At 71.8% G+C, this 54,981-nt stretch carries 56 protein-coding genes, 1 pseudogene and 1 riboswitch (1 of these 58 only partly in view); of the genes and pseudogenes, 32 read left to right on the top strand and 25 right to left on the bottom strand.

Features of this window, described 5'->3' with window-relative positions:
• The 5 genes from ABZ642_RS40945 to ABZ642_RS40925 all read right to left on the bottom strand — a co-directional run.
• Positions 1–1,350: the 5' portion of an FMN-binding glutamate synthase family protein gene (locus ABZ642_RS40945; protein WP_360494958.1), read on the bottom strand. Its footprint begins 195 nt before the window's first position; only the first 1,350 of its 1,545 coding nucleotides appear in the window; it begins with the start codon at positions 1,348–1,350; its stop codon lies beyond the left edge, outside the window.
• Between the two features lie 239 nt (positions 1,351–1,589).
• Positions 1,590–2,447 (bottom strand): SGNH/GDSL hydrolase family protein, encoded by an 858-nt coding sequence (locus ABZ642_RS40940; protein WP_360494955.1) that lies wholly within the window; start codon positions 2,445–2,447, stop codon positions 1,590–1,592.
• Positions 2,448–2,507: 60 nt separating this feature from the next.
• Complete coding sequence (locus ABZ642_RS40935) at positions 2,508–3,521, bottom strand: hemolysin family protein (RefSeq protein ID WP_360494952.1); 1,014 nt, start codon at positions 3,519–3,521, stop codon at positions 2,508–2,510.
• Positions 3,518–4,864, bottom strand: coding sequence for a hemolysin family protein (locus ABZ642_RS40930; protein WP_360494949.1), 1,347 nt, complete (start codon positions 4,862–4,864; stop codon positions 3,518–3,520). The genes ABZ642_RS40935 and ABZ642_RS40930 overlap by 4 nt, the downstream gene beginning before the upstream one ends.
• Before the next feature lie 265 nt (positions 4,865–5,129).
• Positions 5,130–5,549, bottom strand: a complete 420-nt coding sequence (locus ABZ642_RS40925; protein ID WP_360494946.1) for a GNAT family N-acetyltransferase — start codon at positions 5,547–5,549, stop codon at positions 5,130–5,132.
• A gap of 277 nt (positions 5,550–5,826) precedes the next feature.
• On the opposite strand from ABZ642_RS40925, the gene ABZ642_RS40920 reads away from it, so the two are divergent.
• Complete coding sequence (locus ABZ642_RS40920; RefSeq protein WP_360494943.1) at positions 5,827–6,372, top strand: GNAT family N-acetyltransferase; 546 nt, start codon at positions 5,827–5,829, stop codon at positions 6,370–6,372.
• Between the two features lie 91 nt (positions 6,373–6,463).
• On the opposite strand, the gene ABZ642_RS40915 is transcribed toward ABZ642_RS40920, so the two are convergent.
• A complete protein-coding gene (locus tag ABZ642_RS40915; RefSeq protein ID WP_360494940.1) occupies positions 6,464–7,387 on the bottom strand; it encodes an SDR family NAD(P)-dependent oxidoreductase in 924 nt (307 codons plus the stop codon).
• 216 nt (positions 7,388–7,603) lie between these two features.
• Here ABZ642_RS40915 and ABZ642_RS40910 point away from each other — a divergent pair, with 216 nt between their 5' ends.
• Positions 7,604–8,497, top strand: coding sequence for a helix-turn-helix transcriptional regulator (locus ABZ642_RS40910; protein ID WP_360494937.1), 894 nt, complete (start codon positions 7,604–7,606; stop codon positions 8,495–8,497).
• Between the two features lie 259 nt (positions 8,498–8,756).
• Here the strand turns inward: ABZ642_RS40910 and ABZ642_RS40905 are convergent, their stop codons facing one another.
• Genes ABZ642_RS40905 through ABZ642_RS40895 form a run of 3 tightly spaced genes read right to left on the bottom strand, consistent with a single transcriptional unit; the run spans position 8,757 to position 13,014 of the window.
• On the bottom strand, positions 8,757–9,611 hold the full coding sequence (locus ABZ642_RS40905) for a TIGR03621 family F420-dependent LLM class oxidoreductase (RefSeq protein WP_360494934.1): 855 nt from the start codon (positions 9,609–9,611) through the stop codon (positions 8,757–8,759).
• A 42-nt stretch (positions 9,612–9,653) separates the two neighbouring features.
• Positions 9,654–12,221, bottom strand: coding sequence for an ABC transporter permease (locus ABZ642_RS40900; RefSeq protein WP_360494931.1), 2,568 nt, complete (start codon positions 12,219–12,221; stop codon positions 9,654–9,656).
• Positions 12,222–12,225: 4 nt separating this feature from the next.
• Complete coding sequence (locus tag ABZ642_RS40895; RefSeq protein WP_360494928.1) at positions 12,226–13,014, bottom strand: ABC transporter ATP-binding protein; 789 nt, start codon at positions 13,012–13,014, stop codon at positions 12,226–12,228.
• Between the two features lie 129 nt (positions 13,015–13,143).
• On the opposite strand from ABZ642_RS40895, the gene ABZ642_RS40890 reads away from it, so the two are divergent.
• Together ABZ642_RS40890 and ABZ642_RS40885 are read left to right on the top strand one after the other, a co-directional pair.
• On the top strand, positions 13,144–13,395 hold the full coding sequence (locus tag ABZ642_RS40890; protein WP_351698264.1) for a toxin-antitoxin system HicB family antitoxin: 252 nt from the start codon (positions 13,144–13,146) through the stop codon (positions 13,393–13,395).
• Positions 13,396–13,399: 4 nt separating this feature from the next.
• Entirely contained in the window at positions 13,400–13,774 is a 375-nt protein-coding gene (locus ABZ642_RS40885) for a fic family toxin-antitoxin system, toxin component (RefSeq protein ID WP_360494925.1), read from the top strand.
• 12 nt (positions 13,775–13,786) lie between these two features.
• Here the strand turns inward: ABZ642_RS40885 and ABZ642_RS40880 are convergent, their stop codons facing one another.
• A complete protein-coding gene (locus ABZ642_RS40880) occupies positions 13,787–14,470 on the bottom strand; it encodes a class I SAM-dependent methyltransferase (RefSeq protein WP_360494922.1) in 684 nt (227 codons plus the stop codon).
• Between the two features lie 75 nt (positions 14,471–14,545).
• The gene (locus tag ABZ642_RS40875) at positions 14,546–15,232 is read right to left on the bottom strand and encodes a triacylglycerol lipase (RefSeq protein ID WP_360494919.1); all 687 of its coding nucleotides are present in this window, start codon (positions 15,230–15,232) and stop codon (positions 14,546–14,548) included.
• A gap of 116 nt (positions 15,233–15,348) precedes the next feature.
• Between ABZ642_RS40875 and ABZ642_RS40870 the strand changes: the two genes are divergently transcribed.
• Positions 15,349–17,529 (top strand): LuxR C-terminal-related transcriptional regulator, encoded by a 2,181-nt coding sequence (locus tag ABZ642_RS40870; protein WP_360494916.1) that lies wholly within the window; start codon positions 15,349–15,351, stop codon positions 17,527–17,529.
• A 152-nt stretch (positions 17,530–17,681) separates the two neighbouring features.
• On the opposite strand, the gene bioD is transcribed toward ABZ642_RS40870, so the two are convergent.
• The 3 genes from bioD to bioB are packed head-to-tail and all read right to left on the bottom strand — an operon-like array spanning position 17,682 to position 20,888.
• Positions 17,682–18,398 (bottom strand): dethiobiotin synthase, encoded by a 717-nt coding sequence (gene bioD, locus ABZ642_RS40865; protein ID WP_360494913.1) that lies wholly within the window; start codon positions 18,396–18,398, stop codon positions 17,682–17,684.
• Positions 18,399–18,400: 2 nt separating this feature from the next.
• Complete coding sequence (locus ABZ642_RS40860; RefSeq protein ID WP_360494910.1) at positions 18,401–19,681, bottom strand: adenosylmethionine--8-amino-7-oxononanoate transaminase; 1,281 nt, start codon at positions 19,679–19,681, stop codon at positions 18,401–18,403.
• A complete protein-coding gene (gene bioB / locus ABZ642_RS40855; RefSeq protein ID WP_360494907.1) occupies positions 19,674–20,888 on the bottom strand; it encodes a biotin synthase BioB in 1,215 nt (404 codons plus the stop codon). Before bioB ends, ABZ642_RS40860 begins: the two co-directional genes overlap by 8 nt.
• 147 nt (positions 20,889–21,035) lie before the next feature.
• On the opposite strand from bioB, the gene ABZ642_RS40850 reads away from it, so the two are divergent.
• Positions 21,036–22,163, top strand: a complete 1,128-nt coding sequence (locus ABZ642_RS40850; protein WP_360494904.1) for an 8-amino-7-oxononanoate synthase — start codon at positions 21,036–21,038, stop codon at positions 22,161–22,163.
• Positions 22,164–22,222: 59 nt separating this feature from the next.
• Here the strand turns inward: ABZ642_RS40850 and ABZ642_RS40845 are convergent, their stop codons facing one another.
• Together ABZ642_RS40845 and ABZ642_RS40840 are read right to left on the bottom strand one after the other, a co-directional pair.
• Complete coding sequence (locus ABZ642_RS40845) at positions 22,223–22,450, bottom strand: DUF397 domain-containing protein (RefSeq protein ID WP_351733794.1); 228 nt, start codon at positions 22,448–22,450, stop codon at positions 22,223–22,225.
• 9 nt (positions 22,451–22,459) lie between these two features.
• Complete coding sequence (locus ABZ642_RS40840; protein WP_360494900.1) at positions 22,460–23,320, bottom strand: helix-turn-helix transcriptional regulator; 861 nt, start codon at positions 23,318–23,320, stop codon at positions 22,460–22,462.
• Positions 23,321–23,532: 212 nt separating this feature from the next.
• Between ABZ642_RS40840 and ABZ642_RS40835 the strand changes: the two genes are divergently transcribed.
• Positions 23,533–23,991 carry an ATP-binding protein gene (locus tag ABZ642_RS40835; RefSeq protein WP_360494897.1) on the top strand — a complete coding sequence of 153 codons (459 nt, stop codon included), beginning with the start codon at positions 23,533–23,535 and terminating at the stop codon, positions 23,989–23,991.
• Between the two features lie 33 nt (positions 23,992–24,024).
• Here ABZ642_RS40835 and ABZ642_RS40830 read toward each other — a convergent pair whose 3' ends face one another.
• The 3 genes from ABZ642_RS40830 to ABZ642_RS40820 all read right to left on the bottom strand — a co-directional run bounded on the left by ABZ642_RS40830 (position 24,025) and on the right by ABZ642_RS40820 (position 25,998).
• A complete protein-coding gene (locus ABZ642_RS40830; protein ID WP_360494894.1) occupies positions 24,025–24,498 on the bottom strand; it encodes a C40 family peptidase in 474 nt (157 codons plus the stop codon).
• Between the two features lie 3 nt (positions 24,499–24,501).
• Positions 24,502–24,715, bottom strand: a riboswitch (cyclic di-AMP (ydaO/yuaA leader).
• Between the two features lie 331 nt (positions 24,716–25,046).
• Entirely contained in the window at positions 25,047–25,355 is a 309-nt protein-coding gene (locus ABZ642_RS40825; RefSeq protein ID WP_360494891.1) for a hypothetical protein, read from the bottom strand.
• A 7-nt stretch (positions 25,356–25,362) separates the two neighbouring features.
• Positions 25,363–25,998 (bottom strand): ATP-dependent Clp protease proteolytic subunit, encoded by a 636-nt coding sequence (locus tag ABZ642_RS40820; protein WP_360494888.1) that lies wholly within the window; start codon positions 25,996–25,998, stop codon positions 25,363–25,365.
• Between the two features lie 151 nt (positions 25,999–26,149).
• Here ABZ642_RS40820 and ABZ642_RS40815 point away from each other — a divergent pair, with 151 nt between their 5' ends.
• From ABZ642_RS40815 to ABZ642_RS40780, 8 genes are all read left to right on the top strand, one after another.
• Positions 26,150–26,428, top strand: a complete 279-nt coding sequence (locus tag ABZ642_RS40815; RefSeq protein WP_360494885.1) for a type II toxin-antitoxin system Phd/YefM family antitoxin — start codon at positions 26,150–26,152, stop codon at positions 26,426–26,428.
• Positions 26,429–26,778: 350 nt separating this feature from the next.
• On the top strand, positions 26,779–27,081 hold the full coding sequence (locus ABZ642_RS40810; RefSeq protein WP_037672587.1) for an urease subunit gamma: 303 nt from the start codon (positions 26,779–26,781) through the stop codon (positions 27,079–27,081).
• A gap of 9 nt (positions 27,082–27,090) precedes the next feature.
• A complete protein-coding gene (locus ABZ642_RS40805) occupies positions 27,091–27,402 on the top strand; it encodes an urease subunit beta (protein ID WP_360494882.1) in 312 nt (103 codons plus the stop codon).
• Positions 27,395–29,116, top strand: coding sequence for an urease subunit alpha (locus tag ABZ642_RS40800; protein WP_360494879.1), 1,722 nt, complete (start codon positions 27,395–27,397; stop codon positions 29,114–29,116). The genes ABZ642_RS40805 and ABZ642_RS40800 overlap by 8 nt, the downstream gene beginning before the upstream one ends.
• Positions 29,117–29,131: 15 nt before the next feature.
• On the top strand, positions 29,132–29,809 hold the full coding sequence (locus tag ABZ642_RS40795; RefSeq protein WP_360494876.1) for an urease accessory UreF family protein: 678 nt from the start codon (positions 29,132–29,134) through the stop codon (positions 29,807–29,809).
• Between the two features lie 57 nt (positions 29,810–29,866).
• Positions 29,867–30,547, top strand: a complete 681-nt coding sequence (ureG, locus tag ABZ642_RS40790) for an urease accessory protein UreG (RefSeq protein ID WP_360494873.1) — start codon at positions 29,867–29,869, stop codon at positions 30,545–30,547.
• Positions 30,544–31,305: an urease accessory protein UreD gene (locus tag ABZ642_RS40785; RefSeq protein ID WP_360495043.1), complete on the top strand. Its 762-nt coding sequence runs from the start codon at positions 30,544–30,546 to the stop codon at positions 31,303–31,305. Before ureG ends, ABZ642_RS40785 begins: the two co-directional genes overlap by 4 nt.
• Positions 31,306–31,435: 130 nt before the next feature.
• Positions 31,436–33,037, top strand: coding sequence for an alpha/beta hydrolase (locus ABZ642_RS40780; RefSeq protein ID WP_360494870.1), 1,602 nt, complete (start codon positions 31,436–31,438; stop codon positions 33,035–33,037).
• Between the two features lie 62 nt (positions 33,038–33,099).
• On the opposite strand, the gene ABZ642_RS40775 is transcribed toward ABZ642_RS40780, so the two are convergent.
• On the bottom strand, positions 33,100–33,825 hold the full coding sequence (locus ABZ642_RS40775) for a lysophospholipid acyltransferase family protein (protein ID WP_360494867.1): 726 nt from the start codon (positions 33,823–33,825) through the stop codon (positions 33,100–33,102).
• Between the two features lie 815 nt (positions 33,826–34,640).
• On the opposite strand from ABZ642_RS40775, the gene ABZ642_RS40770 reads away from it, so the two are divergent.
• The 4 genes from ABZ642_RS40770 (at position 34,641) to ABZ642_RS40755 (ending at position 39,227) form a co-directional block, all read left to right on the top strand.
• A complete protein-coding gene (locus ABZ642_RS40770; protein ID WP_360494864.1) occupies positions 34,641–35,492 on the top strand; it encodes a hypothetical protein in 852 nt (283 codons plus the stop codon).
• Between the two features lie 205 nt (positions 35,493–35,697).
• Entirely contained in the window at positions 35,698–37,446 is a 1,749-nt protein-coding gene (locus ABZ642_RS40765; protein WP_360494861.1) for a hypothetical protein, read from the top strand.
• A gap of 310 nt (positions 37,447–37,756) precedes the next feature.
• Entirely contained in the window at positions 37,757–38,185 is a 429-nt protein-coding gene (locus tag ABZ642_RS40760; protein ID WP_360494859.1) for a BlaI/MecI/CopY family transcriptional regulator, read from the top strand.
• Between the two features lie 4 nt (positions 38,186–38,189).
• Entirely contained in the window at positions 38,190–39,227 is a 1,038-nt protein-coding gene (locus tag ABZ642_RS40755) for a M56 family metallopeptidase (protein WP_360494857.1), read from the top strand.
• 27 nt (positions 39,228–39,254) lie between these two features.
• On the opposite strand, the gene ABZ642_RS40750 is transcribed toward ABZ642_RS40755, so the two are convergent.
• The gene (locus ABZ642_RS40750) at positions 39,255–40,580 is read right to left on the bottom strand and encodes a HAMP domain-containing sensor histidine kinase (protein ID WP_360494854.1); all 1,326 of its coding nucleotides are present in this window, start codon (positions 40,578–40,580) and stop codon (positions 39,255–39,257) included.
• 151 nt (positions 40,581–40,731) lie between these two features.
• Between ABZ642_RS40750 and ABZ642_RS40745 the strand changes: the two genes are divergently transcribed.
• The 5 genes from ABZ642_RS40745 (at position 40,732) to ABZ642_RS40725 (ending at position 46,256) form a co-directional block, all read left to right on the top strand.
• The gene (locus ABZ642_RS40745; RefSeq protein WP_360494851.1) at positions 40,732–41,358 is read left to right on the top strand and encodes a hypothetical protein; all 627 of its coding nucleotides are present in this window, start codon (positions 40,732–40,734) and stop codon (positions 41,356–41,358) included.
• A gap of 7 nt (positions 41,359–41,365) precedes the next feature.
• On the top strand, positions 41,366–42,100 hold the full coding sequence (locus ABZ642_RS40740; protein ID WP_360494848.1) for an ABC transporter ATP-binding protein: 735 nt from the start codon (positions 41,366–41,368) through the stop codon (positions 42,098–42,100).
• Positions 42,087–42,749: an ABC transporter ATP-binding protein gene (locus ABZ642_RS40735; RefSeq protein ID WP_360494845.1), complete on the top strand. Its 663-nt coding sequence runs from the start codon at positions 42,087–42,089 to the stop codon at positions 42,747–42,749. Before ABZ642_RS40740 ends, ABZ642_RS40735 begins: the two co-directional genes overlap by 14 nt.
• Before the next feature lie 67 nt (positions 42,750–42,816).
• Positions 42,817–45,468, top strand: coding sequence for an FtsX-like permease family protein (locus tag ABZ642_RS40730; protein WP_360494843.1), 2,652 nt, complete (start codon positions 42,817–42,819; stop codon positions 45,466–45,468).
• Positions 45,469–45,524: 56 nt separating this feature from the next.
• Positions 45,525–46,256, top strand: a complete 732-nt coding sequence (locus ABZ642_RS40725) for a response regulator transcription factor (RefSeq protein WP_360494840.1) — start codon at positions 45,525–45,527, stop codon at positions 46,254–46,256.
• A gap of 282 nt (positions 46,257–46,538) precedes the next feature.
• On the opposite strand, the gene ABZ642_RS40720 is transcribed toward ABZ642_RS40725, so the two are convergent.
• Both ABZ642_RS40720 and ABZ642_RS40715 read right to left on the bottom strand, forming a co-directional pair.
• On the bottom strand, positions 46,539–47,186 hold the full coding sequence (locus ABZ642_RS40720) for a phosphatase PAP2 family protein (protein WP_360494837.1): 648 nt from the start codon (positions 47,184–47,186) through the stop codon (positions 46,539–46,541).
• 204 nt (positions 47,187–47,390) lie between these two features.
• Entirely contained in the window at positions 47,391–47,609 is a 219-nt protein-coding gene (locus ABZ642_RS40715) for a hypothetical protein (RefSeq protein ID WP_360494834.1), read from the bottom strand.
• A 319-nt stretch (positions 47,610–47,928) separates the two neighbouring features.
• Here ABZ642_RS40715 and ABZ642_RS40710 point away from each other — a divergent pair, with 319 nt between their 5' ends.
• Together ABZ642_RS40710 and ABZ642_RS40705 are read left to right on the top strand one after the other, a co-directional pair.
• Complete coding sequence (locus ABZ642_RS40710) at positions 47,929–49,266, top strand: glycosyltransferase (protein ID WP_360494831.1); 1,338 nt, start codon at positions 47,929–47,931, stop codon at positions 49,264–49,266.
• Positions 49,263–50,030, top strand: a complete 768-nt coding sequence (locus tag ABZ642_RS40705; RefSeq protein ID WP_360494828.1) for a polysaccharide deacetylase family protein — start codon at positions 49,263–49,265, stop codon at positions 50,028–50,030. The genes ABZ642_RS40710 and ABZ642_RS40705 overlap by 4 nt, the downstream gene beginning before the upstream one ends.
• Before the next feature lie 70 nt (positions 50,031–50,100).
• On the opposite strand, the gene ABZ642_RS40700 is transcribed toward ABZ642_RS40705, so the two are convergent.
• Positions 50,101–50,379 carry a GlsB/YeaQ/YmgE family stress response membrane protein gene (locus ABZ642_RS40700; RefSeq protein WP_360494825.1) on the bottom strand — a complete coding sequence of 93 codons (279 nt, stop codon included), beginning with the start codon at positions 50,377–50,379 and terminating at the stop codon, positions 50,101–50,103.
• Positions 50,380–50,612: 233 nt separating this feature from the next.
• Positions 50,613–51,053, bottom strand: coding sequence for an ATP-binding protein (locus tag ABZ642_RS40695; protein ID WP_360494822.1), 441 nt, complete (start codon positions 51,051–51,053; stop codon positions 50,613–50,615).
• 213 nt (positions 51,054–51,266) lie between these two features.
• On the opposite strand from ABZ642_RS40695, the gene ABZ642_RS40690 reads away from it, so the two are divergent.
• The 6 genes and pseudogenes from ABZ642_RS40690 (at position 51,267) to ABZ642_RS40665 (ending at position 54,936) form a co-directional block, all read left to right on the top strand.
• On the top strand, positions 51,267–51,629 hold the full coding sequence (locus ABZ642_RS40690) for an STAS domain-containing protein (RefSeq protein WP_360494819.1): 363 nt from the start codon (positions 51,267–51,269) through the stop codon (positions 51,627–51,629).
• A 103-nt stretch (positions 51,630–51,732) separates the two neighbouring features.
• Positions 51,733–52,188 (top strand): RsbRD N-terminal domain-containing protein, encoded by a 456-nt coding sequence (locus ABZ642_RS40685; RefSeq protein ID WP_360494816.1) that lies wholly within the window; start codon positions 51,733–51,735, stop codon positions 52,186–52,188.
• 22 nt (positions 52,189–52,210) lie between these two features.
• Positions 52,211–52,390, top strand: a pseudogene (locus ABZ642_RS40680) (anti-anti-sigma factor); the annotation flags it as partial.
• Positions 52,377–53,756 (top strand): SpoIIE family protein phosphatase, encoded by a 1,380-nt coding sequence (locus tag ABZ642_RS40675; RefSeq protein WP_360494813.1) that lies wholly within the window; start codon positions 52,377–52,379, stop codon positions 53,754–53,756. The pseudogene ABZ642_RS40680 and the gene ABZ642_RS40675, both read left to right, overlap by 14 nt.
• A gap of 60 nt (positions 53,757–53,816) precedes the next feature.
• Positions 53,817–54,236, top strand: coding sequence for a DUF6153 family protein (locus ABZ642_RS40670; protein WP_360494810.1), 420 nt, complete (start codon positions 53,817–53,819; stop codon positions 54,234–54,236).
• Between the two features lie 82 nt (positions 54,237–54,318).
• On the top strand, positions 54,319–54,936 hold the full coding sequence (locus ABZ642_RS40665) for a DUF305 domain-containing protein (RefSeq protein ID WP_360494807.1): 618 nt from the start codon (positions 54,319–54,321) through the stop codon (positions 54,934–54,936).
• Positions 54,937–54,981 lie beyond the last annotated feature (45 nt).

The following is a 54,981-nucleotide window of genomic DNA, read 5'->3' as shown; positions in this document are numbered from 1 at the left end:
CGACGAGACCTTCATCAGCTCCCTGCGCAGGGTGCGCAGGTAGACGGCGGTCCGGGTGGCCTTCGAGGTCGGGTCCAGGCCACGGGCCAGCCACTGGTTCTGGGTGGCGATGCCGGTGGGGCACTTGTCGGTGTGGCACTTCTGCGACTGGATGCAGCCGATCGACAGCATCGCCTCACGGGCCACGTTGATCATGTCGGTGCCCAGGGCGAAGGCCACCGCGGCGTTCTCGGGCAGGCCGAGCTTGCCGGAGCCGATGAAGGTCAGCTCGTCGGTGAGCCCGAGCTCGGCGAAAGTGCCGTAGACCCGGGAGAACCCCATCCGGAACGGCAACGACACCGAGTCGGCGAAGATCCGCGGCGCCGCTCCGGTGCCGCCCTCGCTGCCGTCGACGGTCACGAAGTCGACGCCACGGTCACCACGCGCCATCAGCGCGGCCAGCTCCTGCCAGAAGTCCAGCTCGCCCACCGCGCTCTTGACCCCGACCGGCAGACCGGTCTCGGTGGCGAGCAGTTCGACGAAGTCGAGCATCGAGTCGACGTCGGTGAACGCGCTGTGCCGCGACGGGGAGGCGCAGTCCTTGCCGACGGGGATGCCGCGGATTTCGGCGATCTCCGGGGTCACCTTGGCGCCCGGCAGCAACCCGCCCAGCCCCGGCTTGGCGCCCTGGGAGAGCTTGATCTCGATCGCCTTGACGGGGGCGCTCGCGACCACGTCCTTGAGCTTGTCGAGGCTGAAGCTGCCGTCCTCGTTGCGGCAGCCGAAGTACGAGGTGCCGATCTGCAGCACCAAGTCGCCGCCGTTGCGGTGGTACGGCGACAGGCCGCCCTCGCCGGTGTTGTGCATCGTGCCCGCCAGCGCCGCTCCCTTGTTGAGCGCCGTGATGGCCGCGCCGGAGAGCGAGCCGAAGCTCATCGCCGAGATGTTCACGACGCTCGCCGGCCGGAAGGCCTTGGCACGCCCGCGCGGACCACCCAGCACCTTGGCCGAGGGCAGCGGGGCCTGCGGGTCGTGTGTGTCGGGCAGAGCGTCGGCGAAGGTGCGCTGCTTCAGGTAGGCGTGCCCCTGGACGTGCTCGACGTCGACCTCGGTGCCGAACCCGAAGTAGTTGTTCTCCTCCTTCGCCGACGCGTAGATCCAGGTGCGCTGGTCACGGCTGAAGGGGCGCTCCTCCTCGTTGGACGTCACGATGTACTGCCGCAGCTCCGGCCCGATCGTCTCCAACAGGTACCGAGCGTGCCCGATCACCGGGAAGTTCCGCAGCAGCGCGTGCCGCTTCTGGACAAGGTCGCGGGCTGCCACCAGCGCCACTGCTGTTGCGGCGACCGCGCCGATCCTCCTGGCCAGCATGAACGTTCCTCCTCGAGGCACGGCTCTATCGCCACACGATGGAGGCCGCTTGTGTCACATCGGGCGCCAGACGGCGCACACGGTCAAGGGCACGCCGGCGCCATCGAAGAAAGCGAGACGACTCTAGAAGGCCCCACGAATATGCACAGCGACGGCAGTCACACCACCCGAACCACCGGGCCCAGGCCTCGCCCGCGCCCCGCGTGTGATCGGTGCATGGCAGTCGGCGGGGCTCCGGGCTAGGGCCCCACCCGTCGCCAGTCCGTCACGGGGCCGGGGTTTGTGTGGTCCGCGGGGGTGACCCAGAAGGCTTTGCCCAGCTCAGCGCTGAAGTGGGCGCCTGTCCGGCCGTCGCCCGAGGAGCGGCCGGTCAGGCGACGGCCTATCCACGGCAGCAGGTGCTGCCTGGTGAAGCGGGCGTCCGCGACCCGGCGCGCGGCCCAGCCGGGCGGCGGTGTGGCCGGCATCGGCGTGTGCCACTCGCTGTCCTCGGCCTCGTACCCGAGGGTCTGCCAGACCGCCTCGGCGACCCGGCGGTGCCCCTCGGCCGTCAGGTGCAGCCGGTCCACGTCCCACATCCGGGGGTCGGAGAGCGAGGGGGCGCCGTACAGGTCGACCACGACGGCACCGTGCTGCCCGGCGAGCTTCTCGACACAGTCGAACAGCTCCTCCATGCGTGGCCGGAACCGCTCCAGGACCGGGCCCTGGCGGCCGGGGCTGCGCATCAGCACCAGCTGCTCGCAGGCCGGTGCCAGTCGCTCCACCGCCTCGGTCAGCAGGTCCTGGACCCGGACCATGTCGCACTTGGGGCGCAGGGTGTCGTTGAGGCCGCCGACCAGGGTGATCACGTCGGGCCGCATCGCGACCGCCACGTCCACCTGCTCCTCGACGATCTGCCCGATCAGCTTGCCGCGCACCGCGAGGTTGGCGTAGCGGAAGCCGGGGGTGCGGGCGGCCATCCGGGCGGCGAGGACATCGGCCCAGCCCCGGTACGAGCCGTCGGGTTGCAGGTCCGACATGCCCTCGGTGAAGGAGTCGCCGACCGCGACCAGGCTGGAGTACGTGGGAAGCGCGGGGTGCACAGGGTTCTTCTGCATGGCGACAGAGATGGTATCCCGAGGCGCATACCCGTCGGTCGGTCCCTCCTCGGAGGTGGGCTACGCGTGCTGCCCGAACAGCTCCCGCAGCACGTCCTCCATCGTCACCAGCCCCGCCAGCCGTCCGTCGTCGCCGAGCACGCCCGCCAGATGGGTGCGGCTGCCGCGCATCGCGGTGAGCACGTCGTCCAGCGGGGTGCTCTCCCGCACCCGCGCGATGGGCCGCATGTCCCGCAGCCGGAACGCCTCGTCCCGTGGCGAGGCGTCCAGCGCGTCCTTGACGTGCAGGTAGCCGACGATCCGCCGCCCCTCGTCGACCACCGGGAACCGCGAGAAACCCGACTCCGCCGACAGCCGTTCCAACTCCTCCGGGGTGACGCCCACGCGCGCGTAGACGACCCGTTCCAGCGGGACCACCACGTCCCGCACCGGCCGCCGGCCCAGCTCCAGGGCGTCGTGCAGGCGTTCCTGCGCCCGGTCGTCGATCAGGCCCGCCTCGCTGGCGTCCTTGACGATCTCGGCCAGCTCGGTGTCCGTGAAGGTCGCCGCGACCTCGTTCTTGGTCTCCACCCGCAACAGCTTGAGCAGGCCGTTCGCGAAGGCGTTCACCGTGAAGATCACCGGACGCAGCGCCCGGGACAGCGCCACCAGGGGCGGCCCGAGCAGCAGCGCGCTGCGCACGGGCTCGGCGAGCGCCACGTTCTTCGGCACCATCTCGCCGAGCAGCATGTGCAGGTAGGTCGCCAGAGCCAGCGCGATCACGAAGGACACGGCATGGCCGGCGCTCTTGGGCACTCCGACCGCGTGGAACACCGGCTCCAGCAGATGCGCGATGGCCGGCTCGGCGACCACACCCAGCACCAGCGTGCACAGGGTGATGCCGAGCTGGGCGGCGGCCAGGAGCGCCGATACATGCTCCAACCCCCACAGCACGCTCTTGGCCCGCCGGTCGCCCGCCTCGGCGTGCGGCTCGATCTGGGAGCGGCGCACGGAGATCAGCGCGAACTCGGCGCCCACGAAGAAGGCGTTGACGACCAGCGTCGCGAAACCGATCAGCAGCTGTACGGCGGTCACCGGCGCCCCTCCTTCTTCCGCTCCTGCTCGTCGTCGTCGGCGAGCGGCGCGTGCAGCAGCACCCGGGCCGCCCGCCGTCCCGACGCGTCCACCACGTCGAGGCGCCACCCGGCGACCTCGACGCCGTCCCCGGTCTCGGGTATCCGTCCCAGCTCGGTCGCGACCAGCCCGGCCAGCGTCTCGTACGGCCCCTCGGGGGCCCTCAGGCCGACGCGCGAGAGCTGGTCCATACGGGCCGCGCCGTCCGCCGAGTAGAGCGCGCGGCCCTGCTCGTCGGCGCCGGCGGGGGCGAGGTCGGGTGTCTCGTGCGGGTCGTGCTCGTCGCGGACCTCGCCGACGACCTCCTCGACGATGTCCTCCAGGGTGGCGACCCCGGCCGTACCGCCGTACTCGTCGATGACGACGGCCATGGTGCGCCGGCCGCCGAGGCGGTCCAGGAGGCGGTCGACGGTGAGGGACTCGGGGACCAGCAGCGGCTCGCGCATCACCTGGGCCACCCGGACCCGGGCCCGCTCCGCCACGGGCAGGGCCAGGATGTCCTTGATGTGGGCGGTGCCGACGACCGAGTCGAGGCTGTCCCGGTAGACCGGGAAGCGGGACAGCCCGGTCGCCCGGGTCGCGTTCGCCACGTCCTCGCAGGTCGCCCGGACCTCCAGGGCGACGACCTGGACGCGCGGGGTCATCACGTTCTCCGCAGTGAGATCGGCGAGGTTCAGCGTGCGCACGAACAGCTCGGCGGTGTCCGCCTCCAGCGCGCCCGCCTTGGCGGAGTGCCGGGCCAGCGCGGCCAGCTCCTGGGGCCCGCGGGCGGAGGCCAGCTCCTCGGCGGGCTCCAGGCCGAACCGTCGTACCACCCGGTTCGCGGTGTTGTTCAGGTGCGTGATGAACGGCCGGAAGGCCGCGCTGAACCAGCGCTGGGCGTTGCCCACCCGCTTGGCCACGGCCAGCGGCGAGGAGATCGCCCAGTTCTTGGGCACCAGCTCGCCGACGACCATCAGGAACACCGTGGACAGCGCGGTGCCGATCACCAGCGCGAGCGAGCTCGCCGCCGATCGTGCGATGCCCATCGCCTCCAGCGGGCCGGCCAGCAGCTTGGCGATCGACGGCTCGGCGAGCATGCCGACCACCAGATTGGTGACCGTGATCCCGAGCTGCGCCCCCGAGAGCTGGAAGGTCAGGTGCCGTACGGCCTTGAGGGCGCCCGCCGCCCCGCGCTCGCCGCGTTCCACGGCGCGTTCCAGTTCGCCTCGACCCACCGTGGTCAGCGAGAACTCGGCCGCGACGAAGGCACCGCAGGCGAGCGAGAGCAGGATCGCCACCAGCAGGAGGAGCACTTCGGTCATCGGGTCACCTCCGTCCCATGATCGGACAGGGCGGACGGGACCGCGCGGTATTGCCGGAACCGAGGACCGGGAGGCTCGCCCATGGGCGGACGCTCACACACCTTTCATCGAGGAACGGGACGACCCCTCAATGGTAAAGGATCGGCAAAGGAGACTCCCGATGGCGCCTCCGCAACCGATCCGCGGCTGGCGGCTGGCGGCTGGCGGCTGGCCGGGTCGTCCGTCGAGGCCTGCTTGCTCGCCGGCGTCGCCTCGCTGACGTCGGCTACAGCGGTTTGACCCAGCGTCGCCAGTGGTCCTCGCGGTGGTAGCCGGCGGCGGCCCATGTGCGGTGGGCCTGTTCGTTGGCTTCCAGCACCATCGCGTCGACGCGTCGTCCGCCCAGGGCGGCGAAGCGTTGTTCCGCGGCTTGCAACAGTGCGGTGGCGATGCCTTGCCGGCGGTGGTCGGGGTGTACGGCGAGCCGGTAGGCGGAGCATCGCCAGCCGTCGAAGCCGGCTATGACGGTCCCGGTGAGGAGGCCGTCCCGCGTCGCGAGGAGCAGCGCTTCGGGGTCTCGTGCGATGAGTCGGGCCACGCCGTCGTGGTCGTCGCTGATACTCGTTCCTTCCGCGGCGACGCGCCAGAACCGCAGCACGGTGTCGATGTCCGAGAAGGTGGCGCAGCGGATGCGAAGATCGCTCATGAGCCGAGCCAAGCAGGGCGCGCGCCTGTCTGGCGAGCGAGTTTTCCGTACCGTCGAGGGCGCCGTCGGTGGCGGCCGGGTCGGCGGTGGAGTTCAGCAGGGGGCCTCGGCGCAGGGGTGTGAGTGGGGGAGGTGCGGGAGATCCAGGGATCTCGAAAGGAGAAAGCAACAGCCGCAACCGGGGTTGCCCAGGGCTCCTTCGGCGTCCCACCACGTGCTGCGCCCCGTGGTCGGCGCGTCTTGATCGCTTCCGGGCCCGCTGGCTAGGTTGGCAGGCATGACCGACTCCAGAGACCTCGCCTGGCCGCCTGCCCCGATCAAGACCGAGCGCCTCGTACTCCGCGAGTCCGAGGCAGGGGACCGTGCGGTGGTCATCGAGCTGAACGCCTCGCCAGAGGTGAGCACCTACCTCGGTGGCCCTCGACCGCGTGCCGAGCTCGAACGCACAGTGCCCGAGGTGCCCGGGCAGCGCCCCGGCTTCTTCGTGGTCGAGCTCGACGGAGCGGCCATCGGCACGGTCCTGCTCGACCCGCACGAACCCGAGCTTCCGGGTAACCGCCGGGAGGCCGGGGGGACCGGGCTCGGCTACCTGTTCCTGCCGGAAGCGTGGGGGCAGGGGTACGCCACCGAGGCGTGCGCGGCGGCACTCGACTGGTTCGCCGGCGCGCTGCCCGGCGAGCCGGTGGTGCTCTACACCCAGACCGCCAACGTCCGTTCGATGCGCCTCGCGGCGAAGCTGGGGTTCACCGAGGTGGAGCGCTTCGAGGCGTACGGCGCCGAGCAGTGGTTCGGCGTATGGCCCTCGGTCGCCCCGCTCGCCTGAACTCGGGCCCGACGACTCCGAGCCACGGGACCGTCGAGCGGTGGTCGGCTTCGGCGTGCACAACCCGCGGTGGCACGCGTTCGACGGCGGATCAGTCCAGGAGGCCGGCCGTTGCGGTCCACAGGCGTTCGGCGTTCGCCGGGTCCAGGGCATAAGGGGCCACACCGGGTACGCCGAACTCGGCGGGCCGCTGGGAGACGCGCGGGGATTCGTTCACGTCCTCGAAGTAGCGTCCGCCCAAGCCCTCCGCCAACGGGGACGCGGCCAGGAACACCGACGTCGCGGCGCCCTGCTCCACCGTCTTGCGGTGAGGCTCAGGGGTCTTCAGACCGCCGGTGTGCCGCTGCAGGTTGGTCGCGATCGCTCCGGGGTGCAGGGCGTTGGCCCTGATGCCGGCACCGGCCCAGCGGCGGTCGGCTTCCACGGCCATGAGGATCTCGGCGGTCTTGGACTGGCCATAGGCGGCCAGCGGGTCGTAGGGGCGGAAGCGGAAGTCGAGGTCGTCGAAGACGACCGGCGAGAAGAGGTGCCCGCTGGAGGACACGTTGACGACGCGGGCGCCGTCGGCGGCGGCCAGCGCGTGACGCAGTCCCAGGGTGAGCGCGAAGTGGCCCAGGTAGTTCGTGGCGAACTGCTGCTCGTGCCCGGCGGTACCGCGCTCGAGTTCCGGGAGCATCATGATCCCGGCGTTGTTGACCAGGATGTGGAGAGGCCCCTGCCACCTGTTGGTGAAGGCGGCGACGGACGCCGGATCGGCGATGTCGAGGTGCCTGGCGTGGATCGCCTGACTGCCGGTTGCCTCGCGCAGGTCGGCGGCGACCTGCTCACCTGCCTGAAGGCGGCGGACGGCGAGGGTCACCTCGGCGCCGGCCACCGCCAGGGCCCGGGCGGTCTCGACGCCGATGCCGGATCCGGCGCCGGTCACGACGGCGCGCTTGCCGACCAGGTCGACTCCGTCGATCACCTCGCCGGCGGTCGAATGGCGATCGAAGCGACTGTGAAACAGGTCGGACACGGAGGTCTCCTCCAGTGGGGCCGCGTCGTAGCGGGCGCGGGCCAGAGATGAGCGGTGTGATGCCCGGCCGCGGGCCCTTCGGTGGGGCGGTGACCGGATCGCTTCACGGGAACTTGATCTCCACTGTGCGGCTGCCGGGAGAGGGCGGCCAGGCCCCCTGGAGACCGGGACCGGCAGGGCCACCCGGACGGCGTGCATGCGACCTAACCTGGCGGTATGGCAAATTCCGGCGATTCGGGTGCTCTGGCCGCCTACCTGCGCGCCCGCAGAGAGCTCGTCACCCCCCAGGACGCGGGCATTCCCGACGCGGGAAACCGTCGGGTGGCTGGGCTGCGCCGAGAAGAGGTCGCCTTCCTCGCCGGCGTCAGCTCCGACTACTACGTCCGCCTGGAGCAGGGACGCGACCGACGCCCCTCCGAGCAGGTGCTGCGCAGCATCGCCCGCGCCCTCCAGCTGGACGAGGAGTCCACCGCCTACATGCTCCAGCTGGCCGCCGCACCTCAGCGCCCCCGCCGTGCCCGCGCATCCCGCCCCGAGAAGGTCAGCGACTCCCTCCGCACGCTCATCGGCACCTGGCCGCTCACCCCCGCCTACGTGCACGGCCGGTACATGGACGTACTCGCCGCCAACCGTCTGGCGACCGCGCTGTCGCCGGCCAACACACCGGGCCACAACGGCATCCTCGACGCCTTCCTCAATCCGGAGATCCGCGAACTGCACGAGGACTGGGAGGCCATGACCGCCAGGGTCGTCCCCTATCTGCGCTCGGTGGCCGGTGCGGACATCCAGGAACCGCGCTTGATAGAGATCATCGGCGAGCTGTCCCTGCGCAGCGAGCGATTCCGTCGGCTCTGGGCCCGCCAGGACGTCAGGCACAAGTCGACCGGCACCAGCCTGCTGCGCCATCCCCAGGTCGGCCCTCTCGAACTGCACTACGAGAAACTCCTGGTCCCGAGTGCTCCGGGCCAGACCATCGTCACCTACCATGCCCGCCCTGGCAGCGACACCGAAGACCGGCTTCGTCTGCTTGCCGCCCTGGACGTCGGCGAAGGTCGTCACGGCACCGCACAGCCCTCCGTCAGTGAGACGAGGACCTTCCCGGCGGAGTGACCTCGCCGAACGGCTGCAGGACCCGGTTGCGACGGGCGTCGGGGGCGCATCGCATGCCGTACCCCGAGAGCGCGTCGCTGCTCAAGACCGGTGGGACCGGGCCGGGCCGGCAGGTGATCCGGATCGGCGCCGACCTGATGGCGCTGGGCCCGTAGGGCGCGCTCGCGGTATTCCGGCACCTGCGGGCCGACGCGGCATCGGCACGGGGGAGCGGGAGGGCCGGCCCGGCACGGTCGCCTGTCCGCAGCCGCGGGTCCCGCTATGCGGACAGCTCCGCCAGCACCGGCGCGAAGACCTCCAGGTACGGCTCCAGGACGGTCAGATACGAGAACCCGTACCGCTCGCGCAGCCCCCGCACCCGTCCGACGACCTCCGCCAGGGTGCCGACCAGGACCGTGGGCAGGGCGAGCGCCTGGGCCAGGGTCAGTTCGGGCCGTCGCTCCAGCAGCGGGCCGAGTGCGGACTGCGGGTCGTCGGTGATCGCGACGATCTGGATGAGCAGGTTCCGTTCAGCCGGTTCCGCGCGGCCCGCCGCCAACTCCGCGTAACGGGCGACCCGTTCGTCGAGCTCCTCCGCCGGGACCGGCTCCAGGCGGCCTTCCGTGCTGCCCGGCGTCAGACGGGCTCCGCTGAAGGCCGCGATGTCGGCGTGCTCGGCGGTCAGCCGCAGCATCCGGTCGCCGTTGCCGCCGATCAGCAACGGCACCCGGCAGCCGTCCGACTTCAGCAACTCCTCGACCGTGCGCCGCAGATGGTCCACCCGCTCGCGCGGCGAGCCGAACGGCAGTCCGGCCCGCTCGTGCTCCGCCTGCACATAGCCGGTGCCGAGACCGAGTTCGAGACGGCCGCCGGTCAGCGCGGCGGTCGTCGCCACCTCGCGGGCCAGCAACACCGGGTTCCAGAAACCCGCGTTGAGGACGAAGGTGCCCAGGCGCGGCCGTTCGGTCGCCCCGGCGGCCGCGACCAGTGCCGGGAAGGGCGCCGGCATCCCCAGGTGATCGGGGACGAGGAGTACGTCGTACCCGAACTCCTCGGCGCGCCGGCACTTCGCGCGCCACTCGTCGGCCGATGCGGGCGTGAGCAGGTTGACCCCGAAGCGGAACGGGCGCGGCATGAACTCTCCTCGGTGGTGGGGGACTCGGGTGTCACGACGCCATCATTCGTGCGCGATGGCCGCCAGCACGTTCATGCGCGACGCACGCAGCGCCGGCAGCAGCGCCGCCACGATGCCCACGACCGCCGAACCGATCACCACCGCGACGATCGTGCCCCAGGGGATCGCCAGCGCCTTCATGCCCTGGAGCGCCAGCACCTGCTGGGTGCACACGCCCCACACCAGGCCGAGCGCGAGCCCCAGCACCGCGCCGAACACCGCGATCACCACCGACTCCAGCCGGATCATCCGGCGCAGCTGCCGCCGGCCCAGCCCGATCGCGCGCAGCAGCCCGATCTCGCGGGTGCGCTCCACGACGGACAGGGCAAGGGTGTTGACCACGCCGAGCACGGCGATCACGATCGCCAGGCCGAGCAGCGCGTACACCAGGTAGAGCAGCACGGCGATCTGGTCGTGGACCAGTTTCTTGTAGTCGGCCTGGTCGCGGACCTGCACCTGCGGATACGGGGCCAGGGTCCGCTCCAGGTTCGCGCGGAGCCGGTCCACGCTCGTGCCGGAGGCGTGGTTGACGTACAACGACGAGTCCTGGCCGCCGGGGACGTACTTCTCCACGGTGGCGATGCCGAAGAACAGCCCGCCCTGGGTGCCGAAGCCACTGCCGCTGTCCTGGTCGGTGAGGGCGCCCACCTTCATCTCGGCGCTCTTCCCGCCCTGGAACTCGACCGGGAGCACGCTGCCGAGGCGCACCCTGTGGTCCGCGGCGAAGGTGGCGTCCATGCCGATGCCGCCGTCGGCCAGCGCGGCCGCGGTGTTCCCGCCCTGGTAGGCGACATGGGCGACCGCGTCGACCTGCGGGTCGTACCCGGCGGCGGTCGTGGTGACCCGCTTGCCGTCCGGCAGTCGTACCGCCACCGGCGCGAACCGCTGCCGTACGACGAGACCGACGCCCGCGGTGCCGCGCACCTTGTCGGTGACCTCCTGGGTGAACGGCAGGAAGTTGCCGTTCTGGATGACGAAGTCGGCGCCCAGGGTCTTGTCGATCTGCTGGTCGAAGGACTTGGACATGGAGGCGCTCGCCACCGACATCCCGCCGACCAGGGCGAGTCCGACCATGAGCGCGGCGGCGGTGGCGCCGGTGCGGCGCGGGTTGCGCAGGGCGTTGCGCTGGCTCATCCGGCCGACCGAGCCGAACAGGGCGGGGAAGGCCGCGCCGAGGACCCGGATCACCGGGCGTACCAGCAGCGGGCCCGCGATGACGGTCGCGAGCAGTGTCAGCACCACTCCGAGGCCCAGCAGCGAGGAGGCCGAGGCGGTCTTCGTGGCCGTCGCACAGCCCGCGAGGGCCGCCGCCCCGAGCGCCCCGACGACGGCGCCGACGATCGCCCGCGTCTTCAGCGGCTTGCCCACCCCGGCGATCTCGGCGTCCGCGAGCGCCGCCATCGGCGACACCGTGGCGGCGCGCCGGGCGGGCAGGTAGGCGGCGACGAAGGTGACGCCGACGCCCACGACGTAGGCGGCGACGGGGGTGCCCCAGCCGATGACCATCTCGGTGGTCTTGAGGTTCATCCCGAACGCGGTCATCAGCTTGATCAGCCCGAGCGCCAGCCCGATGCCGGCGCCCAGTCCCAGCGTCGAACCGACCAGCCCGAGCAGCACCGCCTCGGTGAGCACGGACCGCCGTACCTGACGCCGGTCGGCGCCCAGCGCGCGCAACAGGCCCAGCTCACGGGTGCGTTGGGCGATCAGCATGGAGAAGGTGTTGACGATCAGGAAGACGCCCACGAGCGTGGCGATGCCGGCGAACCCGAGCATCACGTACTTGATGACGTCGAGGAATCCGCCCAGGTCCGCGGCGGAGGACTTGGCCTGCTCGTCGGCGGTCTTCAGGTCGTACGTCCCGGTCCCGATCGCCTCGCCGATCCGGTGCTTCAGCTCGGCGTCCGGGACGCCCTGCGCCGCGTCCACCGAGATGCTGGTCGCCCGGTCGGCGGAGCCCAGCAGTTCCTTCGCGGCCACCGAGGGGTCGAGGAAGACCAGGGCCGCGCCGGGGTTGGTGGTGGTGAAGGTGGCGATGCCGACGATCCGCACCTCGAAGGTGCCGGGCTGGGCCTGCACGGTCAGGGCGTCGCCGATGCGCACGTGCTTCTTGTCGGCGGTGTCGGCGTCGAGCAGCGCCTGGCCGGCGCCCTGCGGGGCGTGCCCCGAGGTGAGCTTCACCGGGCTGCGGTGGGTGAGGTACCAGTCGGTGGCGATGGTCGGGGCACCGGTGGTCGGGCCGACCGACTTGTGGTGGCTGTCGACCACCACGATGTTCTGCACGGACACGTCCGCGTGGCTGCCCGCGACCCCGTCGACCTTGGCGACCTGGTCCTTCAGAGCGGCCGGCACGGTCTGTACGGCGCCGGTCGGCACCGACGACTTGAGGTCCTCCTTCGGTTCCACCGTCACATCGGCGGAGGTGGAGGCGAACAGCCGGTCGAAGGTACGGGTGACGGTGTCGGAGAAGATCAGGCTGCCCGCGACGAACGCCACGGACAGGACGATGGCCAGCGCGGACAGCAGCAGCCGTCCCTTGTGGGCCAGGAAGCTCCGCAGGGTTGCCTTGAGCACCGGGTCAGTCCTCCCCGGGCCCCGCGGACCCGCGTCCCACGTCGAAACGCTTCATCCGCTCCAGTACGGCGTCCGCCGTCGGCTCTTCCGTCCGGTCCACCATCCGGCCGTCCGCGAGGAAGAGGACCAGGTCGGAGTGGGCGGCGGCGCTCGGGTCATGGGTCACCATGACGACCGTCTGGCCGAGCTGGTCGACCGCGTCCCGCAGGAAGCCCAGCACCTCCAGACCGGCCCGCGAGTCCAGGTTGCCGGTCGGCTCGTCGGCGAAGATCAGCTCCGGCCGGGAGGCCAGCGCCCGCGCGCAGGCCACCCGCTGCTGCTGCCCGCCGGACAGCTGCGCGGGCCGGTGCTTGAGCCGGTCCCGCAGCCCCAGCGTGTCGATGACCTGGTCCAGCCATTTCCCGTCGGGCTTCTTGCCCGCGATGTCCATGGGCAGGGTGATGTTCTCGGCCGCGTTCAGCGTCGGGATCAGGTTGAACGACTGGAACATGAACCCGATCCGGTCCCGGCGCAGCCGCGTCAGCTCGCGCTCCCGCAGCCCGGTTATCTCGGTGCCGCCGAGCCAGACCTGGCCGGCCGACACCGTGTCCAGTCCCGCCAGACAGTGCATCAGGGTGGACTTGCCGGAGCCCGACGGGCCCATGACCGCGGTGAAGCGGCCGCGTGCGATGTCCACGTCCACCGAGTCGAGTGCGAGCACGGCCGTCTCACCCGCGCCGTACGCCTTGGTCAGCCCCCGTGCCCGGGCTGCTGTCCCCTCGGCGGCGGGCGCCTCCGCAGCAGGTGTGGCCAAGACTGCCTCCTAGCTCGCGCGGCCTCTTTGTCCGGGTCGAGCGTAGTGTGACGCGTCCCACAGGCGGTATCACTTTTCGGTTCCGATGCGCGCTTGCCGCTGCTAGCGCTATCGCGCTAGCGTCTAGGTATGGCGAAGACCCAGCTGAACGTGCGCGTGGACGAGGGCACCGCCAAGGCGGCCCGTGAGCGCGCCCTCGCGCGCGGCATGAGCGTCAACCGCTACATAGAGGAACTGGTCATGCAGGACACAGGTGAAGCGGGCCGTACGTTCGTCGAGGCCGCCGCCGACTTCATGAAGCAGTACGAGTCCGTCTTCGCGGAGGAATTCGGCGAAGCGCAGGGTCCCGACACGTCTGACAAGACCGAAGGCCGTCACTGATCCCTTGAGCGACCTGACCATCGACCTCGCCTGGCTCCTCATGCTCGCCGAACAGAAGACCCCGGGTGACCCCCAGGTCACCGACTGGGGTGCGCTGATCGCCGCCGTCGCCCGGCACCAGGCCGAGATATTCGACATCCCCGTCTACGACAGCCCGCAGGCCCGCGCCGCCGCCCTGCTCCAACTCCTCATCCATGTACCGGCACTTGAGCGCTCGAACGCCCTCTTCGCGTCCTCGGTCGCCTACGCCTACCTGGTCGCCAGCGGCCTCAAGGTCGCCACCTCGCCCGAACAGGTCCGTGATCTGGCCCGGCTGGTGAAGACCGGAGACGCGAGCGTGTCCGACATCGCGGAGGAACTGCGCCGCTGGAGCCTGTGAACCGGGTGCCGCTCAGGACTCCCGGGGCTTGCGCGCGATGCCCAGCACACAGTACGAGGTCGGCAGCCGCGGGCCGTTCTCCGGCAGGAACACCCGCCGGTACGGACCGAGTTCGAAGCCGGCCGCGCGCAACTCGGCGATCGGGTCCCGGGACAGCCGGCATCCGCCGTTCAGCAGCGGCCACACCGTCCGGTCCAGCGCCCGCTGGGTGAACCGCATCGCCGGGCCGCCGCCCCGCCCGTGCTCGAAGAACCGCAGCTCACCGCCCGGCCGCAGCACCCGCCGTGCCTCCGCGAGCGCCCGTGGCACATCCCGCACACTGCACAGCACCAGGGAGAGCACCGCCGCGTCGTACGCCTCGCTCTTCACCGGCAGCGCCTCCGCCGCGCCCGGCACCACGTCCACCGGGACCTCGGCGCGGACCGCGGCTTCGGCCGCCAACTGCCGCAGGGTGCGCTCCGGTTCGATCGCGACGACCTCCGCCACCGCCCCGGGGTACCGAGCGAAGTTGAGACCGTTGCCCGCGCCGATCTCGATCACGCGCCCGGACAGTCCGGAGAGCAGCCGCTCCCGGACGGCGGCCATCCCGAGCCTGGTCTCGGCGGTCACACTGATGCGGGCGTACCAGCGGGCGAACAGCGGGTGGTGGACGGGATCGCGCACCGGGTTCCCGGCGCCGGTGGACATCAGCCGCATGACGATACCTCCCGACGGGAGCAGGTCTACGTTGATTGTCCCCCGCGAAGGCCCGTCGCACCCCCCGCCGCCGGATCAGGCGATGAAGTCCCGCACCTGCTGGTAGACGCCGTAGTCGTCGTTCATGTCGGTGTGCGAGATGCAGCCGACGCCGACGTTGGTCGCCCCGCTCAGCAGCGCCGAGGAGTCCGGGTCGATCGCCGCGTCGCAGTTCGACCAGTACGCCGCGTACGAGACGCTGCCGGGCGTCTCGTCACCGGAGTTCAGGGCGGTCAGGAAGGAGCTGCCGGTCGTCATCTCCTTGCAGGACGTGTACAGCCACCCGCACAGCGAGGCGACGCTCGTCCCGTGGTTCACCCCGGCGACCGACACGAAGTCGTCCACGTACGAGGTCCCGCCGAGGTTCTTGAGGTAGTAGCGGCTGTTCAGCGCGCCCATGGAGTGGACCACGAGGTCCACCTTCGAGGCGCCGGTCTGCGAGAGCACGGACTGGATGTAGCTCGACAGCTGCGACGCGGTGGTCACGTTCGACTTCGTCCAGTCGTACGACCACGCGTACAGCTGGGAGGACGAGTAGCCGTCCGCCTCGAAGTCCGCGATCCAGGCGTCCCAGCTGCTGGAGTCGCTGCTGAGGCCGTGCACGAAGACGACCGGGTCGTGGCTCGCCGCCTGCGCGGGAGTGGTGGTCAGGGGGAGTGCCAGAAGGAGCGAACCGGCTATCGCCGTCAGAGCGGTTGCGATGCGACGCTTGGCGCGTTGCATGATGCCTCCTGAAACGGGTGGGGTTGTTCAGGAGTGTCGGGACGGGTCTACGCGCGCCGCATCGGTGAAGTCGCCAGTCTTTACGAGTCAACTAACTCGCCAGTAACGTCTTTCGTGTGGTGATACCGGTGAATCCCCCACCTCTTGACCGCACTTCGCCACCGCAGACGTCCGACGCGGGGCCATGCCCGGCTTCGGCGCTCCCCGAGGGCGTACGCGCCCGGGTGCGACGCGTCGTATACGAAGATCAGCGCGCCCTGGCCGAACTCGTGCCGCGCCTCACCGCACGGCAGACGGCGGGACTCGACCCGCTGCCGGCCGAACCGGCCGAACTCGCCCCACGGCTGCTCCACGCCCTGCGCCGGGAGATCCGTGCCCTGCCCGACGACACCCGTCGGCTGCTGCTCCTGGCCGCGGCCGACCAGTACCCGGTCGCCACCCACGCCTTCCTGCGCGCGGTCACGGCCGGCCGGCTCGACACCCGTCCACTGGACGCCGCCGAGACCGCCGGGGTCGCGCACGCCGGTGCCGGCGGGGTGTTCTTCCGGGACGCCTGGACCCGGATCGCCGCCTACGGCACCGCCTCACCGGCCGACCGGCGCGAAGCCCACCAACTGCTCGCCCGGGTGCTGGGCGGCAAGGACGACACGACCCGCCGCTCCTGGCACCGGGGCGCCGCCGCGCTCGGCCCCAGCGCCCGGCTCGCGGCGGAACTCCGGGTCGCCGCCGACCGCGCCCGTGCCGAGGGCAGACCCGCGCTCGCCCGCGCCCTCGCCGAACGCGCCGCCGACCTCTGCCCGGACCCGGTCGCGGAGGCCCGGCTGCTCGCCCTGGCCGCCGCCGACGCCTGGCGCTCCGGAGAGCCCGACCGGGCGAGACGGCTCGCCGCCCGTGCGGACGACTCCGCCCTCGACGGCGTCCTCGCCCTCAGAGCCGGCAACGCCTCGGAGGCCTTCGACGCCCTGCTCACCGCCGCCGTCCGGCAGGAACGTTCCGTCGACTCCGCCGACTTCCTCGCCCTCGCCACCGAGGCCGCCGTCTACACCGGCGATCTCGGACGCTGCCGCGAGGCCCATGACATCGCCCGGTGGCTGGGCGTCTCCCCGCCCGGCATCCTCGCCGGACTCGCCGCCGCCGTAGAGGGCCGCTACGACGACGCCCGGATCCTCCTCAAGGGCACCGCCGGCCGCTGCGGGCCCGGCGGCGACCCCGGTCTGCTGGTCCACTCCGGCATGGCGGCGCTGATGCTCGGCGACCACACCCGCGCCGCCACCGCCACCCTCCGGGCCGCCGCCTCGGCCCGCGCCCACGGCATCCCGGCGACGGCCGCTCAGGCCATGGAGTTCCGCGCCTACGCCGACTTCTGGACCGGCCGCACCCGGGCCGCCGAGGCCGCCGTCCAGGAGGCCCTGGACCAGGCCCACGCCACCGGACAGGACAACGGGGCCTGCCACCTCCAGGCCGCGCTCGCCATGTTCGCCGCGGTCCGGGGCGACGAGGAGGCCTGTCGCGAGCGCACCGCCGCCGTCCACGCGCACGCCCTGGCGCACGGGCTCGGCCTGCCCGCCGCCCTCGCCCAGTGGGCGCTCGCCTTTCTCGACCTGGCGGGCGGCCGCTTCCCCGCTGCCGCCGCCCGGCTGCGCGCCCTCGCCGGGTTCGGTCCCGGACACGGCCACCGGGCCATCCGGCACCTGGCCACCCCGCACTACGTCGAGGCCGCCGTCCGCACCGGAGACACCCGGGTCGCCCGCGCCGCGCACGCCGACTACCACCGCTGGGCCACCGCCGTCCGCAGCACCGACGACCTCGCGCTCAGCGCCCGCTGCCGGGCCCTGCTCGCCCCCGGTGCCGAGGCCGTCCAGCACTACCGTGCCGCCCTCGACCTGCACGCCCGGGGCACCCGGGACTTCGAACGCGCCCGTACCGAGCTGCTGTTCGCCGGGGCCCTGCGCCGGCTGCGACAGCGCCCCGAGGCACGCGACCGTCTGCACAGCGCCCTGGCCGCCTTCGAGTCCTTCGGCGCCCCGCACTGCGCCGCCCAGGCCCGTGCCGAACTCCGCGCACTGGGCACGGCGTTGACACCTGCCACCACCGGTGCGCCGGACCCGGCCGCCGTCCTCACCGCCCAGCAGCTCATGGTCGCCCGGATGGCCGCCGAGGGCGCCACCAACCGCGAGATAGCCGACCGCCTCAACCTCAGCCCGCGCACCATCGACCACCATCTCCGGGGGGTCTTCAGCCGGTTGGGGATCCGATCCCGGATCGAACTGGTACGGCTGCTTGGCGAGTCGCCCTAGGTCCGTCGGTCGGGTGCGGCGCCATCGTGGCTGCTCGCGCAGTTCCCCGCGCCCCTGAAAGGGCGTTGCACAGGCGACCCCGAAGGGGCGCCGGGAACTGCGCGACCAGCCCTCACGCAGCCGCACCCGACCGATGTGGCCTTGCCCCGGCACTAAGGCGCTTCCCGCACCCGGAACGCCTCCGCGTCCCAGTCACCGTCCAGCCGCCCCGACAGCCAACTCGGCGCCGCCGCACGGAAGTCGGCGGGCGCCAGCGCCCCGGCCCCGGCGGGCAGCGCACCCAGCAGCGGCGCCCCGGCCACCTCCGGAAGATCGGCCACATTGCAACGCGACGCCAGATCCGGGGAACCGGGCCAGCTGCCGATCACCACGCCCAGCAACTCCAGCTCACGGGCCCGCAGTTCACGGGCCGTCAGCTCGGTGGTGTTGAGCGTGCCGAGTCCGGCCGACGCCACCACCAGCACCGGGGCATTCAGCAGCCGGGCCGCGTCCGCCAGGGTGCCGCCCGCCGCGTCGAACCGTACGAGCAGCCCGCCCGCCCCCTCGACCAGCACCAGTTCGTGCTCGGTGGCCAGCTTGGCGGCGGCCTCCGCCACCTCGTGCGGACGCACGGGGGCCGCCCCGGCCCGCCGGGCCGCCGTGCCGGGCGCCAACGGCTCGGGGAAACGGGCGAGTTCGGCCGTCGTCACCGGGCCCGCGAGCCGCGCGACCTCGTCGGCGTCCCCGCAGTCGTCCGGTCCTACCCCGGTCTGCGCGGCCTTGAGGACCGCCACCGAGCGGCCCGCCGCGAGTGCCGCGGCGGCGACCGCGGCCGTGGTGACCGTCTTGCCGACCTCGGTGCCCGTCCCCGTGATGATCAGGATCGGCATGTTCATCCCTCCCGCGCGGCGGCACACACCGCGCGCGCGATCCGTGCCACGTCCGCGTCGCCCGTGACGTACGGGGGCATCGTGTAGACCAGGTCGCGGAACGGCCGCAGCCACACACCCTCGCGTACGGCGGCCGCGGTGGCGGCCTTCATGTCCACCTCGTGGTCGAGCTGCACGACCCCGATGGCGCCGAGCACCCGGACGTCCCGTACGCCGGGGATCTCCCGGGCCGGCGCCAGGCCGTCCCGCAGTCCCGTCTCGATCCGCTTGACCTCCGCCTGCCAGTCCTGGCCCAGCAGCAGCCCGAGGGAGGCACAGGCCACGGAGGCGGCCAGCGGATTGGCCATGAACGTCGGTCCGTGGGCCAGCACCGGCACCTCGCCCCGCGAGATGCCCTCGGCCACCCGGGGCGTGCACAGGGTCGCCGCCATCGTCAGATAGCCGCCGGTCAGCGCCTTGCCCACGCACATCACATCGGGGGTGACGGCCGCGTGGTCCGCGGCGAACAGCGCACCCGTACGGCCGAAGCCGGTCGCGATCTCGTCGAACACCAGCAGCACGTCGTGCGCGTCGCAGGCCTCGCGCAGCACCCGCAGATAGCCGGGGGAGTGGAACCGCATCCCGCCCGCGCCCTGCACCACCGGCTCCACGATCACCGCGGCCAGTTCGTGCGCGTGCTGCTCGATCAGCGACCGCAGCTGGTCGGCGTACGACTCCTCGTACTCGGCCGGCGGCGCGTCCGCGAAGACCTGGCGGGGCAGCACCCCGGACCACAGCTCGTGCATCCCGCCCTCGGGGTCGCACACCGACATCGGCTGCCAGGTGTCGCCGTGGTAGCCGCCCCGCCAGGTCAGCAGCCGCTGTTTCGCGGGGCGGCCGAGGGAACGCCAGTACTGCAGGCACATCTTGACCGCGACCTCGACCGAGACCGAGCCGGAGTCGGCGAGGAAGACATGCTCGAGACCGGCCGGCGACATGTCGACAAGGAGCTTCGCCAGTCGTACCGCGGGCTCGTGGGTGAGCCCGCCGAACATCACATGGCTCATGCGGCCGAGCTGGTCGCGCGCGGCCTCGTTGAGCACCGGGTGGTTGTAGCCGTGGATCGCCGACCACCAGGACGACATCCCGTCGACAAGGTCGCCCGAGCCGTCCGCGAGCCGCAGCCGGACCCCGCTCGCCGACTCCACGACGAGCGGTTCGGCCCGGCCCGGCATCGGTCCGTACGGATGCCAGACGTGCCGCCGGTCCAGCTCCAGCAGCTCGGGGACGCTCAGGTCAGGCATTGGGCGCGAGATCCGTTCCGGCGCCCCGGCGGCGGACGGCGACCAGGTCGGTCCGCGGCTCGTTGGCCTGAGCGGTGGCGTCCTCGTGGGAGCCGCAGACGCCCGACCCGCACCCGGCCTCGGCATGCGACCCGCACCCGGCCTCGGCGTGCGATCCGCACCCGGCCTCGGCGTGCGACCCGCAGCTGCCGGCCGCGACCTCCGACCGGTGCTGCGGCAGCGTCACCTCGTCGGCTCCCTCGACCACGAACCCGGCGTCCGCGATCATCTCCAGGTCGGCCTGGCCGGCCTGGCCCTCGGTGGTGAGGTAGTCGCCGAGGAAGATCGAGTTGGCGAGGTGCAGCGCGAGCGGCTGCATGGTGCGCAGGTGGACCTCGCGGCCGCCCGCGATGCGGACCTCGACGTCCGGGCAGACGAACCGCACCATGGCCAGGATCCGCAGACAGCGCTGCGGGGTGAGGTTCCACTCCTTGGCCAGCGGGGTGCCCTCGACCGGGATCAGGAAGTTGACCGGCACCGAGTCCGGGTCCAGCTCGCGCAGCGAGAAGACCACGTCGACCAGGTCCTCGTCGGTCTCGCCCATACCCGCGATCAGGCCGGAGCAGGCGGAGAGGCCGGCCGCGTGCGCCTTGTTGACGGTATCCACCCGATCGGCGTACGTGTGCGTGGTCGTGATGTCCCCGTACGTCCCCTCGGACGTGTTGAGGTTGTGGTTGTAGGCGTCCGCGCCCGCCTCGCGCAGCCGCTCGGCCTGACCGTCGGAGAGCAGACCGAGGCAGGCGCACACCTCGACGCCCTCGTTCTGCTCCTTGATCGCCTTGATGGTGCCGGCCACCCGGTCGACATCCCGGTCGGTCGGGCCGCGTCCGCTCGCCACCAGGCAGACCCGCTTGGCACCCCCGGCGAGGCCCGCGGCGGCCGCCTTCGAGGCCTCGTCGGGTTTCAGCCAGCTGTACTTGAGGATCCCGGTCGAGGAGCCGAGGCGCTGCGAGCAGTAGGAGCAGTCCTCAGGACACAGGCCCGACTTGAGGTTGACCAGGTAGTTGAGTTTCACGCGCCGGCCGAACCAGTGCCGGCGCACCTTGCCGGCCGCGGTCACCACATCGAGCACGTCGTCGTCGGAGGTCGCCAGTACGGCGAGCGCTTCCTCGCGGGTCGGCAGCTCGCGCCGAAGCCCCTTGTCCACCAGCGTGTTCAGCAGGTCCATGAGAGCCGATCCTGTACTACGAGGCTGCTCCGGGCCAAGGAGAGTTTGCACAACCCTGTCAGTTCAACGTGTGGGTATTGCCACACAGTGGGTGGCTGGTCGTCCCGCTAGGGTCTGTTCACTGCCTACAAATTCACCGGAGGAGCCATGGCGTTCGGCTGGATCGACGAACAGGCGGAACTCCGCCGCCGCGCCGGACTGGTACGGACCCTGCGCCCCCGCGCCGCCGACTCCCCGCTGCTGGACCTGGCGAGCAACGACTACCTGGGCCTCGCCCACCACCCGGAGGTGGCCGAGGGCGCGGCCGCGGCGGCCCGGACCTGGGGCGGCGGCTCCACCGGCTCCCGGCTGGTCACCGGCACCACCGAACTCCACACCGAGCTGGAGCGCGAGCTGGCCGAATTCTGCGGGTTCGAGGCGGCCCTGGTCTTCTCCTCCGGCTACGCCGCCAACCTCGCCGCCGTCACCACCCTCGGCCCGCACGGCTCCCTGATCGTCTCCGACGCCCTCAACCACGCCTCGCTGATCGACGGCTGCCGGCTGGCCCGGGGCACCACCCAGGTCGTCGGACACGCCGACCCGGACGCCGTACGCAAGGCGCTCGGTACCCATGAGGGGCCCGCGGTCGTCGTCTCCGACACGGTGTTCTCGGTGGACGGCGACGCGGCACCGCTGGCCGCCCTGGCCGAGGCCTGCCGGGAGCACGGCGCCGGGCTGCTCGTGGACGACGCCCACGGGCTCGGGGTGCTCGGGGACGGCGGCCGGGGCGCGCCCCGCGCGGCCGGGCTCTCCGGCGCCGACGACGTGGTGGTCACGGCGACCCTGTCGAAGTCGCTGGGCAGCCAGGGCGGGGCCGTCCTCGGCCCGGCCCGGGTGATCGACCATCTGGTGAACGCGGCCCGGACCTTCATCTTCGACACCGGCCTGGCCCCCGCCGCGGCGGGGGCGGCCCTGGCGGCGCTACGGCTGCTGCGCCGGGAGCCGGAACGCGCGGAGCGGGCCCGTCAGGTCGCCGCGGAGCTGCACGCACGGCTGACCGCCGCGGGTCTGGAAGCGGTGCGTCCGGACGCCGCGGTGGTCTCCGTGCGGGCCCCGTCCCCGGAGGGGGCCGTGCGGTGGGCGGCCGACTGCCGTACGGCAGGCCTGGCCGTGGGCTGTTTCCGTCCGCCGTCCGTGCCGGACGGCATCTCACGGCTCAGGCTCACCGCCCGTGCGGACCTCTCCGGGGCCGAGATCGAACGCGCTGTACAGGTGATCGGTGAGACACGACCATGAGTCGGCGTGACAGGGCCGGGTCCTGACCGATTGCGGATACGGAGTCGGTTACGGGCTGATCAGCCGGTGAGCGCCGACAGGAAACCCGCCCAGCTCCCGGGGGAGAAGAGCAGCGCGGGTCCGGCCGGATCCTTGGAGTCGCGTACGGCGAGCAGTCCGGTCAGCCGACCGGAGCGCGGCCGTGCCGTCTCCACACAGTTGTTCGCTCCGGTGCTGTAGCTGCTGCGCAGCCACCGCAGTCCGTGCAGATCAGCACTTGAAGGTACGTTCCGAGGCAGTGCAGTCATGGTGCCTCCTTACGCGCCGTCACCTATCCCGGCGATGTAATCCAACGAGTCCTCGGGCGAAAGGGCGTGGATCTTAAGGGTGTTGAAGGCCTCCGTGTAGGCCTGGAGGTCTTCTTTCCGTTCGAGGTAGAGGCTACTCGTCAACTGGTCGAGAACAACCACGTCCAGATCGGAAGTGCTCGGAAATGAGAAGATTACGAAAGGCCCGGTGACGCCGATATGCGCTCCGGCCGAGAACGGCAGCACCTGGAGCCGTACCTGGGGCAGCCGGGCCGACTCCACCAGCCGTTCCAGCTGTCTGGCCATCACGCCCGGGCCGCCGACCTCCCGGCGCAGCACCGCCTCGTCCAGCACCGCGTTCAGCTCCAGCGGCGGACGGTTGCGCAGTACGTCCTGCCTGGCCAGACGTACCTGCACGAGGGCGTCCAGGGCCTCGTCGTCGAGTCCGTCGGCGGCCGCCCGGGTCACGGCACGCGCGTACTCGGGGGTCTGCAGCAGGCCCGGTACGACCGAGGTCTCCAGCGTGCGCATCGCACTGGCCTGCGACTCCAGACTGATGAAATCCCGGTAGGTGGGCGGCAGCACCCCACGATAGGCATGCCACCAGTGGTGTCGCCCGGCGGTGTCCTCCGACCCCGCCAACACCAGCAGCAACTCGCGCAGTTGCCCCTCGACCACGCCGTAGGCGTCGAGGAGTAACCGCACATCGGCCGGTTTCACACCGCTGGCGCCGGTCTCGATCCGGCTCACTTTCGACTGATGCCAGCCCACCAGACGGGCGGCTTCACCGCTCGTGAGGCCGGCGCCGGTGCGCAGTGTGCGCAGTTCGGCGCCCAGTTTCCGGCGGCGTACCGCGGGACCGTTCTGCATGGGCTACTCCTTACTCCTTCCGAGCCGCCCAAATACGCTCTGGGGTCGCAGAGTTCACCGCATCGAGCGACAGATATATGCATATCTTGGTGGATCGCTCCCCTGACCGTCCTGGTAATGGCAGTCTGACGAAGAAGCACCAGTCCGGGACCGTACTCGAACCATCCGCACCGTGTCGGGCTCCGGTCCCGTGGGAAAGGGACGACGTCGCCATGGCAGACCACCTGGAAGCATCCGTCACTCTGCCGAGCGATCCCGCCTCGGTCTACGCGGCCCGCTGCTACGTGCTGAGCACCCTCGCGGAATGGGGGCTGCCACCGGAGACGGAGACCGCGGACACCATCCGCCTCATCGTCTCCGAACTCGCCACCAACGCGGTGCAACACACCTTCGGGCAGTCACCCACCTTCACGGTGGGCCTCGTCCTCGACCGTGACGAACAGCTGCGCATCGGCGTCACGGACAGCCATCCGCGGTTCCCCAAGAGACTCCCAGCCGCGGTCCAGCAGGACAACGGGCGCGGCATGGTCATCATCCGCTGGCTCACCGCGGAGTGCGGCGGCAAGCTCCGGGTGCGCCCCACCCGGGAGGGCGGCAAGACCGTCTTCATCGAACTGCCCTGGGCAGTCCCGGCCGGTACGGTCACCGCCGCCGGCCAGCAGGAACCGTAGCCCCGAGTTCCCGCCGGCCGGCCGCTGGATGGGTCAGCTGACCCGGCCGTACCAGACGCTTCGCGTCCAGATCTTCTGGAGCTTCACCACGTCCCCGGTCTTCGGGGCGTGCCAGATCTTTCCCTTCCCGGCGTAGATGCCGACGTGGTACACGCTGGAACCCGAGTGGAAGAAGACCAGGTCCCCGGCCTTGCGGTTGCCGGCCGAGATGTGACGGGTCTTGTTGTACTGCTGGGCCGCCGTACGCGGGAGCTTCTTGCCCGCCTTCTTGAACGAGTACAGCGTGAGTCCGGAGCAGTCGAACCGGTTCGGTCCGGTGGCACCCCAACTGTAGGGCGAGCCCTTCTTCGAGGCCGCGATCCGAAGTGCTTTCGTCCCCATCGTGGCGGCCGAGGCGTCGGAGGCGACACCCGGGATCACGATGGAGCCGCCCACGGCGGCGATGGTGAGCGCCGAGGCCGTGCCGGCCCGCGCCATCAGCGACGGGACACGATTGAGCGCAGTCATGCGCAACCCTTCGTCAGCCGCCTGTGAAGGATGACCTGTCGGATTCGGGCTGGCGAAGTTGCCCGGCCGTGTTGCCACGGCTTCACCCCAAGGGCTGCACGGCCCGGTCATGCTGCGACCGTTCCGGCGACCCGTCGTGCTTGGGTCCTCCACTCCTGCCGATCCACTTCCGTCGACCGGGCATCCGGACGGCGGCAGGACTCGGCGTCCGCCCGGATCGCCCCGCCGTTGTGGCGGGGGCTTGTCGTCAGACAGGGATCTTCACTCACCCGTGTCCGAAAATCCCAACGGAACCGTGGATTTGTGGGGTTAGTCACCACCCACCCGTTCGGGTGGACAGCACTGTGTTCGATTATTCGTCAACTGCCCGACGTAGCCCCGGACCTGCACCGAAGCCGTCCGCGGGCACCTTCGAGCACGCACCTTGAGCGGCCCCGGCGGTCAGGTAAAACCACGCCATCCTCCGCCGAACGGCGGTAACCCCTTTGGGTCGTTTCAACTCCGGCCCGGCCGGCCGGTGGACGCGTGGCTCCGGACTTCGCCCGGCGTCACCGTACGCAGTCGGGCGGGAGTGCGACGCGCGCGGTCCGGCGTTCGCCGTCGAGCACCCGCAACGCCCGTGCCAACGTGTCCCCGTGAAGCTCCGTCTCGCCCCGTCCATGCATCAGGGCGAGCGCGTCGCGCAGCTCGGCCGCCGCGCGCACCAGCGCCTGCGCGGCGCGCAGCCCACGATAGGTGTCCTCGTTCTGCGCCGGGTTGATTCGGCCCAGCAGGTCGACCACGTCCAGATAACGGTCGATCAACTCGCCCTCGGCGCGGGTCAGCGCGGGCAGCGGCGGCAGTTCAGGTGGCAGCATCGAGCGCTCACCCCTCGTCCGGCAGGCCGGGCGAGGGCCGGCGGCCGGGCACGATCCGGTCCACCAGCCCGTACGCCAGCGCCGCCTGCGCGTCCAGCACCAGATCCCGCTCCAGATCCTGGTGGACCTGGGCCGGTGTGCGCCCGGTGTGCCGGACGAGCATCTCTTCCAGCAGCGTGCGGGTCCGGTCCAACTCCGTCGCCCGGATGACCAGATCACTCGGCTGGCCCTGTACCGGTTCCGGCAGCGACGGCTGCTGGAGCACGACGCGCGCACCCGGCAGCACGGAGCGCTTGCCCGGGGTGCCCGCCGCGAGCAGCACCGCGGCCGACGCCCCGGCCTGCCCCAGGCAGATCGTCTCCACGTCACAGGTGACGTACTGGACGGTGTCGTAGATCGCGGCCATCGCGCTGAACGAGCCGCCCGGAGAGTTGATGTACAGCGAGATGTCCCGCTCCGGTGCCGCGTGCTCCAGGTACATGAACTGCGCCATCACATCGTTGGCCGAGATCTCGTCGACGGGCGCGCCGAGGAAGACGATCCGCTCCTCCAGCAGCTTCGAGTACGGATCCAGGGTGCGCTGCCCGGCGCTGGTGCGTTCGGTGAACTCGGGCAGGACATAGCGGGCGGACGGTCGGGTCATGGCGTACCCCTCCTCGCGGCTGAGGTGTCTCAGCGGCCGGACTCTCCGTCAGAAATGTACAGGACGTACAGAACCTTGGGTGGGTGCGGTGCGGGGATTCCGCTGTAGCCGAACAAGATGTGTTGTCCGAGGTGCCCCGTAAGCTGGAGGCATGGCCTACGAGATTCCGGTGACGCAAGCCAGGGCTGAGCTCGCCGAACTGATCAACCGGGTGGTGTACGGCGGTGAGCGCGTTGTCGTGACGCGGCACGGCAAGCCTCTCGTCGCCCTCGTCTCCGCCGCCGACCTCGAGCGCCTCGAGGAGCTCTCGGAAGCCGCCGAGGGGCAGGTGGTCAGCGCGGTCTCCGCGGTCCGCGAGAGCACCGCCGTACGCCCGGAGCGCGGCCGCTTCGGCATCACGGCCGAACACCGGGGTGCCGCGGGTTCCTGACCCGACCCCTGTCGTGACATCGGCCCTCCCCCGGCACGTCCGGGGGAGGGCCGATGCGCGTGCCGACGGCCCCCGGCGACCCGGTGTTCACCCGTACGGGCGTGAGGGCGGCGGTGGAGTGGCGGCCGCCGGCGCGGATGGTGCGCGCCGCGCGCCGGGACGCGCCTCCATGCACCGGTCATCAGATGATCAAGGTCCGGTTAACGTCGTCGAAACTCCGGCGAACTAGCCTGCCGATCCACGCCACCAGGGGTTTCCGTATCCGGATCGGGTTCCTGAGCCCGCTCTGTCGCGGTGGCTGCGGCAACCGGACCCCGCACGGTCCGGAGCGAGGACTGTGAGGTGGGACCGTGCAACTGACCCCGCACGAGCAAGAGAGGCTGCTGATCCACGTGGCGGCCGACGTGGCCGAGAAGCGCCGGGCCCGCGGACTGCGGCTGAACCACCCCGAGGCGATCGCCCTCATCACGTCGCACATCCTCGAAGGCGCTCGGGACGGCCGTACCGTCGCCGAACTCATGGCCTCCGGGCGCAAGCTCCTCACCAGGGACGACGTCATGGAGGGCATCCCCGAGATGATCCACGACGTCCAGGTCGAGGCGACCTTCCCGGACGGCACCAAGCTCGTCACCGTCCACGACCCGATCGTCTGAGGGGCGCCGATGATTCCCGGAGAGATCCTCTTCGCCGACGAGCCCATCGTGTACAACGAGGGCCGCGACGTCACCCGGATGACCGTCCTCAACGCCGCCGACCGGCCCGTCCAGGTCGGCTCCCACTACCACTTCGCCGAGGCCAACCCCGGACTGGAGTTCGACCGGGGCGCCGCGCGGGGAAAGCGGCTGAACGTCGCCGCCGGCACCGCCGTCCGCTTCGAGCCCGGTATCCCCGTCGACGTCGAACTCGTCCCCCTCGCCGGGGCGCGTGTCGTCCCCGGGCTGCGCGGGGAGACCGGAGGTGCCCTCGATGCCTGAGATCTCCCGCGCCGCCTACGCGGACCTGTTCGGACCGACGACCGGCGACCGGATCCGGCTCGCCGACACCGACCTGATCGTGGAGATCGAGGAGGACCGTTCCGGCGGCCCCGGCCTCGCCGGGGACGAGGCCGTCTTCGGCGGCGGCAAGGTCATCCGCGAATCCATGGGCCAGTCGCGCGCTACGCGCGCAGAAGGCACCCCCGACACGATCATCACCGGCGCCGTGATCATCGACCACTGGGGCATCGTCAAGGCCGACGTCGGCATCCGCGACGGCCGGATCACCGGCATCGGCAAGGCGGGCAACCCCGACACCATGGACGGGGTCCACCCGGAGCTGGTGATAGGGCCCGAGACCGAGGTCATCGCCGGCAACGGGCGGATCCTGACCGCCGGGGGTGTCGACGCGCACGTCCACTTCATCTGCCCGCAGATCGCCGACGAGGCGCTGGCCGCGGGCGTCACCACGCTGGTGGGCGGTGGTACGGGACCGGCCGAGGGTTCCAAGGCCACCACCGTGACCCCGGGGCCGTGGCACCTCGCCCGGATGCTGGAGGCGATGGAGCAGTACCCGCTCAACATCGGCTTCCTCGGCAAGGGCAACACCGTCTCGCACGAGGCGATGGTCTCCCAGATCCGGGGCGGGGCACTGGGGCTGAAGCTGCACGAGGACTGGGGTTCCACCCCGGCGGTCATCGACGCGGCCCTCACCGTCGCCGACCGCACCGGCATCCAGGTGGCCATCCACACGGACACGTTGAACGAGGCCGGGTTCGTCGGTGACACCCTCGCGGCGATCCGCGGGCGCGGGATCCACGCCTACCACACCGAGGGTGCGGGTGGCGGGCACGCGCCGGACATCATGACGGTCGTCTCCGAGCCGCACGTACTGCCGAGTTCGACGAATCCGACGCGGCCGTACACCGTGAACACCGCCGAGGAACACCTCGACATGCTGATGGTGTGCCACCACCTGAACCCGGCGGTGCCGGAGGACCTGGCCTTCGCCGAGTCACGGATCCGGCCGTCGACCATCGGGGCGGAGGACCTTCTGCACGACCTGGGGGCGATCTCCATCATCTCCTCGGACGCGCAGGCCATGGGGCGCGTGGGCGAGGTGATACTGCGGACCTGGCAGACCGCGCATGTGATGAAGCGGCGGCGCGGCGCGCTGCCGGGCGACGGACGGGCCGACAACCACCGGGTACGGCGTTATGTCGCCAAGTACACGATCAACCCGGCGCTCGCCCAGGGGCTCGCCCGTGAGATCGGGTCCGTCGAGAGCGGCAAGCTCGCCGACCTCGTGCTGTGGGAGCCCGCGTTCTTCGGGGTCAAGCCGCACCTCGTCGTCAAGGGCGGCCAGATCGCCTATGCGCAGATGGGCGACGCCAACGCGTCGATCCCCACCCCCCAGCCGATTCTGCCGCGCCCCATGTACGGGGCGATCGGGCGGGCACCGGCCGCCAACTCCTTCAACTTCGTCGCCCCGCTGGCCATCGAGGACGGGCTGCCGGAGCGGCTGCAGCTCGGGAAGCGGTTCGTCGCCATCGAGTCGACCCGTGGGGTGACCAAGGCGGACATGCGTGAGAACGACGCGCGTCCGAGGGTGCGGGTCGACCCCGACAGCTTCGCCGTGTACATCGACGGGGAGCTGGTCGAGGCGACACCGGCCGCCGAACTGCCCATGGCCCAGCGCTACTTCCTGTTCTGAGAGCCGGTGTCTGTGATGTCTCGGGCTGCGTTGCTGGTACTGGCCGACGGCCGCTTTCCCGCCGGAGGGCATGCGCACTCCGGCGGGGCGGAGGCGGCCGTCAAGGCCGGGCGGATCACCGGGGCGGCGAGCCTGGAGGAGTTCTGCCGGGGGCGGTTGCACACGGCGGGGCTGGTGGCGGGTGCGCTCGCCGCGGCCGCGGTACTCGGTGTCGGAGTAAGGGAGTTGGACGCGGCGGCGGACGCCCGCACGCCGTCGCCCGCGCTCCGGGGTACGGCTCGCAGGCTCGGACGACAGCTGCTGCGGGCCGCGCGGGTCACCTGGCCGGGTGCCGAACTCGACGCCCTGGCACAGGAGTTTCCCAAAGGTGCTCACCAGCCGGTGGTGTTGGGCGTGGTGGCCCGGGCGGCGGGGCTGTCGGCCGAGGACGCGGCCTACTGCGCCGCGTACGAGTGCGTGAGCGGGCCGGCCACGGCGGTCGTGCGGTTGCTGAGTCTGGATCCGTTCGAGGCGACGGGCGCGCTGGCTCGGTTGGCGCCCGAGGTGGACCGGGTGGTGGACCGGGCCGTGGAGGCGGCGCGGGGGGCGGCCGCGGGGGGTGGGGTGGACGAACTGCCCGCCGGTTCCGCGCCGTTGCTGGAGATCGGGGCGGAGTGGCACGCGGGGTGGGCGGTGCGGTTGTTCGCGTCGTAGGGCCGTCAGTTGCAGAACAGGCCGTTCGGAAGGCCACGTACCAACAGGGAGCCGCATATGCATCTCGACCACGACCATCACCACGGCCCCGCCGCCGTCAGCGCCGACGCCCGCCGTCCCGACGGATCCCGGCGTGCCCTGCGCATCGGGCTCGGTGGGCCCGTCGGCTCCGGCAAGACGGCTACCGTCGCCGCTCTCTGCCGGGCCCTGCGTGACGAGTTGTCCCTGGCCGTCGTCACCAATGACATCTACACGCGTGAGGACGCCGAGTTCCTGCTGCGGGAGGCCGTGCTGCCGCCCGAGCGGATCACCGCCGTCGAGACGGGAGCCTGTCCGCACACCGCGATCCGGGACGACATCTCGGCCAACCTCGAAGCCGTGGAGGACCTGGAGGACGAGGTCGGGCCGCTGGATCTCATCCTCGTCGAGTCGGGCGGGGACAATCTCACGGCCACCTTCTCCAAGGGGCTCGTGGACGCGCAGATCTTCGTGATCGACGTGGCCGGTGGCGACGACATCCCGCGCAAGGGCGGCCCCGGTGTCACCACCGCCGACCTGCTCATCGTCAACAAGACCGACCTCGCGCCCTACGTGGGGTCGGACCTCGCGCGGATGGCCGCCGACGCGAAGGCGCAGCGGGCCGAACTGCCTGTCGTCTTCCAGTCGTTGCGCGGCGACACCGGTGTCGCGGACGTGGCCCGGTGGGTGCGGGAGCGGCTCGGCGCGTGGACGGCATGACCGTCACCGGGGTGCGTGCCGGCGCGCGGATCGTCGCCCGGGCCGATGGCCGGGGCGGCACCTCGCTGCCCGTGCTGGAGGGGGAGGGGCCGCTCGCGCTGCGGCGTACCCGGGGGAACGGGGCCGAGGCCCGGGTGATGGTCGTCGGGGCGATGAGCGGGCCGCTCGGCGGAGACCGGTTCGGGATCGAGGCCCGGGTGGAGGACGGGGCCCGGCTGTCTGTGGGCTCGGTCGCGGCGACCATCGCGCTGCCCGGGCAGCTGAAGGGCGAGGCCAGGTACGACGTGCGGCTCGATGTCGCCGACGGTGGTGAACTGCGCTGGCTGCCCGAGCAGTTGATCTCCGCGAAGGGGAGCGACCTGTACGTCTCCACCCGTGTCGACGTCGGGGCGGCCGGCCGGCTGGTGCTGCGGGAGGAACAGGTGCTCGGACGGGTGGGGGAGGCGCCCGGGCGGCTCACCAGCCGGCTCACGGTGCGCGTCGCCGGAAGAGCGCTCCTCGACCAGGAGCTGGCCTGCGGACCAGGGGCGCCCGGCGGCTGGGACGGGCCGGCTGTGCTGGCGGGACGACGCGCGGTGGGGCAACTCGTCGTCGTACGACCGGAGTTCGCGACGGAGCCGGTTGGGGCGCGGATGCTGGGGGAGTGCGCGGCGCTCACACCGCTCGCCGGGCCCGCTGTGCTCGTGAGTGCGGTGGCGGCCGATGCGCTGCTGCTCCGGCGGGTGCTGGACGAGGCGTTGGACCACCTCGGTGCCTGATCCGCTCAGCGGGACGTGATCGTCCGGTTATCGGATTGGTAAAGACGGCTGTCACACCCTGTTCTCAGGAGGTTCACAGCCGGAAGGATCCCCCCTGACTATTCGTAACCAAGTACGGGGAGGGGCCCACTTGAGGGACAACTTCAGATCGAGGAGCCGGGTACTCGCGTTCGGTACGGCCGGGGCGCTCGTCACCGCGAGCCTGATCACCGGTGCGCTCGCGGCTCCCGCGTCCGGCGCCGAGGCCCGGCACGGGCAGGACCGTGAGCAGCGGGGCGCGGCCGTCGCCGCCGCGCATGCCGCCAAGGCGGGGATCGACTGGGCCGACTGCCCGGCCGACTGGGCCCTGACGAAGCCCGTCCAGTGCGGCTGGGTCAGTGTGCCGCTCGACTACGCGAAGCCCTACGGCAAGCAGATCAAGCTGGCCGTCGACCGCATAGGCAACACGGGGACGAAGGCGGAGCGCCAGGGCGCGCTCGTCTACAACCCCGGCGGCCCGGGCGGTTCGGGAATGCGCTTCCCGCTCCGGGTCACCACCAAGAACCCCCTGTGGGTCAACACCTCGAAGGCGTACGACTTCGTGGGCTTCGACCCGCGCGGTGTCGGCCACTCGGCACCCATCTCCTGCGAGGACCCGCAGGAGTTCGTGAAGGCCCCCAAGGCCGACCCGGTGCCGGACACCGAGGCGGACAAGACCGCGCAGCGCAAGCTCGCCAAGGAGTACGCGAAGGGCTGTGCCGAGCGCACCGGCCGGGCGATGCTCCAGCAGATGACCACCGCCAACACCGCCCGCGACCTGGACGTCATCCGGGCCGCGCTCGGCGAGAAGAAGCTCAACTACCTCGGTGTCTCCTACGGCACCTACCTCGGCGCCGTGTACGGGACGCTGTTCCCGGGACACGTCCGCCGGATGATCGTCGACAGCGTCGTCGGCCCGTCGCGCGAGAACATCTGGTACGAGGCCAACCTGGGCCAGGACGTCGCCTTCGAGGGCCGCTGGAAGGACTGGGAGGACTGGGTCGCAGCCCACGACTCCGCCTTCCACCTGGGGACCACGCGGGACGCAGTCCAGGCCAAGTGGCTCCAGCTGCGCGCCACCGCCAAGGCGAACCCGATCGGCGGGGTCGTCGGACCGGCCGAGCTGATCGGCTTCTTCCAGAGCGCGCCGTACTACGACTCCTCGTGGGTGCCGGTCGCCACGGTGTTCGGCAAGTACTTCGCCGGTGACACCCAGGCCCTGGTCGACGCGGCCGCCCCGGACCTCTCCGACACCGCGGGCAACATCACGTCGGAGAACGGCAACGCCGTCTACACGGCTGTCGAGTGCACCGACGCCAAGTGGCCCACCAGTTGGAAGAAGTGGGACCGCGACAACACCGAGCTCAACAAGCAGTACCCCTTCATGACCTGGGCCAACGCATGGCTCAACCTCCCCTGCGCCTCCTGGCCGGTCAAGCAGCAGACCCCGGTGCACGTCACCACCCACAAGGGTCTGCCGCCGGTGCTGATCGTGCAGTCCACCCGTGACGCCGCCACCCCGTACCCGGGCGCCGTCGACCTGCACAAGCGCTTCAAGGGCTCCCGCCTCATCACCGAACAGGGTGCCGGCTCGCACGGTGTGACCGGCCTGGTCAACCCGTGCATCAACAGCCGGGTCGACACCTACCTGCTCACCGGGAAGCTGGACGGCGCGGACGTCACCTGCACGCCGCACGCGACACCGCAGCCGTAATCCGTCCGCAACGGCGTCGAGGGGCGGCGGGAACACTCCCGCCGCCCCTCGGTCGTACCAGGTCAACTCAACGGCGCTCGCGGGAACTTGCGCTCCCTCGCACCCTTCGCCGCTGCCTGCTCGGCCTTGACGACGGCCGCGTACTCGTCGACGTACTCCTGCTCGGAGAGGGTCAGGATGGCGTACATGATCTCGTCGGTGATCGCGCGCAGGACGGCCTTCTCGTTCTCCATCCCGGCGTAGCGGGAGAACTCGAGGGGCTTGCCGAAGCGGATCACCACGGGGTGGATGTTCGGGATGACCTTGCCCGGCGGCTGCGCCTCGAAGGTGCCGATCATCGCGCAGGGGATCACCGGGACGCCGGCGCGCAGCGCCATCACGGCCACGCCGACCTTGCCCTTGTAGAGCCGGCCGTCGTGCGAGCGCGTGCCCTCCGGATAGATGCCCAGCAGTTCCCCTCGGCTCAGCACCCCGAGCCCTTCCCGGATCGCGGCCTGGCCGGCCTCCTTGCCGGAGCGGTCCACCGGGATCTGTCCGGCGCTGCGGAAGAAGAACGCGGTCAGCCGACCCCGTACGCCCGGCCCCGTGAAGTACTCGGCCTTGGCGAGGAAGGTGATCCGCCGCTTGAGGACGGCCGGCATCAGGAAGTGGTCGGCGAAGGAGAGATGGTTGCCGGCCACGATGGCCGGGCCCGACGCGGGCACGTGTTCCAGACCTTCGATCCGGGGCCGGAACGCCAGCCGCAGCAGCGGCCCCAGCAGCACGTACTTGAGCAGGTAGTAGAACATGGCTCGCCCCTCACTTTGCCAGCCCCCCTGCGAGCTGGTGCTACCCCAGGTCAGTATCGGTTACACGGCAGTCGGCCCAGGTGCGCCCGTGGTCATCCGGTGCGATGTCCGGACGGCCTCATGACGACCCCTCGCCGACTCACCTGACGGTCGGTCAGGCGCCTGGTCGGTGTGGCGCAGGTCGGCAGACCGCCGCTCCGCCTTGTTGTGCGCATGGCTCCCTCATCCCTGCGACGTGGCTGGGCGATGGGCGGGGCTTCGGCGACGGCTGTCGTGGTCCGTGCCCGCCATCGGGTGTGGGCCTGTCCGAGGGATCTTCAATCTACCTGGGACACGCGCGCAGGAGTACCGTCGAGTGTCCGGTTCGCTGTCCACCCGGCGCTCGGCCGACGCGGTACGGGCGGTCAGGATGCATTCAGGTACTCCGTGGCACGGTCGGGCCTCATGACACACGAGGCATCGCACACCCCGGTGCCTTCGGCGGCCGGCGCCGAGGCGTCCCCGGGCCGCCGGTTGCGCTGGAACAAGGTGCCCGAGGTCACCGTCCATGGTCTTCGTGGTCTGGTACCGGCGCGAGCGGACGCTGTCCATCCATCACATCGACACCACCGGCCGCGAGTGACGTGGCGCAGTCTCGGCGGACGGCACGCCACGCGGTCTGACCAGGCATGTGACAGGCATTCAGAAAGGTGCAGGCCGACGCTGTCAGGGTCGGTGGTTGCGATCGCGCCGTCGCGGTCGCCCATCCGGCAGGACGCTCGCCCCCATCGCGGAGCGCGCGCCATGCCGTCCGACCACACAAGGAGCCCCCCACATTGCAGCAGCCGGAAGCCCTCACCGATCTCGACGTCGCGAGCACGACGAACTCGGTGATGAAGAAACTGCCCGAAGTCACCCTCGCCTTCTGGATCATGAAGATCGCGGCGACGACGCTGGGTGAGACCGCCGGGGACCTCTTCGCGCAGACCCTGAAGCTCGGTTACTTCCTCACCACGATCGCGTTGTTCCTGATCTTCGTGGTGACGCTCGTCGTCCAGCTCCGCTCCCACCGGTACAACCCGTTCTTCTACTGGACGGTCATCCTGTCGACCAGCATGGCGGGCACCACCATGTCCGACTTCATGAACCGCGATGCCAGCACCAAGTACCTCTCCGGCGGCGCCACTTCACTCGGCTGGGGACCGCAGGGTCTCGGCCTCGGCTACCCGGTCGGCGCGGCGATCCTCATCTCGATCCTGCTGGTCATCTTCGCGGTGTGGCGACTGAGCGGGATGACCTTCCAGATCCGCGACATCGTCACCTTCCGCGGCGAGGCCCTGTTCTGGTCGGCGATCCTCGTCTCCAACACCCTCGGCACCTCCATGGGCGACTTCCTGTCCGACAGCTCCGGGCTCGGCTACGCCGGTGGCGCGCTGCTGGTGACCGGCGCGCTCGCCCTGCTGGCCGTACTGATGAAGGTGCCGACGGTGCCGAACGTCCTGCTGTTCTGGATCGCGTTCGTGCTCACCCGCCCGCTCGGCGCGACCGCGGGCGACCTCCTGACCAAGCCCGTCGCCAAGGGCGGACTGAACCTCGGTACCGCCGGCTCCTCGGCCGTCCTGCTGGCCGTTCTGCTCGGCCTCATGACCTACGCGCAGGTCCAGGAGCGCAGGGCTGCCGCCTCGTAGTGGACGGAGCGGAAAGGCGGGCCGATCCGCAGCCGGGCATGCGCGTCGGGTCGGCAGGGTGTCGCCGATGGCCGGAAGTCGGAGCCCGATTCCTGTGGCGTTCTCACCGTACGCCTACCTCTACATGATGTAGTACTCGCTTGGTTGACCGCCCGGAGCGCCACACACGCCCGGGCGGTCGGACGAGGTGAAGGAGGTGGGCGTCATGGCCGACGCCTACGGTGCCGGAAACGGTACCGGGACGGTGTGGCGGAGGGTGACCGACCTGGCGGCGCCGCCCCCGGCGTCCGGCGCCGGTACCGGGCCGCAGCAGGTACACCGCGGGATGACTCTCCTGGCGACGATCAGCCTGTTCATCGGGACGCGTGCCGCCTGGACCACCGCGATGAAGTCCGCACCGGCCATCGCCGCGGTCATCTCCGTCTGCTACGCCTCGATCCTCGTCTGCGGCGTCCTCAGCCTCCTGGTGCGCGATCGGCGCTCACTGATCCGTGTGGACGCTGCCGTCCTGGTGACCGCCGTCGCCCTGGTGACCTGTGGATACCTGCTCGACCACGCGGGCACCGACGAGGGCGTCCTGACCGCCCAGGCCGCGAGCGAGATCCTGCGCGGCCATCCTGTCTACGGCCAGCCCTGGCCCTGGCTCTTCGACACGCCGGCCGTCGGGATCACCAAGACCATGTCGGGCGGCGCCGACTACACCTACGGCTACCCGCCGCTGACCGCCCTGCTCGCCGCCCCGGTGCATGCCGTCGTCCACTCGACAGCCGCCGCCACCCTGGTCACCACCGCGGCGCTCGTCGCCTCCTCGGTCCTGCTGTGGGTCCTGCTCCCGGCCCTGTGGCGGTCCGCGGCCACGGCCGTCTGCCTCGGCTTCGGCCTCCTGCCCCACTACGCCTACGCCGGCTATCCGGCCATCACGGCCCTCGCGCTGCTCGTCCCCGTGGTGGTCCGCTGGCCGGACACCGGTGCCGGCGGCCGTCTCGGTTCCCAGGGCACCCTACGGGCGGCCTGTCTGGGCGCCGCCTGCGCCGCGCAGCAGCTCGCCTGGTTCCTCGCCCCGTTTCTCCTGATCGGCCTGTACGCCGTCCGGCGCGGCGAACTCGGCGGACGGCGGGCCCTCGAGGTCACCGTCCGCTACGCGGCCACCGCCGCGCTCGCCTGGTCGGCCGTCAACGCCTACTTCGCCGTCGAGGACTTCTCCGGCTGGCTGCACGGCATCCTGCTGCCCCTCGACCAGAAGGCGATCCTGCACGGCCAGGGCGTGATGGGCATCTCCTACTACTTCACCGCCGGCAGCAGTCGCCTCGACTTCTACTCCTACGGCAGCACGCTGCTCCTGCTGGGACTCCTGGCCGCCACCGTGCTGTTCGTCCGGCGGCTCGGCCCCGCCCTGACCGTCCTGCCGTGGACCGCGTTCTACCTGGCCACCCGCTCTCAGGACGGCTACTTCCTGATGATGACCCCTCTGTGGCTGGCGGCCGCCGCAACGGTCCCGGCCGGTGCGTTCGCCGCCGCCTGGCAGCCGCTTCTGTCCCGCTTCGCCGGCCGCCGGGCCAAGACCGCTCTGGCCACGGCGCTCCTCACGCCCGCCCTGCTGTGCGTCGTGGTCGCCGCCGCCAGTTCACCGCCACTGCGCATGACCCTCGCGGTGCGCTTCGCCACGCACCACGCACGCGTCGGGATCACCGCCATCGACGTGCGCGCCGTCAACACCACGGGGACGCGACTCGTCCCGCACTTCGCCAGCCGCACCGGCCAGGGCGCCTCCAACTGGTGGACGGTCGCCGCCGGCCCCGGCGCCCTGGCCCCGCACTCCTCCGCCGACTACGTCGTCAGACCTCCGGGCGGCTTCCGCGCGGTGCGGCCGCGGACCTATCTCGTCGCGGTCACCGGCACCCCCATGACGATCACGACAGCCCCGGTGCCGGCGGACGCGCCCTCGGTTCGGTGAGCGGGCGGACGGCGAACCGCGCTCACCGAGCAGGCGAGAGCGCCCAGTTGTCATCGCTCAGCCATCCTGACCAGGGACTTTGCGGAGATGTTCAGGTTGCTGTCGGGTTGGCGTTGCGCCGACGCCCAGGTGAAGGCCGCGGCAGGGGGCGGCAGCGGCTCCAGCGGACGCCATCCCGATCTCCGCCGTCGACGGCCGCCCGGTCCGGCGTGGCGTCGCGAGGTGTGGCCTCGCAGCCCGGAACACACCTCCTACAACTCGTAGGGGTGTCCGGGTACGCTGTCCGCACGACGGTGAGGGAAGGCGAACGGTGGCGGATCGAGACGACGAGGAAGCCCGCGAAGGATCCGGCAGGCGGGCGCGAGGCGAGTTGGAGAGCAATGTGCTCGCCGCGCTCTGGGCCGCCACCGGTCCGCAGACCGCGCGGGAGGTCCGCGAACGGTTGCCGGGCGATCTCGCCTACACGACCGTCCTGACCATCCTGTCCCGTTTGTACGAAAAGGGCATGCTCGTACGGCACCGCGAGGGCCGTGGCTACGCCTACGAACCGGCCCGCGACGAGGCGTCCCACACCGCCCAGCGCATGCACTCCCTGCTGGCGGGCGGTTCCGACCGTGAAGCGGTGCTGGCCCGTTTCGTCTCGGAATTGTCCGAGCAGGACGAGCACCTGCTGCACCAGATCCTGTCCGGGCACGGCACCGCACCCGCCGAGAGCAAGCGCCCCCGCGGGAAGCGGTGAACCGGTGCTGATCAGCGTCTACATCCCGTTCCTCGTCACCGCCGCTCTGGCGGTCCTCGCCGCCCCCGTGGCGCGTCGGCTTCCTCCGCGCCGGGCGGCCTGGGCTCTGGCCTGCGCCGCGCTGGTCACGGCGGCCGGCTGGGCGGGATCGCTCGCTCTGCTGGCCTTCTCCGGCGTGGCGCAGGTCCCGGAGATCGCCGAGGAGGGCCGCTGGTCGGTGGCGGCGCTGCGCGCCGAGGACCCGGTGTACCTGGTCGTCGCGGCCGGCAGCGCCCTGGTGCTGGTCACCTGCGTGGTCTCGCTGCTCGTGGCCGCCGTACGACAGGCGCGCCACTTGGTCCGGGCGCGGCGGGAGTGCGCCCAGCTGCCGGGGCGGACGGAACTGGCGGTGGTCGACGACGACGTCCCGCTGGCCTTCGCGCTGCCCGGAGCGCCGGGGCGGATCGTGGTCTCACGGGGGATGCTGTGCTGCCTCGGCGACGACGAGCGTGAGGCGCTGCTGGCGCACGAACGGGCACATCTGCGCGGGCGCCACCACGTCTTCCAGAGCCTGTGGCGACTCACGGCCGCGCTGAATCCGCTGCTGCGGCCGGTGACCGTCGCGGGTGAGTTCGTCCTGGAGCGCTGGGCCGACGAGGAGGCCGCTGAGCGCGTCGGGGACCGCCGGGTCGTCGCCCACGCTGTCGGGCGTGCCGCCCTGGCTTCCGCCGGTGCGTCCCGTCCCGCTGCGCTCGCCGTGACCGGCGGGGTGGTGCCGCAGCGGGTACGGGCTCTGCTGGCCCCGCCGCCCGCTCGCCGCAGCCTTCCCCTGCTGGCCGGCGGACTGCTCCTGGCCGTCTGCTGCGCAAGCCTGGCCAACGCCGCGTCCGACAGCGACCGGATGCTCGACGGCGCACAGTGGGCCCTGTGTGGGAAAGCCGGCGGGAGCGTCGCTACGGCCGGTGTGAAACCCGGCGGTGGCATCGCTACCGCGCGTGGGGACCACGGGCATCGGCCGGACGCCTGTTGTGACGGCCACGGCCGTGCCGAGCACGGCGAATGACGTTTCCGACCGGTTCGGAACGCGCTCTCACCCGGCCGACGGAGCAATGACCTCGCGGTCATCGGGGCCAACCGGGATCAGCAGGGTGAACCTGGCCGGTTCGCGGCTGGTCAGGGAGAGCCGCCCGCCGAGGGAGACGGCCAGGTCGCGGGCCAGGGCAAGCCCGATGCCCGTTCCCGACCCGCTGCCCGTGCGGCCGCGTTCCAGGAGCCGCGCCGGTTCGCCCTCCACCGTCCCCTCGTCGCTCACGTCGAAGGCGAGGGCGTCGTCGAGATCCCGCACCGACAGCCGTACGGTTCCGTGGCCGTGCACCAGCGCGTTGTCCAGGAGGACGCCGAGCACCTCCGACACCGGCCCGCCGGGGAGCCGGGCGTCCGCGGGCAGGTCGCGGGTGTCGCACACCAGGCGGCGGCCCGCCTCGGCGAACAGGCCGTGCCACCGCGACTCCGCCTCCTCCAGCAGCTGCTCGACCGCGATGCCCCCGGTGGAGCGGCGCTCGCGCTCCGGTGCGCGGGACAGCCGCAGCACCTCTTCCACCGTCTGGTGCAGGCGGTGGGTGGTGACCAGCGCCTCGGTCAGAACGGGACGCAGCCGGGCGTCGTCGTCCTGGGCGAGACCGGACTCCAGGGTGAGTTGCAGGCCGGTGAGCGGGGTGCGCAGCTGGTGAGAGGCGTTGGCCGCGAAGTCGCGTTCGCGGCGCAGTAGTTCGGACAGGCTCTGGAGCATCTCGTTGTGGGTACGGGCGACCTGGTCGATCTCGGCCATGGCACTGGGAGCCGCCCGCGCGGTGAGATCGCCTTCGGCAACGGCCTGGCAGTGACGGGAGAGCTGCTCCAGCGGGGCGGCCAGGACCCGGGCCTGACGGCGGGCGACGAGCACGGCGACGGCCAGCGCGAAAAGGGCGACGCCGAGCAGACCGGCCCATGCCGTCAGGACGCGGGCGCGTACGGCGGTGGCGGGGGAGGAGGCCCGTACGACACCGATCACCTGTTCGGCGTGCGAGACCGGCACGGTGACGACCAGATCGGTCCCGGACCGGCCCCGGACGACCTGGCCGCCGAAGGCGCCACGTACCGCTGGGTCGCCGGTCCGAGGGCCGTTTCCGGCACGAAGTCCGAGCCCTGGGTCGTAGAGCCCGAGACGGCCGCCGGCAGGGGCGCGGGGCAGTTCCACCGGATCGCCGGCCGTGTAGTCCGGACTCACCCGAACGGCACCTGCCAGGGCCGCGCGCTCCAAGGTGTCGCGCTGGCCTGCGTACAGGGACGAGCGGATGGCCAGGGCCAGGGGAACGGCGAGCAGGACGACGGCGACCAGGGCGGCGATGAGGGCGACTCGCACCACGCGCTGTCTCATGCCTTCATCATGCGGGCTGTCCGCCCGCCCCACCCGGGCGCGGCGGCGCTTTTGCCGTCGTCTAACCCTCGGCGAGCGCAACGTTAACCGGCCGCTTCCTAGCGTGGCTGCCATGACCGTCCGGACCGCGAATTCCTGGAGGGCAGTGGCCATGGCAGCGCAGATACGGATACCCGCGGCCGTCGGGCTGGCACTGGCGGTGGCGATCACCGCCGGCTGCTCCGGCTCGACGACACACGCCTCCTCGACCACCGGAGCGGCGGGCGTGAGCGGGCAGAGTCGGCCCGCGCCCACCGAGTCCAATCCCCCCGGTGACATACCCGACAACCAGGTCTACGTCCTCTACCGGCCGGCCTCGGGCGCCTTCACAGGCTTCACGGTGAAGATTCCCGAAGGCTGGTCCCGCACCGTCCAGGGCAACGCGACGGCGTTCACGGACAAGCTCAACACCGTCAGGATCACGACCGCCGCGGCCGCGGCTGCCCCCACCGCCGGCTCGGTCGCGAACACGGTCGTGCCACCACTTCGCTCCCAGGTGACGCAGTTCGCCGAGCCGAAGGTGTCGGAGGTGAACCGGCACGCCGGCCGCGTCGTCCTGCTCACCTATCAGGGCGACTCCGCAAGGGACCCGGTCACCGGCAAGGTGGTCCGCGACGCGTTCGAGCGGTACGCGTTCTTCCGGGCGGGGCACGAGGTGGACCTGACCCTGTCGGGGCCGGTCAAGGCCGACAACGTCGACCCGTGGCGCATCGTCAGCGACTCCTTCACGTGGCGGTGAGCGCACCATGCCCGACGGAACACACGCTGACGGTGTCGCTCATGACGTGCTCAGGGCCCGCGAGCTGTATCGGTTCTACCGAGCCGGGGAGGAGGAGACACTCGCGCTGCGCGGGGTGTCGCTCAGGGTGCGGCGCGGTGAGACGGTCGCGGTCGTGGGTCCGTCCGGGGCCGGGAAGTCGACCCTGCTGGCGTGCCTGGCCGGACTCGACGAGCCCTCCGGCGGCGAGGTCCACGTCGACGGCGTACGGATCAGCCACCGGCCCGAGACCGAGCGGGCCCGGTTGCGGGCCGGGCACATCGGCGTCCTGCTGCAGTCCCGCAACCTGCTGCCGCACCTGAGCGTGCGGGACAACGTCCGCCTGCCGCAGCGGGCGCGGGGCCGCGGGGCGCCCGTGTCGGCCGAGGAACTGCTGGCCCGGGTGGGGCTGGCCGACCGGTCGCACGCCCTGCCGAGCGAGCTGTCCGGCGGCGAGCTGGCGCGGGCCGGGCTCGCCGTCGCGCTGGCCAACGCGCCCGCCGTCCTGCTCGCCGACGAACCGACCGGTGAACTGGACGGCGAGACCGAGCGGTTGGTGTTGTCCATGCTGCGGGAGCGGGCCGCGGAGGGGTGTGCGGTGCTGATCGTCACGCACAGCCGGGAGGCCGTCCGCATCGCGGACCGGGTGATCACCCTGACGGACGGGAAGGCCACCGAGGCCCGGCGCCAGGACCGCGAGGAGGCGCCCGATGCCGTCGGATGAGGTGCTTGTCAGCTGCGCGGACGCGGCCCTGACCTTCGGCCGGGGACCCGGGGCGGTCGTGGCCGTGCACGGAGCCGACCTGGCGATCCGGGCCGGGGACCGGCTCGCCGTCGTCGGGCCCTCGGGGTCGGGCAAGAGCTCGCTGCTGCACCTGCTGGCCGGGCTCGAACAAGCCACCAGCGGTACCGTCACCCGGGCCGCCTCGCTCGGGCCGTACGACATCGGCCTGGTGTTCCAGGGCGACAGCCTGATCCCCGCCCTGAACGTGGCGGAGAACACCGCTCTGCCCATGGTCCTCACCGATCGTCCGGAGGACGAGGCGCGACTGTGCGCGCTCGCGGCACTCGCCCTGGTGGACGCCGCCGACCTGGCCGACCGGCTCCCCGAGGAGATCTCCGGCGGCCAGGCCCAGCGGGTGGCCGCCGCCCGGGTCCTGGCCCAGGCGCCACGCCTGATCCTGGCCGACGAGCCCACCGGGCGGCTCGACCACGCCACCGGCGCCCACGTCCTGGACGCCCTGCTGACGGCCGCCGACCACACCGGCGCGGCACTTGTCGTCACGACCCACGACCCGGCCGTCGCCGCTCGGCTCACCGTCCGCCGCGGCATGCGCGACGGACGGCTGCTCGCACCCGAGGAGGTTCCATGAGCACCGCCTGGTCGCAGGGACCGCACCGGGACCGCACGGGAACCCTGCAGGCCTCCGAGGAGATGCCATGATCGCCACCTGGGCCCGCGGGCTGGCCCGCCACCGCACCGGACGGCTCCTGGCCGCCCTGACCGGCATCGCGCTCGCGGTCGCCCTGGTCGCCGCGCTCGGCTCCTTCCTCACCGCGTCGAAGGCGACCATGACCCAGCGCGCCGTGCGCTCCGTCGCCGTGGACTGGCAGGTGCAGGTGCAGCCCGGCGCCGACCCGCACACGGTCCGGTCCCTGGTGGTCGGGACGCCGGGCATCCGTACCGCCCTGCCCGTCGGCTTCGCACACACCAGCGGCTTCACCGCTCGCGTGCAGGGCAGCACCCAGTCCACCGGCCCCGGCATGGCCCTCGGGCTGCCCGACGGCTACCGCGCCCGGTTTCCCGACGCCATCCGCACGCTCTCCGGCTCGTCCACCGGTGTCCTGCTGGCCCAGCAGACGGCCTCCAACCTGCATGCGGCCCCCGGCGACACCGTCGGCGTCCGGTTGCCCGGTGCCGGTCTGCGGCAGGTGAAGGTGGACGGTGTGGTCGACCTGCCCCAGGCCGACTCCCTCTTCCAGACCGTCGGCGCCCCCAGCCAGTCCCAGCCGACCGCGCCCCCGGACAACGTCGTCCTCCTGCCCGCCGCCCGCTTCACCGCCCTCACCCGCGGCGCCACCGGTGTCACCACCCAGATCCACGCCGCTCGCGACAACACCCGGCTGCCCTCCGACCCGGCCGCGGCATACTCCGCCGTCACCGGCGCCGCCCACAACCTGGAAGCCCGCTCCGCGGGCACGGCCCTGGTCGGCGACAACATCGGCGCGGCTCTCGACTCGACCCGCCAGGACGCCCTGTACGCCCAGATCCTCTTCCTCTTCCTCGGCGTGCCGGGCGCGGTGCTGGCCGCCGCACTGACGGCGGCGGTCGCCTCGGCCGGCGGCGCACGGCGCCGCCAGGAACAGGGGCTCCTGCGACTGCGGGGCCTGCGGCCCCGTCAGATCACCGTACTCGCGGGTCTGGAGGCCGCCCTGATCGGCCTGGCAGGAGGTCTGGCCGGGCTGGGCCTCGCCGCCCTCACCGGCCGTGTCGCCTTCGGCACGGCCTCCTTCGGCGCGAGCGCGGCGACCTGGTCCGTCTGGTACGCCGTCGCCTTCGTACTCGGAGTCGCGGTGGCCGCGGGCGCCGTCGTGGTCCCCGCCCTGCGAGACCTGCGCACGGTCACCGTCGCCGACACCCGCAAGCAGGAGGACGTACGACGCGCCCGATCGCCCTGGTGGATGCGGTACGGCCTGGACTTCGCCCTGCTGATCGGTTCGTGGCTCATCTTCCGCGCCTCCTCCGGCAACCAGTACGCACTCGTCCTGGCGCCCGAGGGCGTTCCCAGCATCTCCGTGTCGTACTGGGCCTTTCTCGGCCCCGCCCTGCTGTGGATCGGCGCGGCCCTGCTGCTGTGGCGCCTCACCCTTCTCGCCCTCACCCACGGCCGCCCCGCCCTGGCCCGTGTGGTCCGGCCGCTGACCGCGACCCTGGCCGGCACCACCGCCGCAGTCCTGGCCCGGCGCCGCCGCCCGTTCGCCCGGTCGGTGGTCCTCCTCGCCCTCGCCGTCTCCTTCGCGGTCTCCACCGCCGTGTTCAACGCCACCTACCACCAGCAGGCCGAGATCGACGCCCGGCTGACCAACGGCGCCGACGTCACCGTCACCGAACCACCCGGCGCCCAGGTCCCGCCCTCGGCCGGGGCAGCACTGAAGATCCCCGGCGTACGGCAGGCCGAGCCGCTCCAGCACCGCTTCGCCTACGTCGGCTCCGACCTCCAGGACCTCTACGGCGTCCGCCCGGGCACCGTCGCGCGGGCCACCTCGCTCCAGGACGCCTACTTCTCCGGCGGCACCGCACACCAGCTCATGCGGCGCCTCACCCAGCGCCCGGACAACCTGCTCGTCAGCGCCGAGACGGTCAGCGACTTCCAGCTCTCACCGGGTGACACCGTCAACCTGCGCATCCAGGACACACGTACCAAGTCCCTGCGCACCGTGCCCTTCCACTACGCCGGAATCGTCAAGGAGTTCCCCACCGCCCCCAAGGACAGCTTCTTCGTCGCCAACGCCTCCTACGTCGCCAGGATGACCGGCAGCGACGCGGTCGGCGCCTTCCTGGTCGACACCGGCGGCACGAACCAGCAGCAGATCGCCGCCCAGCTGCGCCGCCGGCTCGGCACCAGCGCCACCGTCACCGACCTCACCCAGACCCGCGGCACCGTCGGCACCAGCCTGACCTCCGTCGACCTGGCGGGGCTGACCCGTATCGAACTCGCCTTCGCGGTCCTGCTGGCCGCCGGCGCCGGCGGACTCGTCCTCGCCCTCGGACTCGCCGAACGCCGTCGCACCTTCGCCATCGCCACCGTCCTCGGCGCAAAGGAGCGGCAACTGCGCGGCATGGTCCTCACCGAGGCCCTCCTGCTCGCGGCCGGTGGCCTCGCCGGAGGCGCGCTCATCGGCTGGGCCCTGTCCGAGATGCTCGTCAAGGAACTGACAGGCGTGTTCGACCCGCCGCCCGCGAGCCTGGCGGTCCCCGGTGCCTACCTGGCGCTCACCGGCATCGCCGCCGTCGCCGCCGTACTGGCCGCCGCCCTCAACGGAATCCGCGGCGCCCGCCGCCCTGCCATAGAGGAACTGCGCGACCTGTGAACAGCCGGAACCAGCTGACCGCGCAGGTCTCCCCACCCCCTCCTACGCTGTCGTCCATGGGGACGCTAGTCGCACCGGACCGCAGCCACCAGCGTGTCCTCGTCATCGAGGACGACGCCACCATCGGCCACCACCTGGAGGCCGGCCTGCGCGGCAACGGCTACACGCCCGCCTGGAGCCGCACCGGCACCAGCGCCCTGGCCGAGGCCGCCCGCACTCGCTACGACGCCGTACTCCTGGACCTCGGCCTGCCCGACACCGACGGCCTCGACGTCGCCCGCGCCCTGCGGGCCCGCTTCCCCAACCTTCTGATCGTGATCCTCACCGCCCGGACCGAGGACATCGACATCATCGCCGGGCTCGATGCCGGAGCCGACGACTACCTGGTCAAGCCCTTCACTCTGACCGTCCTGCTGGCCCGCCTGCGGGCCCATCTGCGCCGCCACACCGGCACGTCGTCGGCAGCGCCCGGGCCGGTCCGCCTCGGCGACCTCGTGCTCGACACCACCGCGCGCCGATGCACCCTCCGCGACAGCGAAGTCCTCCTGCGTCCCAAGGAGTTCGACCTGCTCGCCGTGCTGGCCCGGCATCCGGGCGAGGCGGTCTCGCGCGAGACCCTGATGGCGCAGGTCTGGGACGAGAACTGGTTCGGCTCCACCAAGACCCTCGACGTCACCATGGCAGCCCTGCGCCGCCGCCTGGCCCATGCCTCCGACGCGCTGCCCGGTCCGTGCACGCTGCCGGAGATCACCACCCTGCGGGGACACGGTTACCGGCTGGAGCGCTGAAGTCCGCACCATGGACACTACGACGGGGCCGTGGGCTGCTTCCTGTGGACGCAGGCCGACCGGAGTCGGCAGGGCCCGGTACGGGGGCTCGCGGCGGGCGTCTGCCTGATGGCGCTGCTGCGGCCGACAGGCGCGGCAGGGGCGTGCCTTCCGCTGCCGCCGGCACCGGCAGCCATACGGCGGCGGCGCTCCGGACGGCCGGCCGTGGACGGCGGCCTGCCGAGCCTGGCGGCCCGCTACGCGCATGTCACCGGCGTGGCCGGCACGGGCCGCCCGTCGAAGTCACAGGGACTGCGTGGCCACGGCCGGTGTGGCCGTCAGGAAGGGGCGCAGTGCCCCATGGCTCAGGGAGTCGATCAGCGGGGTGGCCCAGCGGCGCGACGCCAGGCTGACGAGGAAGGCGACGGGCAGTGCGAGGACTGCGGAACCGAGGACGTCGTGGGGGTAGTGGGCACCGACGTAGACGCGGCTGAAGCCCTCCACCACGGCGAACACGGCGGCGATCGCGCTCAGCCGGCGGTCCAGCAGGAACAGCGCGGCGACCGAGGCGGCGGCCACGGTGCTGTGCCCGCTGGGGAAGGCGTAGTCCGAGGGTGCGGGGCAGGTGTCGACGAGATAGGCGTGCGGCATCGACCGGCAGGGCCGCACCTCGGCCACGATTTTCTTGACGATCTCGGCGGCGGCGAAGGCGATCACGACGGCCGCCGGCGCGGCCAGCGCGAGGGTCATCGCCTGTGCGCCGCGGCGCCGGGCGGTCCACCAGCCCGCGATCATGAGGACCGCGAAGACGCCCAGTCCGAAGTTGGTCCACACCTCCATCGGCGTGTTGAGCCACGTCGTGGCGCGGGCGAGGTCGGTGACCGAGGTGAACAGCGATCCGTCGATGCCGGATCCGTCGAATGCCAGCTGCGCGGTGGCGGCCGCGGCCATAACGGGACGTCCCTCCGTATGAGTACGCCGACAGAGGACGGGACGAGCACGAGACGACGTGGCTCGGGGCCGCGCAGCCGAACGGCTCCCGCCTGCGCGATGGCGCCTTGGTGACATTGCGCTGATGCGAAGATGGCTGCCCGGTAAATCTACTACATCTTGTAGACGGGCGACTGGTCGAGGCGTGCCGCGCGTCCCGGTCCGTCAGGCGGCGAAGGCGTCGCGTGCCGGCCGGACTCCGCCGTTCAGCGGCGCCAGCCGGGCCGCGCCTGGCGTGCTGAGCGAGCGTGCCAGTCCGGCCGGCGGCAGCAGGGTGTCACCGGGCAGGAAGACGCCCACGGCGGGCACGGCGGTCTCGGCGAAGATCACGACCAGTACGGCCCAGGCGCCGAACCTCGCCGGCATCGCCTGTGGATCCAGCACCCCTGCGATGGTCGTGGGACCTGGTGGCATCGACGGGCCCTCCCCCTCCGGGTTCTTCTGCGCCCCACCAGTCTCTACGTCTTGTAGTAGGTTCACTTGCGCCCGCCCCCGGGGGTGTTGGACCCGGGGCGTTCGAACCTCTCGCGCCTGATGGTCGTTCCCTAAGTTCTACATCATGTAGTAGCTTCGGTGTTCGGCGCCACCGCGATCGAGTCGTGGCCCTGGTTCGCGCGCAGGCGCGGCCTCGGCCTGCCCGCGGTGCCGTCCGGGCCGGACCTGCCCGGCCGCGCCCCGTATCCCGTCAGGAGGCTGATCGACCGTGCCCTACCGCGACGACCTGGTGCCGGAGCCGGTGCCATCGCCGTCCGCCGCACCGCCGCAGAACCCGGGCACCCGGCGGATCGCGATCATCTCCGCCGGCGTCGGCGCGGGACACGACGGCGCGGCCGCGGGGCTGGCCCAGAGGCTCACCGAGCACGGGTTCCGGGTGGACCGGCACGACTTCCTCGACCTGCTGCCCGCTCAGGCCGGCCGCCTGCTGTGCGGTACCTACCACCGCATGCTGACCTGGATGCCGGAGGGCTATCAGCGCCTGTACGCGGCCACCGACCGGGCTGCACGCCCCGGCGTGGTGTGGCGGGCACTGTTCCGTGCCGCCGAGCGGCGCACACTGCGGGCGCTCGCGCCCGACACCTGTGCGGTCGTCTCCACCTACCCGGGCGCCAGCCAGGTCCTCGGCGCGCTCCGCCGGCGCGGCCTGCTGACCGTTCCGGCCTTCACCTACCTGACCGACTTCTCCGTCCACGCCCTGTGGGTGGCCCCCGGCATCGACGCCCATCTCGCCGTGCACCCCGTACCGGCGGCCCAGGCCCACGCGCAGGGCGCGGCCGCCGTCACCGTCGCCGGCCCCGTCACCGATCGGCGCTTCATCCCCGCCACCGCCGGACAACGGGCCGCCGCCCGCGACCGGTTCGCCCTGCCCGGGCACGGGCCCCTTGCCCTGCTCGTCGCCGGATCATGGGGAGTGGGCCCGGTGCGACGGGCCGCCGCCGAGATACAGGAGACCGGAGTCGCGGTACCCGTGGTGGTGTGCGGGCGCAACCAGGCCCTCGCGGACCAGTTGCGCCGGGACGGTATCGAGCACGCCTTCGGCTGGGTGGACGACATGCCGGGCCTGATGCACGCCTGCGACGTCCTGGTCCAGAACGCCGGCGGGCTGACGTCACTGGAGGCTTTCGCCGCAGGGCTGCCGGTGGTCAGCTACCGCTGCATCCCCGGTCACGGCCACACCAACGCCGCAGCCCTCGACGAGGCGGGCCTGGCGGCGTGGATCCGCGATCCGGCAGCGCTCGGCCCGATCCTGGCGGAACTCCTGCACGGACCGCGCGGCGAGGACCAGCGCGCGGCAGGACTCGCCCTGCACCGCTCAGCCCCCGGGCCGACATCCGCCATCGCCGCCAGAACCGGGCCGCAGTCCACGCCCGGCACCCCGACCCCATCGCGGCGGTTTCCCGCGAGACGACGGATCGCCCTGACCGCCGTCACCGTGACGGCCACGGCCTTCCTGGGCGTCGCCGCCCCACTCGCCCACGCCTACAACGAAACGCCCGCGCGCTTCAGCGCCGTCGCCCACTACCTGGACGGAGACGGACGATGACCCCGGCCCGCCTGGCCCGTGCCACCGCGCTCGCCTCGGCCGTGGCACTCCCCGCGCTCGCCGCCCTGAACGCCGCGCCCGGGATCTCCACGCTCGGCCCGCTGCGGAACACGGCCATGCCCCGCCTGGCCGGTCAGGGCCGGCCCGACCACGTGGCCCTCACCTTCGACGACGGCCCCGACCACCTCTCCACCCCGCACTTTCTCGGTCTTCTCGACGCGCGCGGGATGCGGGCCACCTTCTTCCTGCTCGGCTCGATGCTGGTCCGTTCACCCGGGTTGGCGAAGGAAATGGCCGCCGCCGGGCACGAGATCGCCGTACACGGCTGGCACCACCGCCCCCTGCTGCTCCGCGGTCCCCGTACCACCTACGACGACCTCGCCCGGGCCCGCGATGCCGTGGGCGACGTCACCGGAAGGCCACCGACGCTCTTCCGGCCGCCGTACGGGGTGATGACCACGGCCGCCCATCTGGCCTGCCGCCGCCTCGGTCTGACCCCGGTCCTGTGGACCTGCTGGGGCGAGGACTGGCGCAGGCGGGCCAGCCCGCGGTCCGTCCAGGACACCGTCCTGCGCGATCTGCGCGGTGGTGGCACCATCCTGCTGCACGACTCCGACTGCACCTCCGCCACCGGCTCCTGGCGCACCACCCTCGGCGCGCTGCCCCGCATCCTGGACGCCTGCCAGGCTCGCGGCTGGCAGGTCGGTCCCCTCCACGAACACGGCGTCCCGGCCGTTCGCGTCCGCCGGACCCAGGGGTCCTGACGCCGACGGCTCCCGTCCCGTGAACCGGGAGGGAGCCGTTCAGGCGGTGCAGGCGGGTGGCTTCAGTGGGTCAGGCGTGCCGGTGCGAGCGCCGGTTTCCGGTGACGAGGCGGTAGAGGAGGAGCAGGATGAGGGAGCCGACGATTGCGGCGATCCAGGTGGACAGGTCGAAGAACCCGTCGATGGAGTCGACGCCGAAGATCACCTTGCCGAGCCAGCCGCCCAGCAGACCGCCGACGATGCCGATGAGCATGGTGACGATGATGCCGCCGGGGTCCTTGCCCGGCATCAGGGCCTTGGCGATGGCGCCGGCGAGCAGGCCGATGATGATCCACGCGATGATGCCCATGGTGCGTCTCCGCTTCCTCGGATAAAGGCTGTGTCAGCTCATCGTGTGCACCGATCGCGCCCGAACAAACGTCTCATCCGGGTCACGGTCGTACCGGTTCCTGATCCGAGGGGGAGGGGCCGGAGTCATGAAGGCCGAGGACCGGTGGGCCCTCTCGCGGATGATCCGGCCTCCAGGAACCGGATCCTCGCCGGGCTCCGCACCGGCCTCCTGCTCGGACGAGTCCGCGGCGCTCAGCGGGGGCCCGTCGGCGAGTCGGCCCGACGCGCATCGCCGACCGGGCCGTCGGCCAGGGCGATCCGGGCGGTGACCCTCTTGCCGGAGGGTTCGAGGCGGACCTGGAACGCCTGGACGACGGCCATGACGATCTCCAGCCCGTGCTGACCGACCCTTCCGGGATCTCCCGGGCGGGCGGCGGGCTGTGCACGGGCACTGTCCCGTACGGTCACCTCCACGGTCCCGTCCATGATGCGCAGTTCCATCCACAAAGGCCCGGGGGCGTACTTGCGGGCGTTGGTGACCAGTTCGCTGACCACCAGCCGGGTGAGGTCCACGGCCCGCGCCGACACGGCCACACCATGGTCCGTCCGGGCACGGCTGAGGAAGTCCGCGGCGAGATGACGTGCTTCGCCTATACAGGCGTCGTCGCCGTCCAACGGGACGGCGGTGGCCATCGGACGAGGACTCGGCTCTCCTTCGCCTTCGCTGCCGGCAGACTCCACGCTTCGTCACCTTCGTTCCCGTCGCCCGTCGGCACCTGACCCGCGCGCTGCCCCTCTTGCTCCAAGTGCCCAGTCCTACCAGCGCTGTTCCCCGTAGTATCAGCGCTGACTCCTCGCACAGGAGTTGGCGGCCCAGCCGCTCCAGCGAACGCAGTCGAGGAATCGGTGACAGGCGCCCAGCCGGACCAGCGTGGCCAACTGACAGTCAGCGAATCCGTCCTCGATGGCGTCAGGGTCGTCGCCCTGCGCGGCGAACTGGACCACACCACACGCGATCTCGCCAGGCAGGCGCTGAACCCGCCCGCCACCGAGGCGATCCCGCGGACCGTCGCCGATCTGACCCGGCTGACCTTCATGGACTCGGCCGGCATCAACGCGCTCATCGCCGCTCACCGCGCGGCCACGGACGCCCAGGGCTGGCTGCGCGTGGCCGGTGCGCAACCGACCGTCCAGCGGGTACTGGAACTCGTCGGCATCGACGCTCTCATCCCCTGCCGTCCGACGGTGCGCGAAGCACTCGAGGGCTGACCCCGGAACGCGTGCCGTAGGCTGCACACGCCACCCGTTGACACACACGTACGAATATCGAAGTGGCATCCGCATGGCGAAACCGGACAACACCGTTGACCTGGTGAGGCTCCTTTCGGACGGCGACCGGGACCTGGCGGCGGTGTGGGTCGCCGAGGCGTCGGCCTCGCTGGGCAGTCGCGTGAGCGCGGCCGAGGTCGACCGCGAACTCCGGGAACTCTACGAAGCCCTGGTGGCGGCGTTGCGGGAGGGCGCGGTCGACGTCCACTCGGAGCAGATGTACGAGGTCCGGGCTCTGGTGACCGAACTGTCCCGGAACCGGGCCCGGCAGGGATTCTCCCCGAGCGAGACCGCCATCGGTGTCTTCGCGCTGAAGCGGGTCCTGGAACCCCTGCTGGCGGACGGGTCCGCCGAGGAGATCCAGGCGTATCTGCGGCTCGGTCGCATCCTGGACGGGTTGGGGCTCTTCACGATCGAGACCTACACGCAGACGCGGGAGGAGCTCATCACCGCGCAGGCGGAGCAACTCCTGGAGCTGTCCACGCCGGTCGTGCGGTGAGATCGTCGCCAGGTCCGCGGGGGGTGTCGTCATCGACATCAGCGCCCTGGAGATCGTCGACTCCTTCGTGGGACGCATGCCGGCGACGATGGCCGCCATCTCCCGCATGCTCCACGCCCGTACGGTCGTCGTGGGCATGCGCCCGGCCGTGGCCATCACCCTGGTGGAGCTGGGCCATTCGCTCGGCGGTGTCAGCACGGCCCAAGGGCTCCCCGCGGACGGCCCATCTGCCGATCATTCAGATCTCCGCGGCCGCCATGAGCCCGGACGACCACGCGGAGGGCCTGCGGCGAGGTGCGGACGCCTATCTCGACCAGCCCATCGACCCCGGCGAACTCCTCGCCACCGTCACCGCCACCCTGCGCTACGCCCGAGCCCGCCAACGCGCCGAACGGCTCGCGCAACGCCTGATCGCGCTGAACAGGGCGACGCTGGACGTCTACAGCGCGGTCGGCTTCCACTCCTTCGCCTCGGCGGCGACAGGCGGCGCGGCGGCCGTCCTGGCCGGCGCGGCCAGCGCGGTCTTCCTCTCACCCCACGCGCAAGCCGTGCACAGCATGGTCGACGGCCCGGAGAGCACCGTACGCACACACCCGGCCTCTGCGGGCCTCCCGGACCAACTGGCGGGCCGCTGCCTGAACGAGGAAACCGGCGTCGCGGTCGTCCGCCTCCCCGCCGGACAGTGGCGCGCCCTGCTTCCCGCCGACCATCTCCACGGGGAGGTCGCCCTCGCGGTCGCCCGTACCAAGCGCGGTCGTCCCCCTGTCTGCCTGGCCGTGCCCGCCGCCGCTCTGCACGGCGCCGACGACGAACAGCTCTTCCAGCAACTGGCCAACTCCAGCGCACTCGCGCTCGAAGCCCTGCGCACCTACAACGAGGAACACGCCCTGGGTCTCGCCCTGCAGCGTTCCTTCCTCCCCAAGGAAATGCCGACCGTCCCAGGCGTCGAACTGGCCTTCCGCTACCTGCCCGCCTCCGAACACGCCGAGATCGGCGGCGACTTCTACGAAGCGGTACAGACGGTCAACGGGCTGCTGCTCGCCATCGGAGACGTCGTCGGCCACTCGCTGACCGCCGCCGCCGTCATGGGCGAGGTACGGCACGCACTGCGCGCCTACGCCATCGAGGGCCATCCTCCGCACCACGTCCTGCAGCGCCTCGAAACGCTCCTGCACCAGTCCCAGCCCGGCGTCACGGTCACTCTCTGCCTCGCCCTCATCACCCCCGACCGCCGCCTGCACATCGCCAACGCCGGCCACATCCCCCCGCTCGTGATCGACCCGTGGGAAGGACCGCGCTTCCACCATCCGCACGGTCCGCTGCTGGGCCTGGGGCTCCCTCATCCGCCGCCCACCGTCCTTCCGGCCCCGCCCGGCACCCGCCTCCTCATGGTGACGGACGGCCTCGTCGAGGTACGCACCACCAACCTCGACACCAGCCTCGCCGAACTCCGCGCCGCCGTGGCCGACGGCCCGGCAGGACTCGAAAGCATGTGTGATCAGCTGCTCGCTCGTTTCGGGCAGAACAAGGACGACGACATCGCCTTGATCACAGCCCTGTTCCCGTGAGCGGCGGTCGGGGACGTGTCCGTCCCGGTCCGCGCTCAGGCCGTGCATAGGATGATCCCGATGCGCCCCACCGAGCAGCCCACCCCGCCCCCGCCGCACCGGCGGTGGCGAGCCGTGCTCGTGCTGGGCCTGCTGGCCGGACTGCTCGCCATGCACGCGCTGGCACCCGGCGGTGCCATGGGGTCCGGCGGGCACCGCGGCCATGAGCGGGTCTCGCCCATGACCGCCATGACCGCCATGGTCACCGAGTACGACGGCTGCTCGGGCGACGACGGCCACTGCGGCGGCAACCACGCGCGCCACGCCGACGCGACCTGCGCCTCGGGCGCGGTGAGCGGGGGACCGGCGCTGCCGGCCCTGGTCCCGGACCCGGTACCCGTCCCCGCGGCCGCCCTCTCGGCCGGTTCCCGCCCGGCCACCCCACCGGACGGCGCCCGCGCACCTCCCGACCTGGCCGAACTCCAGCTCCTGCGGATCTAGAGGCACCCGAGCCGGCCGTGCGCGTACCGCGCCGCGGTCGTGCTCCCGCGTGCCCCCTCACATCCACCGCAGGAGATCGACCATGAACACCACCCGTACCCGTGCCGTCCTCGTCGCGCTGACCGCGACCGCCGTCCTCGCCCTCGCCGCGTGCGGCAGCGGCGACGGCACCGCCCACAGCGGCACACCCGCCACCGCACATGCCGGCGCGTCCGCGTCGGACAGCGCCGCCGGCGCGCACAACGCGCAGGACGTGACCTTCGCGCAGCGCATGATCCCGCACCACCGGCAGGCCCTGGAGATGGCGGAGCTCGCCGCCGGCCGGGCCTCCTCGGCCCGGGTGAAGGACCTCGCCGCCCGGATCGAGAAGGCCCAGGACCCGGAGATCAAAACCATGTCCGGCTGGCTGAAGGCCTGGGGCGAGGACGTGCCCATGGCGGGCATGGACCACGGCGGCCACACCGGCATGGCCGGGATGATGGACGACACGGACATGACCGCGCTGAAGAAGGCCGAGGGGACGGACTTCGACACGATGTTCCTGACCATGATGGTCGAACACCACCGGGGCGCCGTCGAGATGGCCGGCACCGAGCGGTCCCAGGGCGCCTACGCCCCGGCCACCGGCCTGGCCGGTGACATCGTCACGGCCCAGAACGCCGAGATCAAGGAGATGAAGCAGCTCCTCGGCAAGGGCTGACCAGGGCAGAGGCGGCCGCGCCCGGCCGGCGCGGCCGCCCCTGCG

Source organism: Streptomyces sp. NPDC007157 (assembly GCF_040634235.1).
GTDB lineage: Bacteria > Actinomycetota > Actinomycetes > Streptomycetales > Streptomycetaceae > Streptomyces.
Note: the sequence above shows the minus strand (reverse complement) of the source record. Positions and strands in the feature narration are given on the sequence as shown.

Bases quoted from the DNA above. Each gene is read 5' to 3' on its own strand.
- ABZ642_RS40700 (WP_360494825.1), bottom strand. From the start codon at position 50,379: ATGGGCATCATCGCGTGGATCATCATCGGCCTGCTCGCCGGCGCCATC.
- ABZ642_RS40665 (WP_360494807.1), top strand. From the start codon at position 54,319: ATGAACACCACCCGTACCCGTGCCGTCCTCGTCGCGCTGACCGCGACC.
- bioB (WP_360494907.1), bottom strand. From the start codon at position 20,888: ATGGACCTGCTGAACACGCTGGTGGACAAGGGGCTTCGGCGCGAGCTG.
- ABZ642_RS40695 (WP_360494822.1), bottom strand. From the start codon at position 51,053: ATGGCCACCGCCGTCCCGTTGGACGGCGACGACGCCTGTATAGGCGAA.
- ABZ642_RS40725 (WP_360494840.1), top strand. From the start codon at position 45,525: ATGGGGACGCTAGTCGCACCGGACCGCAGCCACCAGCGTGTCCTCGTC.
- ABZ642_RS40705 (WP_360494828.1), top strand. From the start codon at position 49,263: ATGACCCCGGCCCGCCTGGCCCGTGCCACCGCGCTCGCCTCGGCCGTG.
- ABZ642_RS40775 (WP_360494867.1), bottom strand. From the start codon at position 33,825: ATGTTCTACTACCTGCTCAAGTACGTGCTGCTGGGGCCGCTGCTGCGG.
- ABZ642_RS40930 (WP_360494949.1), bottom strand. From the start codon at position 4,864: ATGACCGAAGTGCTCCTCCTGCTGGTGGCGATCCTGCTCTCGCTCGCC.
- ABZ642_RS40840 (WP_360494900.1), bottom strand. From the start codon at position 23,320: ATGCAGAACGGTCCCGCGGTACGCCGCCGGAAACTGGGCGCCGAACTG.
- ABZ642_RS40875 (WP_360494919.1), bottom strand. From the start codon at position 15,232: ATGCAACGCGCCAAGCGTCGCATCGCAACCGCTCTGACGGCGATAGCC.
- ABZ642_RS40730 (WP_360494843.1), top strand. From the start codon at position 42,817: ATGATCGCCACCTGGGCCCGCGGGCTGGCCCGCCACCGCACCGGACGG.
- ABZ642_RS40880 (WP_360494922.1), bottom strand. From the start codon at position 14,470: ATGCGGCTGATGTCCACCGGCGCCGGGAACCCGGTGCGCGATCCCGTC.
- ABZ642_RS40720 (WP_360494837.1), bottom strand. From the start codon at position 47,186: ATGGCCGCGGCCGCCACCGCGCAGCTGGCATTCGACGGATCCGGCATC.
- ABZ642_RS40860 (WP_360494910.1), bottom strand. From the start codon at position 19,681: ATGCCTGACCTGAGCGTCCCCGAGCTGCTGGAGCTGGACCGGCGGCAC.
- ABZ642_RS40765 (WP_360494861.1), top strand. From the start codon at position 35,698: ATGGCCGACGCCTACGGTGCCGGAAACGGTACCGGGACGGTGTGGCGG.
- ABZ642_RS40920 (WP_360494943.1), top strand. From the start codon at position 5,827: ATGACCGACTCCAGAGACCTCGCCTGGCCGCCTGCCCCGATCAAGACC.
- ABZ642_RS40750 (WP_360494854.1), bottom strand. From the start codon at position 40,580: ATGAGACAGCGCGTGGTGCGAGTCGCCCTCATCGCCGCCCTGGTCGCC.
- ABZ642_RS40850 (WP_360494904.1), top strand. From the start codon at position 21,036: ATGGCGTTCGGCTGGATCGACGAACAGGCGGAACTCCGCCGCCGCGCC.
- ABZ642_RS40740 (WP_360494848.1), top strand. From the start codon at position 41,366: ATGCCCGACGGAACACACGCTGACGGTGTCGCTCATGACGTGCTCAGG.
- ABZ642_RS40815 (WP_360494885.1), top strand. From the start codon at position 26,150: ATGGCCTACGAGATTCCGGTGACGCAAGCCAGGGCTGAGCTCGCCGAA.
- ABZ642_RS40910 (WP_360494937.1), top strand. From the start codon at position 7,604: ATGGCAAATTCCGGCGATTCGGGTGCTCTGGCCGCCTACCTGCGCGCC.
- ABZ642_RS40820 (WP_360494888.1), bottom strand. From the start codon at position 25,998: ATGACCCGACCGTCCGCCCGCTATGTCCTGCCCGAGTTCACCGAACGC.
- ABZ642_RS40830 (WP_360494894.1), bottom strand. From the start codon at position 24,498: ATGACTGCGCTCAATCGTGTCCCGTCGCTGATGGCGCGGGCCGGCACG.
- ABZ642_RS40785 (WP_360495043.1), top strand. From the start codon at position 30,544: ATGACCGTCACCGGGGTGCGTGCCGGCGCGCGGATCGTCGCCCGGGCC.
- ABZ642_RS40835 (WP_360494897.1), top strand. From the start codon at position 23,533: ATGGCAGACCACCTGGAAGCATCCGTCACTCTGCCGAGCGATCCCGCC.
- ABZ642_RS40735 (WP_360494845.1), top strand. From the start codon at position 42,087: ATGCCGTCGGATGAGGTGCTTGTCAGCTGCGCGGACGCGGCCCTGACC.
- ABZ642_RS40825 (WP_360494891.1), bottom strand. From the start codon at position 25,355: ATGCTGCCACCTGAACTGCCGCCGCTGCCCGCGCTGACCCGCGCCGAG.
- ABZ642_RS40805 (WP_360494882.1), top strand. From the start codon at position 27,091: ATGATTCCCGGAGAGATCCTCTTCGCCGACGAGCCCATCGTGTACAAC.
- ABZ642_RS40670 (WP_360494810.1), top strand. From the start codon at position 53,817: ATGCGCCCCACCGAGCAGCCCACCCCGCCCCCGCCGCACCGGCGGTGG.
- ABZ642_RS40940 (WP_360494955.1), bottom strand. From the start codon at position 2,447: ATGCAGAAGAACCCTGTGCACCCCGCGCTTCCCACGTACTCCAGCCTG.
- ABZ642_RS40800 (WP_360494879.1), top strand. From the start codon at position 27,395: ATGCCTGAGATCTCCCGCGCCGCCTACGCGGACCTGTTCGGACCGACG.
- ABZ642_RS40845 (WP_351733794.1), bottom strand. From the start codon at position 22,450: ATGACTGCACTGCCTCGGAACGTACCTTCAAGTGCTGATCTGCACGGA.
- ABZ642_RS40795 (WP_360494876.1), top strand. From the start codon at position 29,132: ATGTCTCGGGCTGCGTTGCTGGTACTGGCCGACGGCCGCTTTCCCGCC.
- ABZ642_RS40890 (WP_351698264.1), top strand. From the start codon at position 13,144: ATGGCGAAGACCCAGCTGAACGTGCGCGTGGACGAGGGCACCGCCAAG.
- ABZ642_RS40745 (WP_360494851.1), top strand. From the start codon at position 40,732: ATGGCAGCGCAGATACGGATACCCGCGGCCGTCGGGCTGGCACTGGCG.
- ABZ642_RS40925 (WP_360494946.1), bottom strand. From the start codon at position 5,549: ATGAGCGATCTTCGCATCCGCTGCGCCACCTTCTCGGACATCGACACC.
- ABZ642_RS40905 (WP_360494934.1), bottom strand. From the start codon at position 9,611: ATGCCGCGCCCGTTCCGCTTCGGGGTCAACCTGCTCACGCCCGCATCG.
- bioD (WP_360494913.1), bottom strand. From the start codon at position 18,398: ATGCCGATCCTGATCATCACGGGGACGGGCACCGAGGTCGGCAAGACG.
- ureG (WP_360494873.1), top strand. From the start codon at position 29,867: ATGCATCTCGACCACGACCATCACCACGGCCCCGCCGCCGTCAGCGCC.